Source organism: Martelella sp. FLE1502, from assembly GCF_053484255.1.
Genome location: NZ_JBAKFQ010000008.1, coordinates 57,672 through 115,342 on the forward strand (window position 1 = coordinate 57,672; position 57,671 = coordinate 115,342).

45 protein-coding genes (1 of these 45 only partly in view) are annotated in these 57,671 nt (G+C 63.1%); 5 read left to right on the top strand and 40 right to left on the bottom strand.

Annotation, left to right across the window (positions count from 1 at the left end):
* Nucleotides 1-55: 55 nt before the first annotated feature.
* The 5 genes from V6767_RS09115 to V6767_RS09135 form a co-directional block, all read right to left on the bottom strand.
* A complete protein-coding gene (locus V6767_RS09115) occupies nucleotides 56-1,258 on the bottom strand; it encodes an acyl-CoA dehydrogenase (RefSeq protein WP_448473182.1) in 1,203 nt (400 codons plus the stop codon).
* A 1-nt stretch (nucleotide 1,259) separates the two neighbouring features.
* Nucleotides 1,260-3,227, bottom strand: a complete 1,968-nt coding sequence (locus V6767_RS09120) for a 3-hydroxyacyl-CoA dehydrogenase NAD-binding domain-containing protein (protein ID WP_448473183.1) — start codon at nucleotides 3,225-3,227, stop codon at nucleotides 1,260-1,262.
* Nucleotides 3,228-3,272: 45 nt separating this feature from the next.
* Nucleotides 3,273-4,334, bottom strand: coding sequence for an acyl-CoA dehydrogenase family protein (locus V6767_RS09125; RefSeq protein ID WP_448473184.1), 1,062 nt, complete (start codon nucleotides 4,332-4,334; stop codon nucleotides 3,273-3,275).
* 7 nt (nucleotides 4,335-4,341) lie between these two features.
* A complete protein-coding gene (locus V6767_RS09130) occupies nucleotides 4,342-5,538 on the bottom strand; it encodes an acyl-CoA dehydrogenase family protein (protein WP_448473185.1) in 1,197 nt (398 codons plus the stop codon).
* Nucleotides 5,539-5,637: 99 nt separating this feature from the next.
* Entirely contained in the window at nucleotides 5,638-6,258 is a 621-nt protein-coding gene (locus tag V6767_RS09135) for a TetR/AcrR family transcriptional regulator (protein ID WP_448473186.1), read from the bottom strand.
* A 357-nt stretch (nucleotides 6,259-6,615) separates the two neighbouring features.
* Between V6767_RS09135 and V6767_RS09140 the strand changes: the two genes are divergently transcribed.
* On the top strand, nucleotides 6,616-8,157 hold the full coding sequence (locus V6767_RS09140) for an acetolactate synthase large subunit (protein ID WP_448473274.1): 1,542 nt from the start codon (nucleotides 6,616-6,618) through the stop codon (nucleotides 8,155-8,157).
* A 44-nt stretch (nucleotides 8,158-8,201) separates the two neighbouring features.
* Here the strand turns inward: V6767_RS09140 and V6767_RS09145 are convergent, their stop codons facing one another.
* The 5 genes from V6767_RS09145 to V6767_RS09165 form a co-directional block, all read right to left on the bottom strand.
* A complete protein-coding gene (locus V6767_RS09145; RefSeq protein WP_448473187.1) occupies nucleotides 8,202-9,269 on the bottom strand; it encodes a hypothetical protein in 1,068 nt (355 codons plus the stop codon).
* A 177-nt stretch (nucleotides 9,270-9,446) separates the two neighbouring features.
* Entirely contained in the window at nucleotides 9,447-9,905 is a 459-nt protein-coding gene (locus V6767_RS09150; protein WP_448473188.1) for a tripartite tricarboxylate transporter TctB family protein, read from the bottom strand.
* A complete protein-coding gene (locus V6767_RS09155) occupies nucleotides 9,898-11,403 on the bottom strand; it encodes a tripartite tricarboxylate transporter permease (RefSeq protein WP_448473189.1) in 1,506 nt (501 codons plus the stop codon). The genes V6767_RS09150 and V6767_RS09155 overlap by 8 nt, the downstream gene beginning before the upstream one ends.
* Before the next feature lie 29 nt (nucleotides 11,404-11,432).
* Nucleotides 11,433-11,732, bottom strand: a complete 300-nt coding sequence (locus V6767_RS09160) for a UxaA family hydrolase (protein ID WP_448473190.1) — start codon at nucleotides 11,730-11,732, stop codon at nucleotides 11,433-11,435.
* Entirely contained in the window at nucleotides 11,729-12,898 is a 1,170-nt protein-coding gene (locus V6767_RS09165; protein ID WP_448473191.1) for a UxaA family hydrolase, read from the bottom strand. Before V6767_RS09165 ends, V6767_RS09160 begins: the two co-directional genes overlap by 4 nt.
* A gap of 259 nt (nucleotides 12,899-13,157) precedes the next feature.
* Between V6767_RS09165 and V6767_RS09170 the strand changes: the two genes are divergently transcribed.
* Nucleotides 13,158-14,117: a LysR family transcriptional regulator gene (locus V6767_RS09170; protein WP_448473192.1), complete on the top strand. Its 960-nt coding sequence runs from the start codon at nucleotides 13,158-13,160 to the stop codon at nucleotides 14,115-14,117.
* Here the strand turns inward: V6767_RS09170 and cysG are convergent.
* The 9 genes from cysG to V6767_RS09215 all read right to left on the bottom strand — a co-directional run bounded on the left by cysG (nucleotide 14,114) and on the right by V6767_RS09215 (nucleotide 28,792).
* On the bottom strand, nucleotides 14,114-15,601 hold the full coding sequence (cysG, locus tag V6767_RS09175) for a siroheme synthase CysG (protein WP_448473193.1): 1,488 nt from the start codon (nucleotides 15,599-15,601) through the stop codon (nucleotides 14,114-14,116). The genes V6767_RS09170 and cysG overlap by 4 nt on opposite strands.
* Nucleotides 15,602-15,611: 10 nt before the next feature.
* Nucleotides 15,612-15,947: a nitrite reductase small subunit NirD gene (nirD, locus tag V6767_RS09180; RefSeq protein ID WP_448473194.1), complete on the bottom strand. Its 336-nt coding sequence runs from the start codon at nucleotides 15,945-15,947 to the stop codon at nucleotides 15,612-15,614.
* A gap of 10 nt (nucleotides 15,948-15,957) precedes the next feature.
* Entirely contained in the window at nucleotides 15,958-18,405 is a 2,448-nt protein-coding gene (nirB, locus tag V6767_RS09185; RefSeq protein WP_448473195.1) for a nitrite reductase large subunit NirB, read from the bottom strand.
* A 5-nt stretch (nucleotides 18,406-18,410) separates the two neighbouring features.
* Nucleotides 18,411-20,177, bottom strand: coding sequence for an ABC transporter ATP-binding protein (locus tag V6767_RS09190; protein ID WP_448473196.1), 1,767 nt, complete (start codon nucleotides 20,175-20,177; stop codon nucleotides 18,411-18,413).
* 8 nt (nucleotides 20,178-20,185) lie between these two features.
* On the bottom strand, nucleotides 20,186-21,262 hold the full coding sequence (locus tag V6767_RS09195; protein ID WP_448473197.1) for an ABC transporter permease: 1,077 nt from the start codon (nucleotides 21,260-21,262) through the stop codon (nucleotides 20,186-20,188).
* A gap of 41 nt (nucleotides 21,263-21,303) precedes the next feature.
* Nucleotides 21,304-22,677, bottom strand: coding sequence for a CmpA/NrtA family ABC transporter substrate-binding protein (locus tag V6767_RS09200; RefSeq protein WP_448473198.1), 1,374 nt, complete (start codon nucleotides 22,675-22,677; stop codon nucleotides 21,304-21,306).
* A 479-nt stretch (nucleotides 22,678-23,156) separates the two neighbouring features.
* The gene (locus V6767_RS09205; protein WP_448473199.1) at nucleotides 23,157-24,377 is read right to left on the bottom strand and encodes a CmpA/NrtA family ABC transporter substrate-binding protein; all 1,221 of its coding nucleotides are present in this window, start codon (nucleotides 24,375-24,377) and stop codon (nucleotides 23,157-23,159) included.
* 2 nt (nucleotides 24,378-24,379) lie between these two features.
* Complete coding sequence (locus tag V6767_RS09210; protein WP_045679664.1) at nucleotides 24,380-24,970, bottom strand: ANTAR domain-containing response regulator; 591 nt, start codon at nucleotides 24,968-24,970, stop codon at nucleotides 24,380-24,382.
* Nucleotides 24,971-24,991: 21 nt separating this feature from the next.
* Nucleotides 24,992-28,792: a molybdopterin-dependent oxidoreductase gene (locus V6767_RS09215; RefSeq protein WP_448473200.1), complete on the bottom strand. Its 3,801-nt coding sequence runs from the start codon at nucleotides 28,790-28,792 to the stop codon at nucleotides 24,992-24,994.
* A gap of 296 nt (nucleotides 28,793-29,088) precedes the next feature.
* Between V6767_RS09215 and V6767_RS09220 the strand changes: the two genes are divergently transcribed.
* Complete coding sequence (locus V6767_RS09220) at nucleotides 29,089-29,610, top strand: DUF488 domain-containing protein (RefSeq protein WP_448473201.1); 522 nt, start codon at nucleotides 29,089-29,091, stop codon at nucleotides 29,608-29,610.
* 3 nt (nucleotides 29,611-29,613) lie between these two features.
* On the opposite strand, the gene V6767_RS09225 is transcribed toward V6767_RS09220, so the two are convergent.
* Genes V6767_RS09225 through V6767_RS09275 form a run of 11 tightly spaced genes read right to left on the bottom strand, consistent with a single transcriptional unit; the run spans nucleotide 29,614 to nucleotide 42,875 of the window.
* Complete coding sequence (locus V6767_RS09225) at nucleotides 29,614-29,904, bottom strand: DUF6522 family protein (RefSeq protein ID WP_448473202.1); 291 nt, start codon at nucleotides 29,902-29,904, stop codon at nucleotides 29,614-29,616.
* Nucleotides 29,901-30,392: a group III truncated hemoglobin gene (locus V6767_RS09230; RefSeq protein WP_448473203.1), complete on the bottom strand. Its 492-nt coding sequence runs from the start codon at nucleotides 30,390-30,392 to the stop codon at nucleotides 29,901-29,903. Before V6767_RS09230 ends, V6767_RS09225 begins: the two co-directional genes overlap by 4 nt.
* 34 nt (nucleotides 30,393-30,426) lie before the next feature.
* Nucleotides 30,427-30,948: a molybdopterin adenylyltransferase gene (gene mog / locus V6767_RS09235; protein WP_448473204.1), complete on the bottom strand. Its 522-nt coding sequence runs from the start codon at nucleotides 30,946-30,948 to the stop codon at nucleotides 30,427-30,429.
* A gap of 1 nt (nucleotide 30,949) precedes the next feature.
* A complete protein-coding gene (gene moaA, locus V6767_RS09240; protein ID WP_448473205.1) occupies nucleotides 30,950-31,978 on the bottom strand; it encodes a GTP 3',8-cyclase MoaA in 1,029 nt (342 codons plus the stop codon).
* Nucleotides 31,968-32,531, bottom strand: a complete 564-nt coding sequence (locus V6767_RS09245; protein WP_448473206.1) for a DUF2478 domain-containing protein — start codon at nucleotides 32,529-32,531, stop codon at nucleotides 31,968-31,970. The genes moaA and V6767_RS09245 overlap by 11 nt, the downstream gene beginning before the upstream one ends.
* Before the next feature lie 16 nt (nucleotides 32,532-32,547).
* Entirely contained in the window at nucleotides 32,548-33,453 is a 906-nt protein-coding gene (locus V6767_RS09250) for a peptidylprolyl isomerase (protein WP_448473207.1), read from the bottom strand.
* A gap of 6 nt (nucleotides 33,454-33,459) precedes the next feature.
* On the bottom strand, nucleotides 33,460-34,179 hold the full coding sequence (gene narI / locus V6767_RS09255) for a respiratory nitrate reductase subunit gamma (RefSeq protein ID WP_448473208.1): 720 nt from the start codon (nucleotides 34,177-34,179) through the stop codon (nucleotides 33,460-33,462).
* Nucleotides 34,180-34,189: 10 nt separating this feature from the next.
* The gene (narJ, locus tag V6767_RS09260) at nucleotides 34,190-34,900 is read right to left on the bottom strand and encodes a nitrate reductase molybdenum cofactor assembly chaperone (RefSeq protein ID WP_448473209.1); all 711 of its coding nucleotides are present in this window, start codon (nucleotides 34,898-34,900) and stop codon (nucleotides 34,190-34,192) included.
* A complete protein-coding gene (gene narH, locus V6767_RS09265; protein WP_448473210.1) occupies nucleotides 34,900-36,438 on the bottom strand; it encodes a nitrate reductase subunit beta in 1,539 nt (512 codons plus the stop codon). Before narH ends, narJ begins: the two co-directional genes overlap by 1 nt.
* Entirely contained in the window at nucleotides 36,435-40,175 is a 3,741-nt protein-coding gene (locus V6767_RS09270) for a nitrate reductase subunit alpha (protein WP_448473211.1), read from the bottom strand. The genes narH and V6767_RS09270 overlap by 4 nt, the downstream gene beginning before the upstream one ends.
* 24 nt (nucleotides 40,176-40,199) lie before the next feature.
* A complete protein-coding gene (locus V6767_RS09275; protein ID WP_448473212.1) occupies nucleotides 40,200-42,875 on the bottom strand; it encodes a nitrate/nitrite transporter in 2,676 nt (891 codons plus the stop codon).
* A gap of 242 nt (nucleotides 42,876-43,117) precedes the next feature.
* Here V6767_RS09275 and V6767_RS09280 point away from each other — a divergent pair, with 242 nt between their 5' ends.
* Nucleotides 43,118-43,819, top strand: coding sequence for a helix-turn-helix domain-containing protein (locus tag V6767_RS09280; RefSeq protein WP_448473213.1), 702 nt, complete (start codon nucleotides 43,118-43,120; stop codon nucleotides 43,817-43,819).
* Nucleotides 43,820-43,949: 130 nt separating this feature from the next.
* Here V6767_RS09280 and V6767_RS09285 read toward each other — a convergent pair whose 3' ends face one another.
* The 9 genes from V6767_RS09285 to V6767_RS09325 all read right to left on the bottom strand — a co-directional run bounded on the left by V6767_RS09285 (nucleotide 43,950) and on the right by V6767_RS09325 (nucleotide 53,529).
* A complete protein-coding gene (locus V6767_RS09285; protein WP_448473214.1) occupies nucleotides 43,950-45,020 on the bottom strand; it encodes an ABC transporter ATP-binding protein in 1,071 nt (356 codons plus the stop codon).
* Between the two features lie 4 nt (nucleotides 45,021-45,024).
* A complete protein-coding gene (locus V6767_RS09290) occupies nucleotides 45,025-46,254 on the bottom strand; it encodes an AGE family epimerase/isomerase (RefSeq protein ID WP_448473215.1) in 1,230 nt (409 codons plus the stop codon).
* The gene (locus V6767_RS09295; RefSeq protein ID WP_448473216.1) at nucleotides 46,251-47,132 is read right to left on the bottom strand and encodes a carbohydrate ABC transporter permease; all 882 of its coding nucleotides are present in this window, start codon (nucleotides 47,130-47,132) and stop codon (nucleotides 46,251-46,253) included. The genes V6767_RS09290 and V6767_RS09295 overlap by 4 nt, the downstream gene beginning before the upstream one ends.
* Nucleotides 47,129-48,016 (bottom strand): carbohydrate ABC transporter permease, encoded by an 888-nt coding sequence (locus V6767_RS09300; RefSeq protein WP_448473217.1) that lies wholly within the window; start codon nucleotides 48,014-48,016, stop codon nucleotides 47,129-47,131. Before V6767_RS09300 ends, V6767_RS09295 begins: the two co-directional genes overlap by 4 nt.
* A 133-nt stretch (nucleotides 48,017-48,149) precedes the next feature.
* Nucleotides 48,150-49,451 carry an extracellular solute-binding protein gene (locus tag V6767_RS09305; protein ID WP_448473218.1) on the bottom strand — a complete coding sequence of 434 codons (1,302 nt, stop codon included), beginning with the start codon at nucleotides 49,449-49,451 and terminating at the stop codon, nucleotides 48,150-48,152.
* Between the two features lie 89 nt (nucleotides 49,452-49,540).
* Nucleotides 49,541-50,815: a neutral/alkaline non-lysosomal ceramidase N-terminal domain-containing protein gene (locus V6767_RS09310; protein ID WP_448473219.1), complete on the bottom strand. Its 1,275-nt coding sequence runs from the start codon at nucleotides 50,813-50,815 to the stop codon at nucleotides 49,541-49,543.
* Nucleotides 50,812-51,954, bottom strand: a complete 1,143-nt coding sequence (locus tag V6767_RS09315) for an N-acetylglucosamine-6-phosphate deacetylase (protein WP_448473275.1) — start codon at nucleotides 51,952-51,954, stop codon at nucleotides 50,812-50,814. The genes V6767_RS09310 and V6767_RS09315 overlap by 4 nt, the downstream gene beginning before the upstream one ends.
* Entirely contained in the window at nucleotides 51,954-52,736 is a 783-nt protein-coding gene (locus V6767_RS09320; protein ID WP_448473220.1) for a sugar isomerase domain-containing protein, read from the bottom strand. The genes V6767_RS09315 and V6767_RS09320 overlap by 1 nt, the downstream gene beginning before the upstream one ends.
* Nucleotides 52,729-53,529: a 6-phosphogluconolactonase gene (locus V6767_RS09325; RefSeq protein ID WP_448473221.1), complete on the bottom strand. Its 801-nt coding sequence runs from the start codon at nucleotides 53,527-53,529 to the stop codon at nucleotides 52,729-52,731. Before V6767_RS09325 ends, V6767_RS09320 begins: the two co-directional genes overlap by 8 nt.
* A gap of 181 nt (nucleotides 53,530-53,710) precedes the next feature.
* Between V6767_RS09325 and V6767_RS09330 the strand changes: the two genes are divergently transcribed.
* Nucleotides 53,711-54,706: a LacI family DNA-binding transcriptional regulator gene (locus V6767_RS09330; RefSeq protein ID WP_448473222.1), complete on the top strand. Its 996-nt coding sequence runs from the start codon at nucleotides 53,711-53,713 to the stop codon at nucleotides 54,704-54,706.
* Nucleotides 54,707-54,723: 17 nt separating this feature from the next.
* On the opposite strand, the gene V6767_RS09335 is transcribed toward V6767_RS09330, so the two are convergent.
* Nucleotides 54,724-57,671: the 3' portion of an autotransporter outer membrane beta-barrel domain-containing protein gene (locus V6767_RS09335; RefSeq protein WP_448473223.1), read on the bottom strand. Its footprint extends 427 nt past the window's final position; only the last 2,948 of its 3,375 coding nucleotides appear in the window; its start codon lies beyond the right edge, outside the window; it ends in the stop codon at nucleotides 54,724-54,726.

The window sequence follows — 57,671 nt, forward strand, 5'->3', positions numbered from 1 at the left end:
CTTCATCGGCAGCCTGGAAGAGCTGCGCTCAGCAACTGTTGCCGCGGTCCTTCCCCTAGAAAAACGCCTGCAGGCCTGTCTGGGCGCGGCCCAGGATCAGGGCATGGACATCATGCGTGCCTTCATAGGTGTTGACGGTTTCGAGGTTGGCCATGTGGCGGAAGACCTGAAATTCCTCGGAGATGCCGTTACCGCCATGCATGTCGCGGGCATTGCGGGCAATCTCCAGCGCCTTGCCGCAATTGTTGCGCTTGATCAGCGAGATCATCTCCGGCGCGGCATCGCCTTCCTCCAGCAGCCGACCGACCCTGAGTGCCGCCTGCAGGCCGAGCGCGATCTCGGTCTGCATGTCCGCCAGCTTCTTCTGGAAGAGCTGGGTCTGGGCGAGCGGCCGGCCGAACTGCTTGCGCTCAAGGCCATATCGCCGCGCGGCATGCCAGCAGAACTCGGCCGCCCCCATCGCGCCCCACGCAATACCATAGCGGGCGCGATTGAGGCAGCCAAAGGGACCCTTGAGCCCCTCGACATTGGGCAGCAGCGCATCCTCGCCGACCTCGACGCCGTCCATCACGATTTCGCCGGTGACGGAAGCGCGCAGGCTGAGCTTGCCGCCGATCTTGGGCGCGCTGAGACCCTTCATGCCCTTTTCCAGCACGAAGCCGCGGATCTTGCCGCCATGGGCCTCCGACTTTGCCCAGACGACGAAGACATCGGCGATCGGCGCGTTGGAGATCCACATCTTCGCGCCGTTCAGCACATAGCCGCCGTCCGTCTTGCGCGCCGTGGTCTTCATGCCGCCGGGATCGGACCCGGCATCGGGCTCTGTCAGCCCGAAACAGCCGATCCATTCGCCGGAGGCAAGTTTGGGCAGATATCTGTTGCGCTGCTCCTCCGAGCCGTAGGCACAGATCGGATACATGACCAGCGAGGATTGCACGCTCATCATCGAGCGATAGCCGGAATCGACCCGCTCGATCTCGCGGGCGATCAGGCCATAGGCCACGTAACCCGCACCCGCGCCGCCATATTGCTCCGGCAGCGTCACGCCGAGCAGGCCCATTTCGCCCATTTCGGTGAAAATCGACGGGTCGACCGTCTCATTCGCGTAAGCCGAGATCACCCGGCTCTGGAGCCTGTCCTGGGCGAAGGCATTGGCCCCGTCGCGCAGCATGCGCTCCTCATCGCTCAACTGGTTTTCCAGCAGAAACGGATCGTCCCAGACAAATCGGCCGAGTTCCGGCCCGTGCGCATCACCCATGTTACACCTTCTTCTTTTCCTGCGCTTTCCCGCGCACATGATCGTCCCAGTACATCGGCCCGCCGAGGTCGCGGGGGAAACCGTAGCCGTGCGTCCACACGACATCGATATCGGAACTGCGCGCCGCAATGCCCTCATCGAGGATGCGTCGCCCCTCCGCGATCATCGGACCATGCGTACGGTCGATGATCTCAGCATCGGTAACCGCCCGCCGCGCTATGCCGATCTTTTCCGCGATTTCGGCGATAATGGCCTCCACCTCCGGATCGGGCTGCGGCTTGCGGCTGTCGTCGTATAGATACCAGCCCTTGCCGGTCTTCTGGCCAAAACGGCCAAGCTCACACAGCCGGTCGGGCAGCGCGTCGATCCTGCCCAGCGCCTTGCGGTTTCGCCAGCCGATATCGAGCCCGGCGAGATCCTGCATCTGGCAAGGCCCCATCGGCCAGCCGAAGGCCCGGAAGGCGGCGTCGATCTGTCCGGGCGTCGCGCCCTCCAGCAACAGTTGCGATAGCTCCGCGTTGCGGGCCTGCAGCATTCGGTTGCCGACAAAGCCGTGGCAGACGCCGACCACCACCGGCTGTTTGCCGAGCCGCCTGGCAACCTTGAGCGCCGTCGCCACCACCTCGGGCGATGACTCGTCGCCGCGCACGATCTCCAGCAACGTCATCACATTGGCCGGCGAGAAGAAATGCAGACCGAGCACATCGGTGGGCCGCGTGGTCGCGCGCGCGATTGCGTTCACATCCAGATAGGATGTGTTGGTGGCAAGGATCGCGCCCTGCCGTGCCACCGCATCAAGCTCGGCGAAAATGGTCTTCTTGACCGCCATATCCTCGAACGCCGCCTCGATGATCAGGTCGGCGGACGACAGATCGGCGATCGCGATTGTGCCCGCAATCCGCGCCTTGCGCCTGCCGGCCTCCTCCGCGCTCAGCGACCCGCGCTTGACCGAGCGATCATAGGTGTCCGCGATACGCTCCATACCGCGCGCGAGCGCCGCTTCGTCGGTTTCGCGGACGATCACGTCGAAGCCGCCATTGGCGAATGCCATGGCGATCCCGCTGCCCATCGTGCCCGCGCCGATCACCGCCACGGTCTGCACCGCGCGGGGCTGGGCTTCGGCGACATCGCCCGAGGGTCTGGCCGCCGTCCGCTCGGCGAAGAACAGGTGGCGTAGCGCGCCGAACCGAGCGCTTTGGGTCGCGGTCTCGAACAGGCGCCGTTCCTCCGCCATCGCATCCTCGAAGGACAGCGTCAGCGCGTTGCGCACCGACTGTGCCGTAAGTTCGGGCGCGGACGAACGCGCCTTCTTGCAGAGTTTTTGCGTCAAACTGTCCAAAGCCGCCGGATCGCAAGCCGGCATCGCTGCGTGGCGGCGGCTTACAGGCGGCGGGATATTGTCGGCGTCAAGCCTGTCGGACAGGAACCGGATCGCATTCGCGGTCAGGTCGTTGTCGAAGACCGCGTCTACGAGGCCGATGGCCTGCGCCGCTTCCGCACCCATCATCTCGCCGCTGCCCGCCAGTTTCAGCGTCGCCTCCGCGCCGATCAGATAGGTCGTGCGCACTGTGCCGCCCGCTCCCGGCAACAGGCCGAGTTTCACCTCCGGTAGGCCGAGCCGCGCACCGCGGTCTGCGATGCGGAAGGTGCAGCCGAGCGCCAGTTCCAGCCCGCCGCCAAGCGCCGTGCCGCGAAGCGCGGCAACGCTCGGCTTGCCCAGCGATTCGAGCCTGTCGATGACTTCGCGCAGCGTCGGCGGGCGGACCTCGCCGAGTTCCTCGATATCCGCCCCGGCAACGAATGTGCGACCGGCGCAGGCCAGCACCACGCCCTTGACCGCGTCATCGCCCGCCGCCTCGTCCAGCCGCGCGTCTATCAGCTTGCGCAGCGCCTGCGACAGCGCGTTGACCGGCGGGCGGTCAATGGTGATGACCGCGATCCTGCCGAATTTTTCGATATCCACCTTCATCTCGCGCAGCCTCCCCTGCAAGTTCAGTCGTGTCCAGTGATGCCGTCAGGCCAGGGCGATGGCGCGATCGCTTGCAAGCAGCCGCTTCATGCAGCTTCGGCTGTCGCCGGCGCTGATCCGCAGGGCGGTCAGCCGACTGAAGAGGCGGCCGGTCAGGCTCTCCTCGGTCATGCCGATGCCGCCATGAAGCTGGATGGCGCTCTCGCCGATGAGCTTTGCCGCGCCGTTCATCTTCAGCTTGACGGCATCCAGCGCCGCTGACCGCTCGTCGGCAGATGCGCCAAACATCCGACCGCCAAAATCAAGCATGGCGCGCGCGGTCTCCAGCTCGACATACATGTCGACCGCAGCGTGTTGCAGCGCCTGAAAGCCCGAGAGTGGCTGGCCGAACTGACGTCGGTCGCGCAGATAATCCACCGTCAGCTCAAGCAGCTTTTCCATGCCGCCCAGCATTTCGGCAGAGGTGATCAACTGGCCGAGCGCTTCCGCCTCGGCGATAAGCCGCGCGGCCTCGTCGCCGTCGGCCATCAGTGCCGTTTCCGCCACGGCCACGCCGTCGAGTAAAAGATCGGCATCGGCCGCCGGCCCGGCCGGCATATAAGGCGTTCTGGACGCGGGCGTGGCCTGAAGATCGAGCAGGAACAGCGCCGTGTGGCCCTCAAGCATGGCGCTCACGATCACGATATCGGCGACCGATCCCGCCGGCATGACCATCTTGGCGCCGCCAAGGACGAAGCCGTCAGCCGCGCGCCGGGCGACAACGGGCTCCAGGTCATGGAGCGCCATCGTGGCGATGCGCGCGCCGCTCACGATCTCGCCGAGCAGGGCCGAGACCGGCGGACGGTCCGCCCATTGGGCAAGCAGAGGCATGGCAAGGGCTTCCGACGCCAAGAACGGCGTGGCGAGACCCGCCTGTCCGAAGGCGCGGGCAAATACCATCAAAGCCTGCGGACCGAGCTCCGCCCCGCCGGCGCTTTCCGGCAGGGTGAGGCCGAGCATGCCGAGTTCGGCCAGTTGCGGCCACAGTTCCGCCGGATCGGCGATTTCCGAGAGGATGCCGGCGACGCTGTCCCACAGCATCCGTTCTTCGTCGGTCAAAGCTTCCATGTGCGCCTCACAAATTCAGAATTGTCTTGGCGATGATGTTCTTCTGAATCTCGTTCGATCCGCCATAGATCGAAACCTTCCGGAAATTCAGATAATTGTTGAGCGCGGCTGCGGCCGCCAGTTGTTCTTCCGCCGCAAGATACGGATCGGCAACATCGCCCGGCGCGCGCAGCGCCGACACGCCCTCGAGTTCCATCAGCAGTTCCGAGGCGCGTTGCTGAAGCTGTGAACCGCGCAGCTTGAGGATGGATGATGCCGGGTCCGGCCGACCCTGGCTCTCTCCGGCGCGCGCCAAGATCTGCATCTGGGCGACTTCCAGCGCCTTCAGTTCGATTTCCAGCTTGATCACCTCCGAGCGAAACAGCGGGTCGTCCCAGACGCCGTTGTCTTTAGCCCTGCGGCGGATGCGCGCCACGCGCTCTTTCGAGAGGCCGATCCGGGCGATGCCCGAGCGTTCATTGGCCAGCAGGAACTTGGCATAGTCCCAGCCGCGGTTTTCCTCGCCGACCAGATTTTCGGCCGGCACCCGCGCATCGGTGAAGAACACCTCGTTGACCTCGTGCCGGCCGTCCATGGTGATGATCGGACGCATTTCGACGCCGGGCGTATCGAGATCGATGAGCAGGAAGGAAATTCCCTTCTGCTTCTTCGCCTCGAAATCCGTCCTGACAAGGCAGAAAATCCAGTTGGCGTACTGGCCGTAGCTCGTCCATGTCTTCTGGCCGTTGACAATATAATCGTCGCCGTCGCGCACCGCCCTTGTCGACAGCGAAGCGAGGTCGGAACCGGCATTGGGCTCCGAAAAACCCTGGCACCACCAGTCATCGAGATTGGCGGCCCGCGGCAGGAATTTCTCCTTCTGCGCCTGATTGCCGAAAGCGGCGATCACCGGCCCGACCATGAAACAGTTGAACTGCAAGGGCAGCGGCACGGCGTTGAACTGCAACTCCTCAATGAACAGATAACGCTGGATCGGCGTCCAGTCCCTGCCGCCCCATTCCAGCGGCCAGTTCGGCACCGCCAGGCCGTGGGCATTCAGGATGCGCTGGGAGGTGACGAAATCCTGCTTGGCCAGCGGCTGGCCCGCGCTGACCTTGGCGCGAATGTCCGCGGGAATTTTTTCCTGAAAGAAATCCCGCATTTCCTCGCGAAACTGCTGATCTTGCTTCGAAAGATAACCGCCCGTGGGCCCGGTCTCTGCCATGTCGCGCCAATCCTCCAAAAGCCACGCCGTATTTAACTACCGTCCGGCCGGTAATAAAATATGCCGTGGGAGATGTCAATCCGTCCGGATGCGGGGACGCTATCGGGGCAGAGCGCCGGCCAGCAATATTTGGGCGTAGGATTCGGCGATTTCAGCGGCGGTGAGCCGCCCGTCGGGACGATACCATCTGGCCATCCAGTTCAGCATGCCGAGCACGCCTCTGGCGAAGGTGGGGACATCGGAAACCGTGATCGCGCCCGCGCCGACGCCGGCCTCCACAACGCCCTCCAGAAGCTGGACATAGGCCTTGCGCATGGCGCGCTCGTCCGGAGTGAGGCTCGCCCGCTCGCCGCCGCCGCCGCGACCGAAGAAACTTGCCCGATACCGTTCGCCATGCTCGGAAAAGTACCGCGCATGGGCGGTCATGAAGGCGGTCAGCTTGTCGGGGTAGCTGTCGTGAGCGGCGATGGCGGCGACCGCGCCCGCTTGCAGATCGCGCAGCGTGTCCAGCACGATCGCCTCGAAAAGCGCCTGCTTGGTCGGGAAATAGTGGTAGAGGCCAGCCTTGGTGACGCCCACCGCGCTCGCGACATCCTGCAGCGACGTGTTGTCGAAGCCCTTTTCGGCAAACAGCGCCGCCGCAGCGTCGCAAATCACGCGATAGGGGTCTTCCATGCTGGACGGGCGGCCCGGCCCGGACCTTGGCTTTTTGTTCTTCATGCCCAACGGTAGCTATTCCGGCAATCGCGCACAAGCTCGCCCTTCACCCTCCCGCGCATTTTCAGGGCTTTGCCGGTCGCGCGAAAATGCTCGTCTGCCCTGCGCTCGCCACGGCGCAACAGCGTGTTTCAACGCCGCCTCATCTCGGCCTTTGTTCACTGCTACCTGGACGCGAAAGAGATGCGCGCGATGATTGACATGAACGGTGGAAGACATAACGTCCTCCTATCACTTGAGAGAAAAAGCCAGCCTTCATCGATCACCGATCCGACGATAAGCTGCGTTTCCTCATTGAACCCGGCAAACTATGAACGCATCAGGTAAGCATGGAGGAAGTTTATGGCCACAGGATCTGAGATGAACGGCGCCGAAAGCCTCGTGCACACGCTAAAGAAATCAGGCGTGGACACATGCTTCGCCAATCCGGGCACGAGCGAGATGCATTTCGTCGGCGCACTCGACCGGATACCGGGCATGCATTGCGTTCTCGGCCTTCAGGAAAATGTCGTGACCGGCATGGCGGATGGCTACTTCCGGATTGCCGGAAAACCCGCCTGCACGCTGCTTCACTGCGGCCCCGGCCTCGCCAACGGCATGGCCAACCTGCACAATGCCAGACGCGCCCGCGCCGGCATCGTCAACATTGTCGGCGACCAGGCGACCTATCATCGCCCCCTCGATGCCCCCCTGACAGCGGATACCGAAGGCATGGCGCGGACCGTTTCCCATTGGGTGCGCACGAGCACGGAGGCGCGCGATGTCGGCCGCGATGCAGCCGCCGCAGTGCAGGCGGCAAACGCGCAGCCTGGCCAGATCGCGACGCTGATCCTTCCGGCGGACGCCTCATGGAACATGGGCGGGGTGGTTGCCGAGCCGCTTGCCGTGCCGCCGCCCCCGCCGGTCGATCCGCACGCGGTCGAGACGGCGGCGCGAATCCTGCGCACTGAAAAGAACGTGCTGCTCCTGCTTGCCGATCAGGCGACGCTGGAGCCCTCGCAAGAGCTTGCCTGGCGAATTGCCCAAGCAACCGGCGCCGATCTTCTAGGCGGATACACGAACGGCCATTTGCAGCGCGGACGTGGCCGCGTCCAGCTGGAGCGCGTTGCCTATGTCGTCGACGAAGCGATCGCGATGCTCGCCAGGTACGACCATATCATTCTGGTGAACGCCACGCCGCCGGTCGGCTTCTTCGCCTATCCTGGCAGGCCCTCGCTGCAGTATCCCCCGACCGCGCAACTGCATGTCCTGTCGCGGTTTGACCAGGATTCGGAGGCGGCGCTTCAAGCGCTTGTCGACGAACTCGGCGCGCCAAAAGCCGCCATTCCCGATCCCGGCCCCCTTCCAGATGTCGCCACAGGCGCACCCACGCAGGAAGGGCTGGCGCGCACGCTCGCGGCGCTGATGCCGGAGGGGGCCATCATCTCGAATGAAAGCATCTCGTACGGACGGGATTTCGAGCGGTTCACCCACGCCGCACCCGCGCATGACTGGCTCAATCTCGGCGGTGGGGCGATTGGCGACGGACTTCCGGTTGCCACCGGAGCGGCGATAGCCGGCAAGGGCGAGCGGCGCGTGATCAGCCTGCAGGCCGACGGTTCGGCAATGTATTCCCTGCAATCCCTGTGGACGCAGGCGCGGGAAAACCTGCCCTGCACCACGATCCTGCTCAACAACCGGAAATACAATATTCTCATCGCGGAATACGCCAATGTCGGCGCCATGCCAGGGCCGACCGCCATGAGCATGCTGGACCTCTCAAGACCGGACATCAACTGGGTGCAGCTCGCCAATGGCATGGGCGTCGAGGCGGCGCGCGCGACAACGCTTGAACAATGCGCCGATCTGATGCGGCAAAGTTTCAAACAAAACGGCCCGTTTCTGATCGAACTGATGATCTGACGAATCCTGCCGGACGCATCTTAAGACGCGTCCGGCGTATCGGTCTATTTGAAATAGACCGGGGCGATCTCCTTTAGAACCTCGACAACATCGGGCGATTTGAAGCCGTCATAAAGGGCGTCGAGCATTTTCCGCGTGCCCGCCTCTCCGGTGAACGGTCGCAGGGCGGTCTGCATGTTCTCCACGGCCTTCGCGTATTCGGGATCGGCCGCGGCCTTGGCGATGGCATCCTGCCAGGCGGTTACATATTCCTGCGGCGTTCCGGGCGCGAGGACATAGATCATCTGTGCGGCGGCCGCCTGATTGAAGGCCGAAAACAGCTTGTATTTCGGCGTGTCGAGCACCTCGGGCGCATATTCGCGCACCATCGTATCGAAGGTCGGCGCATCGATCGCCGGTTCCGGATCAAACCTGTCGCCGTTCGGAATGCCGACCTGGCCGAAAGGCCTGACGGATCCCGTTTCGGCAATGGCCGTGCTCTGGACGGCGTAATAGTCGCCGTTGAGGCTCGTGACGTTCGTTTCGCCCTGTGTGACCGACTGAACCATATTGCCGGCCAGCCGGTAGCCGCCGATGATGTTGACCTTCGCGCCGAAGATATTGGCGAATACGGCGAAGCGGCTGGCGTTCTCGCTGGCCGGAGAGGTGGCGCTGAAAAGCAACGGCTTCGGCGTGTGGGCGAGATCGGTCGGCTTCGACACGTTCATGTCATCGCGTATGAGAACGACGGTGTTGACCGGTTGGCTTCCCGCGATTGCGAGATCGCGCAGATCGAAGTCGAAGTCGTTGACGGTCACCCACCTGACCGGCATCGAGTTGCACAGGCAGATTTCCATTCCGTCAGGCGACGAGGAATTGTGCATATAGTTACCGGCCTGAATGCCCGCCGCACCCGGTTTCGGTTCGACGACGACGGTTGGCTGTCCCGGCAGATATTTCTGAATGAAGGGCGCAATGGTGCGGGCGAAGAGATCCGTGGATCCGCCGGCGCCGTAGTTCTGGATAATGCGCACGGTCTTGCCGGAAAAATCCACATCCGAGGCCCCCGCAGGTCCCGCCATGGACAATATGGCAAGGACGCCCGATACCGTAGCAATCAGATTCAGCTTCATTTTTTCCTCCTCCTTGGGTGCACGAGACTGTTCAATCAGCAACCGGTGCACACGGTCGCCTTGGGAAGCAGCGCTTATCCTCCCTGCACCGCTTTCCCGAGTATTCCGGTTTTGGGCCGATGCGAGGCGAACAGGTTCCTCTTCAAGCTCGTCGCACCGGTCCCACGCCTCTTTCCGCTAGGTGAAGAGGAACCATGGCTCTGGAAGCGGAAGACGAAGCACCCGCTCCACAACGACCAGCAGAAAGACCAGCGTCGCAGCGGACGCGATCAATGCCGTCGTCCATCGCTCGCCATGCGCAAGCATGTAGCTCAGCACAAAGACGGGCGCGGCGGCAGGAAAACCGAAGGCGATCGCCCCGGCGAAGAACGCGCCGATCCAGGTCGCGTACCGCAATGTCAGCCCGAGCGGCAGCTGTTCCCCCTCCGTCATAGGAGAAGCGCTACCGGATTGCGGCAGAAGCGTATGCGCTATGCCGCATGCGAGCATCACCACGCAATTGAAGATCGGGAAGCTTGCGGCCATCGTCTCCCAGCTCAACGCGCTGATCAGTGCGACGACTGCAAGCGCCGACAGCGCTATGCCGAACCACCATGAAACATCCCGAAATCTGCTACTCCGAACCGGTTCACGCATCGGCGCCGCCTCCGCGGATTTGCGCGCGCCCCCGCGCCCGTCGAACCAGCATCGTCAGCAGGAAGGCCAGCATCACGACAAGGGTGGCGAGAACGATCGGCCGTTGCCAGAGCCACGATGCGCCATAGACCTGAACGGAGATGAAGAAATTCGGCTCGGCAATCTCGCCCAGCACCATGCCGATCAGCAGCGGCACGCGCGGCCAGTCATAGGCCTTCATGAAAAGCCCGAGAGCGCCGAACACGGCAAAGGCGACAAGATCGCCGAACGAATTGCTCGCAAAGGTCGCGCCGATCGCCATGAAGGCGATGATCAGCGGCGCGATGATGGATGCCCGCACCTGGCAGAGCTTTACGATATAGCGCTGAAGCACAAGGCAGAGGATCGCGACCACGATATTGGCGAGGATCACCGTCCACAGCATCTGGAAGGTGAGCGGCAGCTGCTCGTTGAGCATCGCGCTGCCCGGCCGCAGGCCGACGATGAGGAAGACGCCAAGCATCACCGCCATCGATGCATTGCCGGGAATACCGAGCGCGACGGTCGGGATGATTGCGCCCGGCTTCTGCGCCGTGGTCGCCGCCTCCGCCGAAAGCACGCCGCGAATATCGCCCTTGCCGAACTGCGACTTGTCGCGCGCCGACTGCACCGCATGGGAATAGCCGAGCCACTCGGCGGCCGATCCGCCGAGCCCCGGAATGACGCCGCATATGCCGCCGATAATCGAGCATCGCACAACCAGCCAGCCATGCCGTATCGTGTCCCTCAGCCCAGCGGCCGCGCCGCCCACGGCGGAAAACGAGTGGGCGATCGGCGAGCGGCGGATCATCAGTTCCATCACCTCAGGCACCGCGAACAGGCCGAGCGCCACGGGCACGATCGGCATCCCGTCCTCCAGGTAATAGGTGCCGAGCGTATAGCGGTGATCGCCCGTGGAACCGGCAATGCCGATGCACGAGATCAGCAGACCCGCCGAGGCGACCATCAGCCCGCGCGGCAGATTGGGACCGACAAGCGATGCCGCCATGACCAGCCCCATCATCGCCAGCATGAAGAATTCAGGCGAGCCGAAGGAATTGATGATCGGCCGGATGACCGGCAGCAGCACCAGGAAGATCGCCGAAAACACGATCGTGCCGACGATGGAGGCAAAATAGGAGGCCGACAGGGCGCGACCCGCCTCGCCGCGCTTGGCCATGGGATAGCCATCGAGATAGGTCGCCTGCGCCGCCGACGTGCCGGGAATGCCGAGCAGAACCGCCGGAATGGCGTCGGTCTGGGTGGTGACGGCATACATGCCGAGCAGGAAGGAGAACGCCACCTCGGGCGGTTGTCCAATTGCAAACGGCAGCAACAGCCCCATGCCGGTCAAGCCGGAGAGCCCGGGAATGAGTCCGAAGAACATCCCCGCGATAATGCCGACGAACGTCCAGGCGAGGACCTTTACGGTGAATATCGTGCTCAGCCCAAGAAACAGCGCTCCAAAAATGTCCTCCATTACCCGCCCCCTCCACGCGGCGATGAAACTCAGCTTACGCCATAGCGCACGCTCTTGATGTTATGGGTGTGCAGATGGCAGCCCGCGCGGACATCCGCCGTGGTAATCCCGATCGCCTCCCCGCCCTTGATAACCAGCGTCTGGTCCGCAAGCGGGCGGACCGTGAATTTGTGGTAGCGCGGAATAACCTCACTGATCTCCACTTGCCGGTAGCCATCGGAGGTCTTGATCTTCGCGATGTCTCCGGGCGCAAGCGGCGTCAGGGCAAGCGCCACGTGATCGTCACTGTCGAGCATCAGCCCCGAATAGGGTGCCGCTTTTTCGGTCATAGCGATTCTCCGCATCTGCTGATGGTTTCAGAACCCTCGGACAGGATTTCACCGAATGTTGCGGTCCCGGAGGCCACCTCGGCGATGCGCGCCAGGAGCAACTGCGTCGCCTCGGCAAAACCCATCGTTCCCGTCAGAATGGGACTGGCGTCGAAATCGATCTGCTCAGTCAGGTTGGCGCAGGTATCGGCATTGGCCGAGACCTTGACCGTCGGCGCCAGGAGGCTGACATAATTGTTTCCCGGACCGGTGGTGAACAGGATCATATGCGCGCCGGCCGCGACGAATCCGGAGAGCGATTCAGTGCTGTAATAGGGCTGATCCATCAGCCACACGCCCGGCCCCTTCGGCGCCTCACCCTGCAGCAGCAGCCCCTGGAGGGGCGTCGAACCGGTTTTCCTGACGGCGCCGAGCGATTTCTCCTCAAGCGTGGACAGGCCCATCGATATGTTGACGGGTCCGGGATTCGTGCCGATCAGGTCGATGCCGGCGGCGGCGGCGCGCTCTATCCGCCGGTTTATCGCATCCTGCACGTCCTGCATGACGCCTGTCGTCTTCGCGCGTTTTTCCAGAAGATGCTCCGCGCCGAACCATTCCATCGTCTCGCCGGCGATGACCCGTCCCCCCGCACCGGCAACGGCATCGGCGACATGGCCCAGCAACGGGTTGGACGCAATGCCCGAGGTCGTATCGGATCGCCCGCACTCGACCCCGATGCATAGATCGGACAGGTTTGCCGGACTGCGACGCGCGGTCGACAATTGCTGCAGAAAATGCGCGCCGGCCCGGACGGCAGCGTCGGTCAGGCGCAGGCTGTCGTGGCCGAAAGCGTCCAGCACCAGCATCTCGACCGGACGCCCGCTTGCGGCGATCTTGTCGCGAAACCTCTCGGCTTCGGGAAAATTGCAGCTGATTACCAGCACCGCGCCGACATTCGGGTGCAGCGCGAAGCCTTCCAGCATGCGGTAGCGCAGTTTCGCATCCTCGGCGATGATGCCGCCGGTATAGGCCGTGGTAATGACCTTGGCTTGCTTCAGGATCATCCCGACCCGCTGCGCGATCGGAACCGTCAGCCCCGAGATCGACAGGATCAGCAGATCGTTGCGAAGCGCTATCGAACCGTCCGGCCTGCGATAGGCGTCAAAGTGGTGATGATCAGTTGTCATGATACGCGATCCTGATCTCAGAGTGTGCTTCAATCGTCATTGTGTCCTCCATTCACGCTCGCCGCCGCGACCATGATGCCGGCTGCAGCCGCTTCGCCGCGTCATCCGGCTAGCTGCTCCTGTCACGAGGAAGGTCGGCAGCGCTTTACCTCAACCCTTAGGTTTACACCTCCCGATATGACAACTGTAAGTCCAATTTTTGACACGCTCGAGTGAAAATGAATAGACGTATATTCTTCTCAAGTGATACGATTTCTTTATGCAGAGAAACCAGATCTACATCGACCGCCTGCGCATTCGTCACCTCAAGCTTCTGGAGATGATCGAAAGCCACGACTCCCTGCGCACGATTGCGGAGGTGCTGAACACCAGCCAGCCGGCCCTGTCGCAACTGGTGCGTGATCTGGAGAACGCCTTTGACGCCTCGCTGGTCAAACGGTCCGCGCGCGGCGTGAGCCTGACGCCCGCCGGACGCCTCGCTTTGCAGCGCGTCCGCCAGGCCGTTGCCGCACTCGACCACCTCTCCGAGGAACTTGAAGTCGGCAAGATCCCTGTTCTCAGGATCGGAACGAACCCGGTTCTCCTGCATGACGAGGCATTCCCGACCGCCTTCGCCAATATGTTCGCCGAGGGCGCAACCCTGCGCTACAAGATCAGCTCCGCCCGGGAAAGATTGATGGTGCAGGCCTTGGAGGACGGCGAGATCGACTGCTATCTGGGCATCGTCAACTGGGACAAGATGCCCGCGCAGGCTGCCGCCAATCTCAGCTACGAATCGCTTGGCCGCACGCCGCTGACGATCATCTGCAATCGTGAGCATCCACTGCTTGCCCGCGACCCGCTGCCGGCAAGCGCGTTGCTCGAATGGCAGTGGGCCCTGCAGCCGGACGGCTCCTACCACCGCAATCTCCTGGAAAACGCCTTCCGCAGCCTCGACCTTCAAACGCCCGAACCGGTGGTCGAAGTGTCAGCCGATCCATTCGCACTGGTCCAGTTGATTGCGCGGACGGAAATGCTGTCCTGCATTCCCGATACGACCATTGCGCGGTCAGGATCCGAGGGTCTGGTAAGACGCCTTTCGCCCGCCGATCTAAAAATCGACGCGAGCAACATCCAGTTCGTCACGCTCGCGCAGAACCGAAACTTCGAACCGCTCAACCAGCTCTACCGACATCTCAAGGCGACGTTTTCCCCATCTCCGGGCGAAAAGGTGACCTAACCGATCATCACCGGTGATGAATGCGCACCGTCGACAATACGCTGAAACAATATCCGCGCGTCGGAGGTCTTGTGGCTCACCGCCGTGTTCCGCGCGAAGACCTTGCCGACTCCGAACAAGACGGGGTTGTCGTAGCCGATTTCCGCCATGCCCTCGGCCAGGGTGACAAGCGTGCCATGCCAGCGTTTCTCATCCGGGCGGCTGATGTTGGCGGCGATCAGGACCGGGGTTTCCGGTGGCAGGCCTTCGGCGATCAGCCGTGCGCTGATTTCGCCGGCGGTGCGGCCGCCCATGTAGAACATTGTCGTGGTCGTCGGGTCGGCGATGGCGCGCCAGTCGATATCCTCCGGCAACACGCCCTTTTTCGAGTGCCCGGTGACGAAGCGCACCGATTGGGCGCAGTCGCGGTGGGTGAGCGAAGTCGTCGTGCCGGCGGCAAGCGCGCTTGCGGCGGTAATGCCGGGGATGACGGAGACGGGAATGCCCGCATCGCGAAGGGCGGCAATTTCCTCGCCGGACCGCCCGAAGACCGAGGGATCGCCCGATTTCAGCCGCACGACGCGCTTTCCGGCCCGCGCCAGATCGAGCATCATCCGGTTGATATCCTCCTGCCGGCAGCTTGTCCGCCCGCCGCGTTTTCCCACAAGCATGCGCTTCGCCTCGCGCCGCGCCAGTTCGAGGATGTCCGGCGCGATCAGGTCGTCGAACAGGATGACATCGGCCGATTGCAGCGCCCGCATGGCTTTCAGGGTCAGGAGTTCCGGATCGCCCGGCCCTGCCCCGACCAGCGTGACGCTGCCGGTTTGCGGCGATGCCGCGATCTTCGTCGCACGCGTCATAAGCCGTTCCGCCGAACCCTCGTCGGGGCGGCCGGCAAAGCTGAGGTCGACAAATTGCTCCCAGAAGGCCCGGCGCGGGCCGCCCGGTTGCAGCCTCTGGCCAATGGCATCGCGCAGGGATGCGGCAAGGCCCGCCCATTCGGCAAGGGCCTTGGGCAGCAGCGTTTCGATCCGCCGCCGGATCGCCTGTCCCAGGATCGGCGCGGCACCGTCCGTGGAAATGCCGACCACGACCGGCGAGCGGTTGACGATCGAGCTGAACTGGAAATCGCAATAGGCCGGTTTGTCGATGACATTGACCGGCACGCCTTCCGCCTTCGCTCTTGCCCGGAAGGCCTGCGCCTCCGCGTCGTTCTCGCAATCGCCCAGCGCCAGCTCAAACGCCGTCCAGTCGGCCGCCGACCAATGCGCGCCGGAAAGGTGCACCCGGCCATCGGCTTCGAGCGAAAGCAGCGCCTCTTCGGCGGCCTCGCAACCCAGAAAGACCGTGACGTCGGCCCCGGCGGCGGCCATAAGTTCTGCCTTCCAGGCGGCGGCATCGCTGCCGCCGGCGACCAGAACCGCCTTGCCCTTCAGCCGGAAAAACAGCGGCAGGACGGCGAGGTCCTCCATGCGGGCGGGTGTTTTTACGCGTGCGGTGGCCATGTTCCCTACCCTATTCCGCCGCCATTGGGAGCGCCGAAAGCGCGATCGAGAGCCGGCCGTTTTCCACACGAACAGGATAGGTCTGCACCTCGCCCTCATCCGCGCCTTGCGCCGTGCCGCTTTCCAGCGAAATCACCATGTTATGCAATGGACACGTCACGGCTCTGCCATGCACCATGCCTTCCGATAACGGCCCGCCCCTGTGTGGGCAGCGGTCGTCGATGGCGAAGACCTCGTCCTCCGCGGTGCGGAACACCGCGATCCGCCCGAAACCTGTGTTGACGCAGCGCGCGCCGCGTTGCGGGATGTCGTCGATATGGCCGATGGCGATGAAATCATTGCTCATGATGGGCTCCTCACTCCGCCGGCTCGGGATGCCCGACCACGGCCATCGGCTTGAATTCATGCTTGTCCTTGCCGGAAACGCGCTCCGACCACGGGTCGACCTGGGCGTATTTCTGGCTCTCGACGAAGCGGTCGAAATAGGCCTTGCGCTTTTCGGCATCGTCCATGATCTGGGCGCGGACCTCGTCATAGCCGATGCGCTTTGCCCATTTGTAGATGCGCTCCAGATAGCGCGCCTGTTCGCGGTACATCTGGGTGAGCGCCACGATATGCTCCAGCGCCTCGTCTTCGGTCTTCACCATGCCGAGCACTTCCGTGCCCCGGATTTCGAGCCCGGCCGCACCCGCGAAATGGATTTCGAAGCCGGAATCGACACAGATCACGCCGATATCCTTGCAGGTTGCCTCGGCGCAGTTACGCGGACAGCCGGAAACGGCGAGCTTGAGTTTGGCCGGCGTCCACGAGCCCCACATGAATTTTTCAAGGCGAACACCAAGCCCGGTGGAATCCTGCGTGCCGAAGCGGCACCAGTCATTGCCGACGCAGGTTTTCACGGTGCGCAGGCCCTTGGCATAAGCTTGGCCGGAGACGAAACCGGCCTTGCCGAGATCGGCCCAGACCGCCGGCAGGTCCTCCTTTTTCACGCCCAGCATATCGATGCGCTGGCCGCCGGTGCATTTGACGGTCGGGATCTCGTATTTGTCGACGACATCGGCAATCGCGCGCAGTTCCTTCGAAGACGTCACCCCGCCCCACATGCGCGGCACCACCGAATAGGTGCCGTCCTTCTGGATATTGGCGTGGACGCGCTCGTTGATGAAGCGCGACTGATAGTCGTCGGCATATTCGCCGGGCCAGTCGCAGACGAGGTAGTAGTTGAGCGCCGGCCGGCACTTGGCGCAGCCGCAGGAGGTCTTCCATTCAAGCTCCTGCATCACGGCGGGAATGGTCTTCAGCCCCTTGGCGCGGATCAGGCGGCGGACATCGTCATGGCCAAGATCGGTGCAGCCGCAGACGGGCTGGACAGCGGCGGGGTTATAGGCATCGCCCAGCGTCAGCGCCATCAGCTGTTCGACGAGCCCGGTGCAGGTGCCGCACGAGGCCGAGGCCTTGGTGTGGGCGCGGACATCGTCGAGCGAGGCCAATCCCTTGTCATTGATGGCGGAGACAATCTTGCCCTTGCAGATGCCGTTGCAGCCGCAGATTTCCGCGTCATCGGGAAGGGCCGCGACGGCCGCCGCCGGATCGGCAGCGCCACCGCCCTGATAGGCCTGGCCATAGATCAGCGTCTCGCGCATTTCGGAAACGTCCGTCCCGCGCTTCAGCATGTCGAAATACCAGGCGCCATCGGCGGTATCGCCATAAAGCACGGCGCCGATCACCCGGTTATCCTGCAGAATCACGCGCTTGTAGACGCCGCGCGTGGCATCGCGCAGCACCACCTCCTCGCGGTCGGGCCCCTCAGCGAAATCGCCGGCGGAAAACAGCTTGATGCCGGTGACCTTCAGCTTGGTGTTGACATGCGAGCCCTTGTATTCGGCCGCACCGCCGGCAAGCCTGTCGGCAAGCACGCCCGCACTTTCATAAAGCGGCGCGACGAGGCCGTAGCAGGTGCCGCGATGCTCGGCGCATTCGCCGAGCGCGAAGATCGAAGGGTCGGAGGTCGCCATGCCGTCATCGATGACAATGCCGCGATTGACCTCAAGCCCGGCATCCTTGGCGAGCGCCGCCGCCGGGCGGATGCCGACCGCCATCACCACCATATCGGCGGAGATGATGCGGCCGTCTTCCAGCTCGACGCCTTCGACCTTGCCATTCCCAAGAATCTGCTTGGTATTGGCCTTGGTGATGATTTCGATGCCGCGATCGTCGAGCGCCTTCTCCAGGAGATAGGCGGCCGCCGGGTCGAGCTGGCGCTCCATGATCGTGTCCATCAGATGCAGCACGGTGACGCTCATGCCGCGCTGCTTCAGCCCATAGGCCGCTTCAAGGCCCAGCAGTCCGCCGCCAATGACGACCGCGTGGCCCTGCCCCGCGGCAATCTTCAGCATGCGGTCAACATCATCCAGATCGCGATAGGCCAGAACGCCGGGCAGATCATGCCCCGGCACAGGAATGATGAAGGGCGCGGAGCCGGTGGCGATCACCAGCCGGTCATAGGAGGCCGTCACGCCGTTCTCGGCGGTGACGGTCTTCGCGTCGCGATCGATCTTCGACACCTTTGCGCCGCGATGCAGCGTCACACCATGGGCTTCATACCAGTCATCGCCATGGATGATGATGTCCTGATAGGTCTTTTCGCCGGAGAGCACCGGCGACAGCATGATGCGGTCGTAGTTCACCCGCGGTTCGGCGTTGAAGATGGTGACGTCATAGAGGCCGGGGGCGCGCTCGAACAGCTCTTCGAGCATGCGGCCGGGGGCCATGCCGTTTCCGATGATGACAAGTTTCTGGGCCATGTTTTCTACTCCGCTGCGACGCGTTTGTTGCAGGTCTGCCGGCTGATGCGCTGGTCGCGCTTCTGCCTGATGGCGGCGAGCTGTTCCTCGGCCGGTTCCGCCCCGCCCTCATAGGCTTCGAGAAACTCCAGCAATTCCTCGCGGTAGCCGTAATAATCCGGGTGGTCGAGCAGCGCTTTTCTGGAGCGTGGGCGCGGCAGGTCGACCTCCATGATGTTGCCGATGCGGGCATTCGGCCCGTTCGACATCATCACCACCCGGTCGGCGAGCAGAATGGCCTCGTCGACATCGTGGGTGACGCAGATGGCGGTGACCTTGGTGCGCGACCAGACCTCCATCAGCACCTCCTGCAGCTCCCAGCGCGTCAGGCTGTCGAGCATGCCGAAGGGTTCATCGAGCAGCAAAAGCTTCGGCGACAGGGCGAAGGCGCGGGCAATGCCGACGCGCTGGCGCATGCCGTTCGACATATCGGCCGCCGGCCGGTGCATGGCATCGCCAAGACCGACGCGCTCGAGATAGTATTCGACGATATCGCGGCGCTCGGCGGGGCTTGCCTTCGGATAGACCCGGTCAACGCCGAGGGCGACATTCTCGCGCGCCGTCAGCCATGGCATCAGCGAGGGGGCCTGAAACACCACGGCGCGATCCGGCCCGGCGCCGGAGATCTCGCGGCCATCGAGGATAATGCCCCCGGCATTGATCGGGTTCAGCCCCGCCGCCATGGAGAGCACCGTCGATTTTCCGCAGCCGGAGTGGCCGATCACGGAAATGAACTCGCCCTTCTTCATCTTCAGGTCGAAGCCGTCGACAACGGTCAGCGGGCCCTTCGGCGTCGGATAGATCTTGGTGACGTTGGAAAATTCGACATAGCCACTCTCGATGGCCGACTGCGCCTTTTCCCGGTAGGCCGCCGGCAGAGGCTTGGAAGTCGACTTTATCGAAATCGGCACGACGTTGGGGAGCGTTTCCACCCGTGCGGTGTCCGGCTTGGCGCTGACGCCGACGTCCATCAGATATTCGGTGATTGACGCGCGCAGGCGGATGAAATCGGGGTCGGAATTCATCGCGGCACGCTCGCGCGGCCGGGCGATATTCACATCGAAGGATGGGCCGAATGTGGCGTTGGGGCCGGGCGTCAGCGGCACGATCCGGTCGGCCAGAAGAATGGCCTCATCAACATCATTGGTGACGAGGATGATGGTCTTCTTCTCTTTTTGCGAGATATCGGCAAGCTCGTCCTGCAGCTTGGCGCGGGTCAGCGCATCGAGCGCCGACAGGGGCTCGTCGAGCAGCAGCAGATCCGGCTGCATGGCGAGTGCGCGGGCGACCGAAACGCGCTGGCGCATGCCGCCTGACAGTTCCGACGGCTTGCGGTCGCGGGCATGTTTCAGGCCCACCATCGCCACATACCAGTCGACGAGCGCGGCCCGTTCCTTTGCCGGTTTGTCCCGATGCACGGCATCGACGGCGAGCCGCACATTGGCCTCCACCGAAAGCCAGGGCATCAGCGCATAGTTCTGGAACACGATGCCGCGCTTCGGCGACGGGCCTTCTACCGGCGCGCCGCGAAACAGGATTTCGCCGCTGTCCGGCTTTTCAAGCCCGGCGAGCATCGACATCAGCGTCGTCTTGCCCGCGCCGGAAAAGCCGAGGATCGCGATGAACTCGCCTTCCTGCACATCGAGCGATATATCGGAAACGACCGGGTTGCGCCTGACGCCTTCGCCAAAGCCTTTTTCGACGTTTCTGAGCTGAAGAATGGTGTTCATCATTGCCCTCCTTAGCGGTTCGCCGAATAGGTGAAGGCCGTCTGCAGCGCGAACATCACCCGGTCGAGGAAGAAGCCGATCAGGCCGATCGTGATCACCGCGACCATGATGCGGGCGAGCGAATCCGAGGACCCGTTCTGGAACTCGTCCCAGACGAATTTGCCGAGGCCGGGGTTCTGCGCCAGCATTTCAGCGGCAATCAGCACCATCCAGCCCACACCGAGCGAAAGCCGCATGCCGGTGAAGATCAGCGGCAGCGAGGACGGCAGCACCAGCTTGCGGATTGTTGTCCAGGTGGAAAGCTGCAGCACCTTGCCGACATTGACGAGATCGCGGTCGATCGAGGCGACGCCGAGCGCCGTGTTGATGATCGTCGGCCAGATGGAACAGAGCGTCACCGTGATCGCCGAGATCACCATGGATTTCGGCAGAAGGTCGTTCTGGCTTTCGTAAAGAGCCGCCACGACCATGGTGACAATCGGCAGCCAGGCGAGCGGCGAGACCGGCTTGAACAGCTGGATCAGCGGATTGATCGCGCCCTCGAAGGTCTTCGACAAACCGCAGGCGATGCCGACGGGAACCGCGATCACCGTGCCGATGAAAAAGCCGAGCGCGACCGTCATCAGCGAGGTCCAGATCTGGTCGAAATAGGTCGGCTTGCCGGTATAGGGCCGCACCTTGACGCGGTCAGCGTAGCCCTCGGCGATCAGCATCTGGTTGCGCTCGTCCTGGCGGGCGTAAAATTCTTCGGCCTTCTGCCGTTCGGCAAAATGATCGTCCATCAGCACTTCCGCCTGCTGGAACACCGCCGCCGGGCCGGGGATCGCGCCGAGCGAGGTCTGCACCTTCGGCGCGAGATACGCCCAGGCGGCAAGAAAGGCGAGGATGCCGATGAGCGGAACCAGCAGCATCTGCTTCAGATCCGCCCATTGTTCCGACGGCGTGTCGCCGGCGGCAAGCTTTAAAAGCGGCACGACGAAGCCGAGGCCGAAGGGGGCGAGCACCTTGCCCGCCCGGTTGATCCGGGCGATGCGCCGTTCGCGGCGGGCGGCGATTTCGGGGTCCAGAATGTCCGTTGCAATGGTCATGACGTCTGAGCCTTTCTTGTCCGTGCCGGTTTCAATCGCGCTCAGCGGCCGGCGATCTTGTTGCCGTCGATCACCTCATCGCCCTTCAGGCCGATCGGGAAGCTTTCGAGATAGGCGTTGGGGTGGCGGCCGTCATAGGTCACGCCGTCGATAAACTCATTTGTCGCAGGCTTGTAGCCATCGGTGTCGAAGGGGAAGTCGGCTTCCGTGGCATGGCCCTCGTCGATCAGCTGGCGAGCGGCTTCCAGATAGATATCCGGCAGGTAGACCGAGCGGGCGACCTCGTCATACCAGCCATCTTCCTGCGGCTCGGCGATCTGGCCCCAGCGGCGCATCTGGGTGAGGTACCAGACGGCATCGGAATAATAGGGATAGGTGGCGAAGTGGCGGAAGAAGACGTTGAAGTCTTTGGCCGGGCGCGTGTCGCCCTTCTCATATTCGAACGTGCCGGTCATCGAATTGGCGATCACCTCGGAATCGGCCCCGACATATTCCGGTCGCGAGAGGATCTCGACCGCCTCTTCGCGGTTGGCATTGTCGTTTTCATCCAGCCACATGGCCGCGCGGATCAGCGCCTTGGTCAGTCCCAGCGTCGTCTGCGGATATTTTTGGGTGAATTCCTCGGTCAGGCCGAAGACCTTTTCCGGGTTGTTCTTCCAGATATCGTAGTCGGTGACCACCGGCACGCCGATGCCCTTGAACACGGCCGCCTGGTTCCACGGCTCACCGACGCAATAGCCTTCGATCGTGCCCGCCTCCATCGTCGCCGGCATCTGCGGCGGCGGGGTGACGGAAAGCAGCGCATCGGCCTGGATCTGGCCGGAAATATCGCCCGGCGAATAGTAGCCGGGATTGATGCCGCCGGCCGCCAGCCAGTAGCGCAGTTCGTAATTATGGGTGGAGACCGGGAAGACCATGCCCATCTTGAACGGCTTGCCCTCGGCCTTGTAGGCCTCGACCACCGGCTTCAGCGCATCGGCCTTGATCGGGTGTTGCGGCTTGCCATCGGGACCTGCAGGAATATTTTCCTTCATCCGGTCCCAGACCGCATTCGAAACCGTGATCGCATTGCCGTTCAGATCCATCGAGAACGGCGTGACGATATGCGCCTCGGTGCCATAGCCGATGGTGGCCGCCAGCGGCTGGCCGGCCAGCATATGCGCGCCATCGAGTTCCCCGGTGATCACCCGGTCGAGCAGCACTTTCCAGTTCGCCTGCGCTTCCAGCGTGACGTAGAGCCCCTCATCCTCGAAGAAGTGCATCTCCTTGGCGATCGCCAGCGGCGCCATATCGGTCAGCTTGATAAAGCCGATGGTCAGTTCGTCCTTTTCCGGAAACAGCATTTCGGCATGGGCAGCCGTGGCCGCGAAGTTCAGCGAACAGAGCATGGTGGCAGAGCAAAGGAAATGGCGCATGGCGTTCTCCTGATGGATGGGGAGGATCGAAAAAACGAAAAAAGCCGCCTAACGGTCATCGTGCCAGTTGTGGCACGAATGCGTTGGCGGCGTTGCCTGGCACCCTCCATTGGGCGCCGAATTCTTGAGGCTTATGGAAACACACAATGTCGCATCAGACAAGCGGCATCGGCGGATTTTTGCATAAAAAATGTATTTCATGAAAAACAGACTAAAATTTATGCAAATGCATCCCAGAGGCGCACAAAATACGAGCTTGGATACGCTTTGACAGACCTATCCCTTCTACGGACGTCATCCTCGGGCTTGTCCCGAGGATCTAACCACAGTTCCGCACGAGCGGCGTTGGCGTTTCGTAATGGACTGTATTCAAACAGGCTTTTCATCCGACACGCCTGTCGTGTTGAGACGTGCTTAGATGCTCGGGACAGGCCCGAGCATGACGGAGGTGGCTGGCGCGGGCTTTGTCAGCAGTCTGCTCAGATCGCCGCCTTCTGCTGTTCGATATAGGCGCCCACCTGATCGGGATCGAAGGTCTGCCCGTCGAAAAAGCCGTCGGGACCGAGAATGAGCCCGCCGGCACTCGCGCCCACCGGCGTCGGCGCCTTCAACGCGCCTTCCACCTTCAGGCTGGCCCCTGGCAGCGGCGTGTGCAGCGGCTGCAGCGCCTTGCGGTAGATATCCGGCCGGTAGCTCATTTTCGCGATCTCGGCATTTTCGACGGAGTGATCGCAAAGCCCCCAGCGCACGATCTGGCTGTAGAACCACAGCGCATGGCTCTGCCAGGGGAAGGTCGCGGCCTTGGCGGAGGTCAGGAAGAAATCCTCGACCGTGGTTTGCGCCTTTTCGCTGATCGCCAGCGTGCCGGAGAACAGCGGCTCGAGCATGGCACGGTCGACATCGAGATGGCCCGGCTCGGCGAGGATCGCGGCCAGTTCCGGGTGGTTTTCCGGTTCGGCCGCCCAGCGCGAGGCCCGGTAGAGGCCGCGCAGCAACGCCGCCACGGTCTCCTCGTTGGCCTCCACAAAATCGGCCGGCAGCGCCAGTACCTTCTCCGGGCTCGAACGCCAGATCTTCGCCTTGACGGTGACGATCCGCGCCGCGCCGAGCCGCGCGGCAATCGTGTTCCACGGCTCGCCGGCGCAATAACCGTCGATCCGCCCGGCTTCCACCGCATCCGGCATGAAGGGGGGCGGCAGCACCACGATTTCTATATCCCGGTCCGGGTCAATGCCGTTGGCCGCCAGCCAGTAGCGCAGTTCGAGATTATGCCCGGAAAACACATAGACGACCCCGAAACGCAGCGGCGGCAGGCCCTCAGCCTTTCTCGCCGCAATCACCCGTTTCAGCGCCGCACCCGCCTTTGCCGGATCGAGATCGCTCTCATCGCCCTTAGCTTCCATCGCCGCGCCAAGGGCCGCCGACACCGTCACCGCATTGCCGCCGAGCCCGAGCGCGATTGGCGCCACCAGTTTCGGCGCCAGCGGAAACAGGCCGAGATTGGCGGCGATCGGCATCGGCGCCAGCACATGGGCGGCCTGCAGGCTGCCGACGGCCAGCCGGTCGCGGATCGCGCTCCACGAGGTCTCGCGCGTCAGGCGGACCCTCAGCCCCTCCTCGATGAAAAAGCCCTTCGCCTCGGCCGCCAGAACGATGGCGCTGTCGAGAAGCGGCACAAATCCGATTGAAAGGTCCTGCATCTTCATCTCTCCAGCATCTCGAACGTCATGATCAGGCTCTGCGCCACATCGACAATCTTGCGGTTCTGGTCCATCGCCGTGCGCCGCAGCAGCGCATAGGCCTTTTCCTCATCCATGCCGCGCGATTTCATCAAAAGCGCCTTGGCGCGATCGACAACCTTGCGGTTCTCAAGCTGGCTTTTCGCCGCCTCCAGCTCCTGCGCCATGCGCGAAAAGGCGTTGAAACGGGAGATCGCCATGTCGAGGATCGGCTTCACCCGCTCCTGCTTAAGCCCGTCGACGACATAGGCCGAAACCCCGGCCTCGACGGCGGCATGGATGGTTTCCGCATCCGAACGGTCGACGAACATCGCGATCGGCTTCTTCACCGATCGCGACAGCACGAACAGGCTTTCGAGCATGTCGCGGTTGGGGTTTTCGATATCGATCACGATCACATCGGGCGAAAGCCGCTCGATCGTCCGGGCGACGCCGACCAGTTCCTCAACCACCGTCACATTATGGTGGCCGGCCTTGAGCAGCCCGTCCCTGATGATAGCGGCGCGGATCGCGTTTTCATCGATGACAAGGATCGCCAGATCACTGGTGTTCATGAGGCGGCTTCCGCAATAGATTCAGTAGACATCACGCATATAGCGCTTTTCCCGGGTGAGCGACCTAACGTAGCCCTCGGCCGCCTCGGGCGAAAGCCCGCCATGCGTCCGGGCGATGGTTTTCAGCGATGCATCAACATCCTTTGCCATGCGGCTCGCATCGCCGCAGACATAGAAATGCGCGCCCTCCTGCAGCCACGTCCATATCTCGCGGCCGTTTTCCGCCATGCGGTGCTGGACATATATCTTCTCCGCCTGGTCGCGCGAAAAGGCGGTGTCGAAGCGGGTCAGCAACCCGCCCTTCTGCCAGGCCTCGATTTCGTCGCGATAATAATAGCCGCTGTCGCGCGATTGCTCGCCGAAGAACAGCCAGTTCGGCCCGCCCGCGCCCGCTGCCTCTCGGTCCTGCAAAAAGGCGCGGAACGGCGCGATGCCGGTACCCGGTCCGACCATGATCGCCGGCGTTGCGGGGTCCGCCGGCGGGCGGAAATGCGCCTGTTGCTTCACCGAAACGCGCACCGGCTCGGCCGCCGCCCTGTCGGCCAGAAACGCCGAGGCCACGCCCTTGCGGCTTTTGCCGTGGCGGGCATGGCGCAGCACCGAAACCGTAAGATGAATTTCATCCGGGCTCGCCTTCGGGCTGGAGGCGATCGAATAGAGCCGCGGCTGCAGCTTTTTCAGATGGTCGCAGAAGTCCTGCCCGGCAACGGGTTTCGGCGCGATGGCGAGAATATCGGCGATCTGCCGGCCCCAGAGCCAGTCATTGAGGGCTTTCCGGTTGGCCGAATTTGTCAGCGCCTTCAGCGTTTCATCCCCGCTGAAATCCGCCCACCATTTGAGGAAATCGGGATGCGGCTGACCGATCTCGAAATGATCGCGCAATGCCTCGCCAATGCCGATATCATGGCCATTGATGCCGGAAATCGGCGTTTCCGCCGGCAGTTGCAGAGAGGCCAGGATCTCATCGACAAGCTCGGGACAGTTGCGCGGCATGATGGAAAGCGCATCGCCCGCCTCGTAATCCGCCGCACCATCGACCCGGAACCCGAACTGGCGCACCTCCTTGGCGCTGCCGGACCCGCTCAGAAGCCGGTTGACGCTGAGCCTGGCCGCAACGGGCTGCGGCGGTTTGCGCCCATTGGATCGGCCAGCGGTTTCCGAAGCCGCCGCGCCATTCGAACGCCCGGAAAGCGCGGCCATCGCCGCAGCAACCGCGTCCCCCTCCTCGCCCGCATCCAGCGCGCGGCAGGCCGCCAGACGCACGCCGCCGAGCACTTCGAGCCGGGCATCCAGTTTCCGGCCGAAGCCGCAGAACTGGTCATAGGAACTGTCGCCCATCGCCACCACGGCATAACGCAGCCCCTCCAGTTGGGCCGCGTCATCGCGGCGAAGCGCCGTCCAGAAATCGGCGGCATGATCGGGCGGATCACCATCGCCAAAGGTGCTGACGATGAAGAGCACCGGGTCTTTGGTCAGAAGGTCATCCGGTGAAACCGCATCAAGCGGGCGCAACGCGGCGCGATAGCCCGCCGCGCCAAGCGCGTCGAAAAGATCGGCGGCCGCCATTTCCGCCGTTCCGGTCTGCGAGGCGAAGAATACGGAAACAGCGGGCTTTGACGGGTCCGCATCCGGCTGCGCGTCCTTGCCTTCCGCCAACACCGGCACGGCCTCGACATCGCCCCGCGCATCCACCGGCGCATCGGGCTCGGCCGCCGCCACGCGGGCGAGCGAAACCGCCGTCACCTTGAATTCCGGCTGAAGCGATATCGGATCGACAGCATCGCCGGTCACTGCATTCACCGCCAGATCCTCGCCGAACACATCGTTCCAATGAAACGGCGCGAACAACGCGCCCGGGGAAACCCGATCGGTGACGATGGCGGGCAGCACCGCGCTGCCATGGCGCGAGGTGACGGACACCCGGTCGTTGTCGCCGATCTCCAGCGCCTCCGCATCGGCCGGATTGATCTCGACGAAGGGCGCGGCGTTGAGCTTGTTCAGCCGGGCGACCTTGCCGGTCTTGGTCATCGTGTGCCACTGGTGCTGCAGTCGGCCGGTGTTGAGAATGAACGGGTAATCGCCATCCGGCATTTCGCGCGGACCGACATGCGGCCGCGGCCAGAATTTCGCCCGGCCGCTTTCGGTGGCAAATTTCAATCCCGCGTCAGGCACGCGATAGCGGATCGGGTTGCGCGTGGTTTGCAAAGCCTCGGTTGCCGGCCACTGGATACTGCCTTCGCGTAGACGTTCATGCGTGACCCCGGAAATATCATAGCCGGTCGCGGGATTGGAAAACTGCCGGATTTCCTCGAACACCTCCGACGCGCTCTCATAGCTGAAGGCCGCCTCGTAGCCCATGGCGCAGGCCACTTTCGCGATGATCTGCCAGTCCGGCAGCGCTTCGCCCGGCGGTTTCGCGGCGGCGGCCGTCAGCGCCATGTTGCGTTCCGAATTGACCATCACGCCATCGGCCTCGAAGGAGACCGCCGCCGGCAGAAGGATATCGGCATAGGGCGTGGTTTCGGTTTCGGCATAGGCATCCTGCAACGCGACGAATTCGGCCCGTTCAAGCGCCGCCGTCGCCGTCTTGCGGTTGGCGACGCTTGCCACCGGATTGGTGCAGATGATCCAGGCTGCCCTGATGTCGCCCGCCGCCATCGCCTCGAACATGTCGATGGTGCCGGTTCCTTCCTCGGCACGGATGGTGCCGGGCGCGATGCCCCAGCGCGCCTCGCAAAAGCGCCGGTCGGCCTCCACCAGCGCTGAGCGCTGCCCCGGCAGGCCGGGCCCCATATAACCCATCTCGCGCCCGGCCATGGCATTCGGCTGCCCGGTAAGCGAGAACGGCCCGCTACCGGGCCGACAGATCTTTCCCGTTGCCAGATGCAGATTGCAGATCGCATTGGTGTTGAACGTGCCCTGGACCGACTGATTGAGCCCCATGGTCCACAGCGTCATGAATTCGCCGGCGGCAAGCACCATGTCGACCGCCGCCCTGATCTCCTCCAAGGTGAGGCCGGTAATCGCCGCAACCCGCTCCGGCGGATAGTCGGCGAGAAAGGCGGGCATTTCCGACCAGCCCTCCGTATGGGTGTCGATAAAGGCCTGATCGACGCCGCCCGCTTCGACAATCAGATGCAGGATGCCATTCAACAGCGCGAGGTCGGATCCGGGTTTCGGCGCAAGATGCAGATCGGCCTTCTCGGCGGTGGCCGTGCGGCGCGGATCGACGACGATCAGCTTCGCGCCCGCTTTCACCCGGTCCATCATCCGCAGGAACAGGATCGGGTGACAGTCGGCCATGTTCGAGCCGATCACAAGGAACAGATCAGCTTTCTCGATATCGTCATAGGACCCCGGCGGCGCGTCCGCGCCAAGAGACAGCTTGTATCCGGACCCGGCGCTTGCCATGCAAAGACGTGAGTTGGACTCGATATGGCGCGTGCGCAAGAAACCCTTGGCGAGTTTGTTGGCAAGATACTGCGCCTCCATCGACATCTGGCCGGAGACATAGAGCGCAACCGCGTCCGGCCCGTGCGCATCGGCAATGGCGCGCAGCCTTCTGGCTGTTTCGGCGATTGCCGCATCGATGGATACTGCTTCCGGCGCAACGCCCGCGCCCCGGACCAGCGCGGTTTCGAGACGTCCGGGCGCGGCGATTGCCTCATGCGCGGTCTTGCCCTTGGTGCAGAGCCGCCCGCGATTGGACGGATGGTCCTTGTCGCCGGAAAGCCTGACAATCCGCCCGTCCTCGACATCGAGCACCACGCCGCAGCCGACGCCGCAATAGGGGCAGATGCTTTTGACGGTTTCTACGCCCATCGCCACCCCCTGCCTTGCAGAGCGCCGACGTTTGACAGGAACCGGAGATGACGCGCAGAATGGATCACATGCCGGGGTGGCATCGGCTTTCCTCGCTGTCTAAAATGAAAACAAAAAAGCCGCGGCATCGTTCGAAGCGCTCCCTTTCAAGGAAACGGTTCTCGGATCCGCAGCTTTGCGATGGAATGCCCGCCATTGGACATTGATAGGTTCAACGATAGTCCGACACGCGATGACTTTCAAGTCCGCCGGCTGAATTGCGGAAGCGGGCCGCCACAAGGGAGGATGACAGCACGATGCCGGTGAAGATCAAACGGGTCTATGACGAACCCGACAACGCGGACGGCCTGCGCGTTCTCGTCGACCGTCTCTGGCCGCGCGGCCTTGCGAAGGACAAGGCCCGCGTCGACCTCTGGGCCAAGGAGGTCGCGCCATCAGGCGACCTGCGCAAATGGTTCGCACACAGAAAAGACCGGTGGGAGGATTTTCAACGGCGCTACCGCGCGGAGCTTGCGGAAAACGCCGCGCTTGATGCGCTTTGCGCAAAGAGCGAGAAACACACCGTGACCTTGCTCTATGCCGCCCGCGACGAATGCATCAACCACGCGCGGGTGCTCGCGGCCGTCATCGCCGAAAGGAGCGGCCGCCAAGCCGAGACGGATCAGCCGGACGAAGGCGCGCTGGAAGTGTCATCTCCGCCCTGCTTTCTGCACGAACTGGACCCGGCCTGGCTGGGAACGGAAAGCCGCGACGGCGAAACGGCCAATCGCGAAACCGACCAACAGCCCTCGCACAAGAAAACCGGCCGCACGAAATAGCGCTCAGGCCGAACGCCCGCCGGAGGTGACGATGCTGAACTCGTCGTCTTCGATCATGCCATCCTCGCGCACCGTCAGCCGCCAGCGGCGGTTGCCGATGCGGAAGGAGAGACGCCAGCGCCCCGCGTCATCGCCGTCGCCGCGCTCCACCGAAGACCGCACCTGACCGCGCGCCGTCATCGCGCGCAGATCATCGACGCCGAGGCCGAAGCGGCGGGCGAGCCGTTCCGCGCCGATTTCGAACTGACCTTCCGCATTGCGTTCTATGAAGGTCCCGGTTTCCTCAGCGCTCATGATCTCGCACCGTTTGCAGGGCGGGCAAGGTCGGCATGGCCGATCGGGCACAGGCCGGTCGTATCCTCGCCGCGATGAAAGCCGATCGCCAGACGGAAGGAATGGGCAATCCGCATGGCCCTGTCGAGGAACAGCGACGCCACCTCTTCCGGGCAGAGCGCATCCACGGTTTCCGCAAAGAGCTGCAGCCATCGGCGGAAATGCCGTTCCTCGATTTCGGGGATCGCCAGATGCGGCGGCAGCGGGCGGCCCTGATAGCGCGCCGTGCGCAACAGCGTCGCCGACCAGAAATCGCACATGCGCTGAAGATGGCGCGGCCAGTCATCGGCGGCGATCCGGCTGTTGAACACCGGTCCGAGCAGCGGGTCCGCGCGGATCCGGTCGTAAAAGCCGTGCACCACATCACGTATCATCGCCTCGTCCAGAACCTCGGGAAGCGGCTTGCCGTCGATGATCACGGTGCGCTCCGGCGCGGGACGTCCTCTCATGTCTGAAACTCCTTGTTGCAAACCACGACCGACCTCAGCCCGGCGGACGATGCGCCTTGATCCGCGCCGGATCGGTCTCGATGCAGCCGGCGCCGATCAGGTCGAGACAATAGGGGATCGCCGGGAAAACCGCGTCAAGGCAAAACCTTATCGAGGCCGGGCGGCCCGGCAGGTTGACGATCAGGCTCTTTCCCCGAACGCCGGCGGTCTGGCGCGAGAGGATGGCGGTCGGCGCCTGTTCCAGGCTGATGCGCCGCATCAGTTCGCCAAAGCCCGGCAATTCCTTCTCCATCACCGCCTGCATCGCCTCCGGCGTCTCGTCGCGCGGCGCAGGGCCCGTGCCGCCAGTAGTCAGGATAAGGTCGGCGCGAACAGTGTCGCACAGCTCCGTCAGCGTATCCCGCACCGAGGCGACCCCGTCCGGGATGATGACGCGGTTTAGGGCATAGGGTGACGTGATGTTCTCCGCCAGCCAGGTTTCGATCATGGCCCCGCTCTGGTCCTCATATTCGCCGCGGCTGGCGCGATCGGAAATGGTCAGTGCAACGATCAGCATATTAACCTCCAAGCACGGACATCGTCCGCCCGATGCCCTCGACGCGGGTATTCGTAATCGAAAATGCATGTCCCTCGGGCTTCCTCGCCACTGCTTGCGAGATCAGCGCATCGACCGGCGTGTCGTCCTCGCTCGCCCGCAATGCGTCCCTGAGAGCCACCCGGCCTTCGTCGCCCATGCAGGTGTAAAGATCGCCGGTGGCGCTGACGCGCAGGCGGTTGCACGCGGCGCAGAAACCGCAGGAAAGCGGCGTGATGAACCCAAGCAGTCCGCCTGTTTCTGCAACCCGCACATAATGCGCCGGGCCACCGCTTTTCAAGGCAAGCGGCTGAAGTGTCCATCGCTTCGAAAGTGTGTCTCGAAGCTGCGAAAGCGACAGAAAACTCTCCCGGCGGTCATGCCGACCCTCGCCAAGCGGCATTTCCTCGATCAGCGTCAGGTCCATGTCCCGTTCATGGGCAAAGCGGATCAGGTCGTCCACCTCCCGCTCGAAGGCGCCGCGCATGGCAACCGCGTTGATCTTGACCCGAAGGCCTGCCGCCTGCGCCGCCGCGATGCCGGCGAAGACGCGCTCGATCCGGCCCCAGCGGGTGATCGTCTGATAGCGCTCGGGATCGAGCGTGTCGAGCGAGACATTGACCCGGCGCACGCCATGGGCAAACAGCGCCTCCGCATGGCGATCCAGCAGCGTGCCGTTTGTCGTCAGCGTCAGCTCGTCGAGCATGCCGCGCTTCAGGTCCGCGCCGAGCATGGCAAACAGCGCCATGATATTCTTGCGCACCAGCGGCTCGCCGCCGGTGATCCTAATCTTGCGCACACCGCGCGCCATGAAGATGCGGGAAAGCCGGTGAAGTTCCTCGAGATCGAGAATGTCGCGTCGCGGCAGGAAGGTCATGTTCTCGGACATGCAATAGGTGCAGCGCAGGTCGCAGCGATCCGTCACCGAAAGCCGGAGATAGGTCGCGGTGCGGCCGAAACCGTCAACCAGCGGGCGCGGCACGGCCTCTTCTATCGTGCGTTCATGCCGCATCGCGCACCTGCCTCGCCCGAGCGATGGCTTTGCAACACCATTTCAGGACAGCATCGGTTTCGGGCGGCAAAGCTTGTGATAGATCGCCCGAAAAGGCGAACCAGCCATCGAGATAGGGCTGCTTCACCGAGGTCAGGATCGGCACGCCGGCCACGAAGGCGGCCTCGAAAACAGATCGCAGCCCGCCGCCCGGCTCTTCCCCTTTGCCGAAACGGTTGAGAATCAGGAGGTCCGGCCGCGTCCCGATCCGCGCCTCCGCGAAAACGGCGGCGTCCGAAAGCGCGTTGAAATCCAGCCTGCAGCCACGCGCATGGGCGCCGAGCGCCTGCATGATCTGCCAGCGCTTGCCGGTCGCGATGTCTTCCAGATCGACCGCGCCGCAGCACTGGCCCTCGTCCTTTTCCGCATGCTGAATGAAGCCTTCGACCCGACACCCCTTGGCCACGAGCCGCCGCGCCACCGCTTCCAGGACCCGGTCGGCGGCGTCATCCTGCATGAACGGGATGAAGCCCAGCGGCTTGCATTCGCCTGTCGCACCGTCCGCATTCGCCATCACAAACCTCTTTGCCCTATTGCACCAGCGGCCCGTCGGCGCCGGCGATATCGATACCCTCGATTTCGGCTTCCGCCACCAGAACCGCAATGAACTGCGCGACCGCCTTTGACCACGCCGCCGCCTCCAGCCAGGCGGCGATGCGCGGCCTGACCGCCTCGAACGGCAATTGCGCGCCCTCGATCCGGCGATCCATACGGATGATGTGGAAGCCGTAGCGGGTTTCAACCGGCGAGGTGACCATCTCGCCCTCCGGCAACCGCATCAGCACTGCCTCGAATTCCGGCACGGTGCTGCCCGGCGAAAGCTGGCCGAGATTGCCGCCCTGTTCAGCCGACGGACAGGCCGAGCGCGTCCGCGCCAGTTCGTCGAAGCGAACGACGCCAGCCGAAAGGTCGGCAATCATCTGCTCCGCCTCGGCGCGCGCCTGATGCCGGGCCGCTTCGTCGGCCGGATTTGCGGCAAGCAGGATATGGCGCGCCTCGAAGATCGGCTCCGAGCGGAAACGGGCCCGGTTGTTGTCGTAGAACCGGCGGCATTCCGCCGCGCCGGCAGTTGGCACATCGACCGATCTCTCGATCAGCGCCCGGATCGCCGCATCCTCGGCGGTCTCGGACTTGCCGTCGACGGTTGCCTGCGGCGTACCGGTTACCTGTTTCTCAGCCGCCTTTTGCAACAAAAGCTCACGGATGACGAGCGCTTCGGCGGCGGCCCTCAGTGCCGCGCCGGGATTGTCGGCCGGGTGATTCTGGGCCTCGGCAAGGATGGCGCTTTCGGCAATCGCGACGCCGTTGACGGAGATTTCGGAAAACACCGGCCGCGCCTTGGGCGGTATTTTCGTGTCGACGGCCTGATAGCCGCTACCTGGCTCCGGCGCGGCGCCGGACGTTTGCGGCTGTTGCGGTGTGAAGAGATTGACCATTGTCCTTTACTCCGCCGGTGTGCCGTTGATGCGCGATCCGTCGCCCTTCTGCCGGGCGACCTGATAGCCGGGCCGCCAGATATAGCGCACCGGTACACTCAGCATGTGCACCAGCCGGGTGAAGGGGAAGACGAGCAGGATGGTGAGGCCCAGGAAAATATGCGCCTTGAAGATCCAGGCGGCATCAGCAACGTGCGACGAAGCGGTGAAGTTGAAGGTGAAGATACCCTGCGCCCAGCTCATGAATTTCACCATTTCATGGCCGTCGAGATGATGCAGCGACACCGGGATCGTGCCGAGACCGAGCAGAAGCTGCAGCCAGAGCAGGATGATGATCATCGTATCGCTGAAGGTTGAAGCGGCCCGCACCCGCGCATCGAACAGGCGGCGATGGACCAGCAGCGTCGCGCCGACAATGCCCATCACCCCGGCAATGCCGCCGGCGACCACGGCCAGCAACTGCTTGGCCCCGTGGCTGATGCCGAGCGCATCGAAGATCCAGATCGGCGTCAGAAGCCCGACGAGGTGGCCGACGAAGATGACCAGAACGCCGACGTGGAACAGCACCGATCCCCAGATGAGTTGCTTGCGGCGCAGCAGTTGCGACGAACCGGAGCGCCAGGAATAGGGTTCGCGATCATAACGGATGACAGTCCCGAGAATCAGCACTGTGAGCGCGATATAGGGATAGATGCCGAAAACCAGTGTGTTGAGATAGGCTGACATGACGTGTCTCCTAGTTCGAAGCGGAGCCGGCGACATCGCCGGGTTGGCGGTCTGCCGCGCGCATGCGGGTTCGAAGCCGGTCCGGCCCGCATGCGCCCTCGCCGGCATTGCCGCCGAAGGTGACGGCTTCTTCTTCCCAGATGCTGTCGAGCGCCTTCAGGTCGTCGGGATCGTCTTCGGGTGCGGCCATCAGCTCTTTCAGGAGCTTCTGGTCGGCTTCCGCCGATGACAGCAGGGAAAGCGCAGCAAAAGCCGATGCATAGACGGATTCCCGCTTTTTCAGCCGCTCGCCGATCGCCTCGGTAATATGCGCGGTCTGGCCGAGCAGGTCTTCCGCTTCCGCGTTCGGGCGCGTGGAGAGAAATTCGAGGAACAGCGGTAGATAGTCCGGCAATTCCTTGGCGTCGATCTCGAAACCGCCCGACTCGTAAAGCGCCATCAGATCGACCATGGCCTGGCCGCGATCCCGGCCTTCGCCATGGACATGCTCGAAGAGATGCAGCGACAGCGCACGGGTGCGGTCGAACAGGTGGACGTAACGTTCCTGAACCTCGTAGAGATCGCGGCCCGCAAGATCGTCGATCAGCCTGCCGAGCGCCACGGCAACGGCTTCCGGCACTGCCGAAGACGCCAGCGCCGCCTTCAGTTCCGGCAGGTCGTCCAGCAGTTCCCGCTCCGGGTAGGACAGAAGCAGGGAGGTGATTTTCAGGGCAATGTTCATCAGACCTGCTCCTTGAAGATATCGGTGGGCGTCTGCACCACCTTGCGCCGGCCTGCGCCGAAAAGTTCCGGCTCGGATGAGCCGCCCGAGCAGCCATTGCCGAAGGAGAAGCCGCAGGAGCCGCGCACGTCGTAAGCATCCTCGGAAACCTCGCGGTGGGTGGTCGGGATGACGAAACGGTCCTCGTAATTGGCAATCGCCATCACGTGGTACATGTCCTCGATCATCTGGCCAGTGAGGCCAACGCGTTCGGCAATCGCACTGTCATCGACGCCGTCGACGTTTTTCGAACGCATATAGGCTCGCATGGCGAGCATGCGTTCCAGCGCGTTCACCACCGGCTCTTCCTTGCCCGCCGTCAGCAGATTGGCGAGGTAGCGCACCGGAATGCGCAGCGATTTGACGTCCGGCATATCGCCATCAAGACCGAGCTTGCCGGCTTCAGCGGCAGACTGCACGGGCGAGAGCGGCGGCACATACCAGACCATCGGCAGGGTGCGGTATTCTGGATGCAGCGGAAAAGCCACTTTCCAGTCGATCGCCATCTTGTAGACCGGTGAGTTTTTGGCCGCCTTCAACCAGTCTTCCGGCACGCCGTCCTTGCGGGCCTGCTCGATAACGGCGGGGTCGTTCGGATCGAGGAAGACCTTGAGCTGTTCTTCATAGAGATCCTGCTCGTTCGCCGTCGAGGCGGCTTCCGAAATCCGGTCGGCGTCGTAAAGAATGACGCCGAGATAGCGGATGCGGCCGACACAGGTTTCCGAGCAGACCGTCGGCTGGCCGGCTTCGATACGCGGATAGCAGAAGATGCACTTTTCCGATTTACCGGAATTCCAGTTGTAATAGATCTTCTTGTAGGGACAGCCGGACACGCACATGCGCCAGCCGCGGCATTTTTCCTGGTCGATCAGGACGATGCCATCATCCTCGCGCTTGTAGATCGCGCCGGAGGGACAGGCCGCCACGCAGGTCGGGTTCAGACAGTGCTCGCACAGGCGCGGCAGATACATCATGAAGGTGTTTTCGAACTGGCCGTAGATTTCCTTCTCGACCCCCTCGAAATTCACGTCCTTCGAGCGCTTCTCGAATTCGCCGCCCAGGATTTCCTCCCAGTTCGGACCCCATTCGATCTTCTCCATGCGTTCGCCGGTCAGTTTCGAGCGCGGCCGGGCCGTTGGCATGGTCTTGCTTTCGCCGGCGGTCTGGAGATGGCCGTAATCGAAATCGAAGGGTTCGTAATAGTCGTCGATTTCCGGGAGGTCCGGATTGGCGAAGATCTTGGCGAGGATGCGCCATTTCGCGCCCATCTTCGGCTCGATCCGGCCGTTCTTCTTGCGGACCCAGCCGCCATTCCACTTCTTCTGGTTTTCCCATTCCTTGGGAAAGCCGATCCCCGGTTTGGTCTCGACATTGTTGAACCAGGCGTATTCAACGCCCTCGCGGTTCGTCCAGACATTCTTGCAGGTGACGGAGCAGGTGTGGCACCCGATGCATTTATCGAGATTGAGCACCATGCCGATCTGTGCGCGGACCTTCATTCTGCGGCCTCCTTTCCTGCAAGGCTTGGGGTCTCGTCCATCCAGTCGACATTTTCGAGCTTGCGGACGACGACGAATTCATCGCGGTTGGCGCCCACGGTTCCGTAGTAGTTGAAACCATAGGACTGGTGGGCGTAGCCGCCGATCATGTGGGTGGGTTTCGGGATCACGCGGGTGACGGAGTTGTGAATGCCACCGCGCTGGCCGGTCAGCGGCGAGCCGGGCGTGTTCACGATCTTCTCCTGCGCGTGGTACATGAAGATCGTGCCGTCCTTCATGCGCTGGGAGACCACCGCACGGGCAACCAGCGCGCCATTGGCGTTGTAGACCTCGACCCAGTCATTATCGACAATGCCGGCGCGGGCCGCATCGGGCTCGGAAATCCACACCACCGGGCCGCCGCGATTGAGCGTCAGCATCAAGAGGTTGTCGGTATAGGTGGAGTGGATGCCCCATTTCTGGTGGGGCGTGATGAAGTTCAGCACAAGATGCGGCTGGCCGTCTAGGCGCGCCTCGATCGCCGGCGTCACGGTTCCGGTATCGATCGGCGGGCGGTAGACGCAGAAGGCCTCACCGAAGGCCCGCATCCACAAATGGTCCTGATAAAGCTGCTGCCGGCCCGAAAGAGTCCGCCACGGGATCAGCTCGTGGACGTTGGTGTAGCAGGCGTTGTAGCAGACCTTCTCCGATTCCAGACCCGACCATGTCGGCGAGGAAATGATCTTGCGCGGCTGGGCGACAATATCCCGGAAGCGGATTTTTTCATCCTCTTTCGGAAGCGCCAGATGGGTATGGTCGCGCCCGGTAATGGCCGAGAGCGCTTCCCAGGCCTTGACCGCAACCTCGCCATTGGTTTCCGGCGCCAGCGACAGGATCACCTCGGTGGCGTCGATATCGGTCTCGATCTTCGGACGGCCCTTGGAGGCCCCCTCTTCCGTCACCGTGCCGTTCAGCTTGCCGAGCAAGCCGACTTCATGCTCGGTGTTCCACGAAATCCCCTTCCCGCCATTGCCGAGCTTGTCGAGCAGCGGGCCGACGGAGGTGAAACGCTTGTAGAGATTGGGATAATCCCGCTCGACCACGGCAACCGTCGGCATGGTCTTGCCCGGCACCGGATCGGTCTCGCCCTGTTTCCAGTCCTTCACATCGAAGGGCTGGGCCAGTTCGCCGGGGGTGTCGTGCAGGGTCGGCACCAGCACGATATCCTTTTCGACGCCCAGCACTTCCGGCGCGACCTCGGAGAACGTCTTTGCGATACCCTTGAAGATGTCCCAGTCCGAGCGCGACTGCCAGGCCGGATCGGCCGCACTGGTCAGCGGGTGGATGAAGGGGTGCATGTCGGAGGTGTTGAGATCGTTCTTCTCGTACCATGTCGCCGTCGGCAACACGATGTCGGAATAGACGCAGGTGGTCGACATGCGGAAGTCGAGCGTGACGAGAAGGTCGAGCTTCCCTTCCGGCGCCTCATCATGCCAGACGGCCTCCTTGACCTCCTGACGGCCCTCGTCGCCGAGATCCTTGCCAAGCAGGCCATGGGATGTGCCAAGCAGATGCTTGAGGAAATATTCGTGGCCCTTGCCCGACGAGCCGAGCAGGTTGGAGCGCCAGACGAACATGTTGCGCGGCCAGTTTTCCGCCGCATCCGGGTCCTCGCAGGACATGGAAAGCGTTCCGGATTTCAGCGCTTCGGCGACATAGTCGGCAGGCTTTTGGCCCGAGGCTTCCGCCGCGCGGGCGACCTCCAGCGGGTTGGTGCGCAATTGCGGGGCCGATGGCAGCCAGCCCATGCGTTCGGCGCGGATATTGTAGTCGATCAGCGTTGCATCCCACGGGCCCTCCGGCGCGGTCGGCGACAGCAGCTCATCGACCTTCACCGTCTCGTAGCGCCACTGGTCGGTGTGGGCGTAGAAGAACGAGGTCGAATTCATGTGGCGCGGCGGGCGCTGCCAGTCGAGACCGAAGGCGAGCGGCAGCCAGCCGGTCTGCGGCCGCAGTTTCTCCTGGCCGACATAATGGCTCCAGCCGCCGCCGGATTGCCCGATACAACCGCACATCACCAGCATGTTGATGATGCCGCGGTAGTTCATGTCCATGTGGTACCAGTGGTTCAGACCAGCGCCGAGAATGACCATGGAGCGGCCATTGGTCTTTTCCGCGTTGCCGGCAAAAGCGCGGGCGGTGGCGATGATCTGCTCGCGCGGCACGCCGGTGATCTTTTCCGCCCATGCCGGCGTATAGGGCGTTCCATCATCAAAGGAGCTTGCGACATTCTCGCCGCCGAAGCCGCGGTCGAGCCCGTAATTGGCAACGAACAGGTCGAACACCGTTGCGACCACCGCCTCGCCCTCTGCGAGCGCCACACGGCGAACCGGCACCTTGCGCGCCAGAACGTCGTCATGGTCCGTGCCCTCGAAATAGTCGTGCGCCCGACTGCCGAAATAGGGAAAGGCAACGTCCTCGACGCCGTCATTTTCGGCAAGGCTCATCACCAGATCGATGTCGCTGCCCGCGCCATCCTTCTGTTCGAGATTCCACTTGCCCTTTTCGCCCCAGCGATAGCCCGCCGACCCGCGCGGCGCGACGACGTCGCCGGTCCTCGCGTCGAAGCCGACCGTCTTCCATTCGGGATTGTTGCTCTCGCCGAGACCATCCCTGAAATCGGAGGCGCGGAGGAAACGCTCCGGCACGTAGCGGCCGTCCTTTTTGACCAGCCGCACCAGCATCGGCATGTCGGTGTAGCGGCGACAGTAGTCGTCGAAATAGCCGACCTTCCGGTCGAGATGGTATTCGCGCAGGATCACGTGGCCGAGCGCCATCGCAAGGGCGGCGTCGGTCCCCTGCTTGGGATGCAGCCAGAGATCGGAAAACTTTGCCGCTTCCGAATAATCCGGCGACACGACGACCGACTTCGTGCCCTTGTAGCGCACTTCGGTGTAGAAATGAGCGTCCGGCGTGCGGGTCTGCGGCACGTTGGAGCCCCAGAGCATCAGGAAACCGGCATTGTACCAGTCGGCCGATTCCGGCACGTCGGTCTGTTCGCCCCAGGTCATCGGCGAGGCCGGCGGCAGGTCGCAGTACCAGTCGTAAAACGACATGCAGGTGCCGCCGAGCAGCGAAAGGTAGCGGGACCCGGCCGCGTAAGAGACCATCGACATCGCCGGGATCGGCGAAAATCCGATGACGCGGTCGGGTCCCCACCTCTTCGCGGTATAGGCGTTGGCCGCCGCGATGAGCTCGTTGACCTCGTCCCAGGTGGCGCGCACGAAGCCGCCAAGGCCGCGCACCTTGATGTATTCGGCCCGCTTGGCCGGATCGTCCTGAATGGCCCGCCAGGCCGCGACCGGGCTCTTGTCGGCACGTTCCTTGCGCCACAGTTTCAGAAGTCGCGCCCGGATCAGCGGGTATTTCACCCGGTTTGCCGAATACATGTACCAGCTGTAGCTGGCGCCACGCGAACAGCCGCGCGGCTCGTGGTTGGGCATATCCGGCCTTGTGCGCGGATAATCGGTCTGCTGGGTTTCCCAGGTGACGATGCCGCCCTTGACGTAGATCTTCCACGAGCAGGAGCCCGTGCAGTTCACGCCGTGGGTAGAGCGCACGATCTTGTCGTGCTGCCAGCGCTTGCGATAGGCGTCTTCCCAGTCGCGGTTTTCATTCGTGGTCACGCCGTGACCGTTGGAGAAGGTGTCGACATTCTTGCGCGCCAGAAAGTTGAGGCGGTCGAGGAGAAGAGACATGATCCGTTCCTTTGTTTCGGGCGATTAGCAGGGCACCGGCGCATTGCGGCGGGTGTAGTAGAAGAAGGTCAGCACGGCGCAGATGACGTAGAAGACGCCGAAGCCCCACAGCGCCATATCCGGTCCGCCGGTCATCGAGATCGAGGTGCCGTAGGATTTCGGGATGAAGAATGCGCCGTAGGCTGCGATTGCCGAGGTGAAGGCGATGATGGCGGCGCTCTCGCGGTCCGTCTGCTTCTGCAGCGCGCCGGCATCCAGTTCCGGCATCAGGCGCGGCACTTCCCGGCGCATGATCGCCGGGATCATCTGGAAGGTCGACGCATTGCCGACGCCGGTGAGGAAGAACAGCGCCATGAAGCAGGCAAAGAAGGCCCAGAAATTGCCGCCCTCACCGCCATGTGGCAGGAATTGCAGCACGCCAACCACAGCCACGAACATGCCGACGAAGGTCCAGAAGGTCACCCGTCCGCCGCCGAAACGGTCGGAAATCCAGCCGGTGCCCGCACGGCTCAGCGCGCCGACCAGCGGGCCGAGGAAAGCGTAGGACAGAGCATTGACCTCGGGGAACTGGGTTTTCATCAAGAGCGGGAAACCCGCCGAATAGCCGATGAACGAGCCGAATGTGCCGGTATAGAGAATGCACATGATCCAGTTGTGGAAGCGCGAGAAGATCACCGCCTGATCGGCAAAGGACGCCTTGGCCGAGGCGATGTCGTTCATGCCGAAATAGGCGGCCACGGTGGCCGCAATGATGAACGGCACCCAGACGAAGCCGGCATTCTGCAGCCACAGCCTTCCGCCATCCGACAGCGCCTGCGGTTCGCCGCCAAGCGCGCCGAAGACGCCCATGGTGATAACGAGCGGCACCAGGAACTGCATGACCGAGACCCCGAGATTGCCGAGACCGGCATTCATGGCGAGCGCATTGCCCTTTTCGGCCTTGGGGAAGAAGAAGCTGATATTGGCCATGGACGAGGCGAAATTGCCGCCGCCGAGCCCGCACAGAAGCGCCAGAACCAGGAAGATCAGATAGGGCGTTTCCGGGTTCTGCACCGCATAGCCGATGCCCATGGCCGGCAGCAGCAGCGAGGCAGTGGAAAGCGTGGTCCACAGCCGGCCGCCGAAGATCGGCACCATGAAGGAGTAGAAGATCCTGAGCGTCGCGCCCGAAAGCCCCGGCAGGGCCGCGAGCCAGAAAAGCTGGGCATCGGTGAAATCGAAGCCGATGGCCGGAAGCCGCGCGACCACGACCGACCAGACCATCCAGACCGAAAAGGCCAGAAGCAGCGCGGGGATGGAAATCCAGAGATTGCGCTTGGCGATCTTTCGCCCGGTCTGTTCCCAGAAGGTCTTGTCTTCCGGGTTCCATTCCGTCAGCGTCGCCGCCGATGTCTTCGGCGTCATGCCCTCGAATTCCGGCAGTTCCGGCAAGGTGTCGGCCGTCGTCCGGTTGCGGCGTTCCATCTGGCGGATGGAAAGATGCATCCACGTCAGGGCGACGAGCACCAGCACGAACAGGAAGGCGAAGCAGGTGGTGTAGACCCCGGTCAGGTCCAGAAGCGTGCCGAACACGATCGGCAGAACGAAGCCGCCGAGCCCGCCGATCATGCCAACGAGACCGCCGACCGAGCCGACATTGTCGGGATAATAGACCGGGATATGCTTGTAGACCGCCGCCTTGCCGAGGCTCATGAAGAAGCCCAGGCAAAAGATCATCAGCACGAAAGCGCCGAAGCTCATCGCGGTCGAGAAGATGATGTCGCCGCCCTTGGCATGGATCGTGTAGCTCGTCGGCGGGTAGGACAGCATGAACAGCAGCAGCAGCGCAAAACCGAAGGTCCAGTACATCACCGAGCGCGCGCCGAACCGGTCCGAAAGGTGGCCGCCATAGGCGCGGAACAGGCTCGCCGAGAGCGAGAAAGCTGCCGCCGCCATGCCGGCGGTGCGGATATCGACGCCGTAAACATCGACGAGGTAGTGCGGCAGCCACAGCGCCAGCGCGACGAAAGCGCCGAAAACGAAGAAATAGTAAAGCGAGAAGCGCCAGACCTGCAGGTTCTTCAGCGGCGCAAGCTGGGCCGCGACCGTGGTGGCCTGCGCGCCGGAGCGGCGGCGGGCTTCGAACACCGGATCATGTTTGGAGAACACAAAGAAGATGACGGCAATGGCGGCAAGCGCGAAGGCCCAGACATTGGCGACCGCCTGCCAGCCGAAGGCGACCATGACGAAGGGCGCGCCGAATTTGGTCACCGCCGCGCCGACATTGCCGGCGCCGAAAATGCCAAGCGCGGTGCCCTGTTTTTCCGGCGGATACCAGTGCGACACATAGGTGACGCCGACGGCAAAGGAACCACCGGCAAGGCCGACGCCGAGGGCTGCGAGCAGAAACAGCGGATAGGTCGTGGCGCTGGTCAGGAGAAAGGTCGCCGCGGCGGCCAGCAGCATCTGCAACGGAAACACCAGCCGCCCGCCATATTGCTCGGTCCAGATGCCGAGCATCAGCCGCGAAAGCGAGCCGGTCAGCACCGGCGTCGCCACCAGAATGCCGAACTGGGTTTCGGAAAGGCCGAGTTCGCCTTTGATCTCGACCCCGATGATGGCGAAGATCGTCCAGACCGCGAAACAGACCGTGAAGGCCACAGTGCTGAGACCGAGCGCCCTGCGCTGGTCACTTCGCGAAACACCGTCAATTGCAGACATGAATTGCCCCCTAAGGCTTAAGCGGAAGCCCGCTCATTGAAAATTCTGCCTGAGAGCTAGAAGGATTGGGAGGCGCTCGAAGTTGACCTAAGTCAAGGTTGACGGGCGGCGCGGGACAAACAAGAATTACGCGTGAAATTGCCTTCCCGCGCTGAAATCATCGTCAAATCGGCCTGTTGCGGATGCCGTTTGATGCTGCTAAATTTATCAATTGAAGATACGAAAAAAATCAAGGCACAGTGATGCGGTCATCCGATTTGCCACAGGTGCGGGCGCTCAGCCTGTTCAGCAGCATGGGCGCGGAGAATTTCGAGGCGCTGATGCAGGCGGCCTATCTCCAGACCTTCCCGCCGCAGCTCGATCTCGTGCATGAGGGCGATCCGGCGGATTTCCTCTATGTCGTCATCGAGGGCTGCGTCGAGCTTTACGCCAATGCCAACCGCCGCGAGGCGACGATGGCGATGGTGCATCCGGTCAGCGCCTTCATCCTGGCGGCCGTTTTGAAGGATGCGGTCTACCTGATGTCGGCGCGCACGCGGGCGCGTTCGAAAATCCTGCTGATCCCCTCGGAAAACGTCCGCTCGATCTTCGAGCTCGATGACGCCTTCGCAAGGGCGATGGTGCTGGAAATGGCCGGCAGCTACCGCTACGTCATCAAGGAGCACAAGGGCCTCAAGCTTCGCAGCTCCGTCGAACGGCTGGCGAATACGCTGCTGCGCCAGGACCATGAATTCGGCGACGGCTCCGGCACATTCGACCTGCCCTACGACAAGCGCACGCTGGCCTCGCTGCTCGGCATGACCCCGGAAAACCTGTCGCGCGCCTTCAACACGCTGAAACCCTACGGCGTCGAAGTCGAAGGCACGACGATCCGGCTTACCGACATCAAGGCGCTGAAAACGCTGGCCAAGCCAACGCCGCTGATCGACGACCCGAAAACCTGATGCTTTCCGGCCTGTGATGCCGGCGGTCACCCGCGTCAAGCGGACAAGCTGGGATCTGCCCCAATTGCCGAGTTTTTAAAAACATCGAACCTGCATTGCCGCTGACGTGGCATCGGGCGCGAGAAATGCTCTAACGGATCGCGGCCTCCGTCCTTGCGTCAAAGAGATGGGCGTCATCGATGGCGAAGCTCAAGCGAAGCATATCGCCGGGCGCCACGCTTACACGTTCGCGCAATTGGACGGAAAGTTCCTGACCGCCAAGCGCGCCCTTGATGAAGGTTTCCGAACCGGTGGGCTCGACGGCCTTGACCGACATCTCAACGCCGCCAGCTTCGCTGTCGGCCAGAAAAAGCTTCTCCGGCCGGATGCCATAGCGCACGGCAAGGCCCGGGGGCGGCTTCACGCTTTCGGGCAATGGCAGCACGGTACCGTCTTCGGTCAGCACCGCGCTGCCATCTTCGCTCACGGTTCCGTCGAAGAAGTTCATAGCCGGCGAACCGATGAAGCTCGCGACGAACATATTGGCCGGATAGTCGTAGATGTCGAGCGGCGTTCCGACCTGCTCGATCACGCCGTCGCGCATCACCACGATCTGGTCGGCCATGGTCATGGCCTCGATCTGGTCGTGGGTGACGTAGACGGTGGTTGTGCGGAAACGGGTATGGATGTCCTTCAGCTCGGCGCGCATCTGCACGCGCAGCTTGGCATCCAGGTTGGAAAGCGGCTCGTCGAACAGATAGACCTTCGGGTCGCGCACGATGGCGCGGCCCATGGCAACGCGCTGGCGCTGGCCGCCGGAAAGCTGCTTGGGATAGCGCTTGAGATACTCGGTGAGCCCGAGAATCCGCGCTGCATCGGCGACGCGTTTTTCGATCTCCGCCTTCGGCCGCTTGGCGAGCTTCAGCGAGAAACCCATATTCTCGGCAATCGTCATATGCGGATAAAGCGCGTAATTCTGGAATACCATGGCGATATCGCGGTTCTTGGGCTCGACATCATTGATGACCTTGCCGCCGATGCGGATCACGCCGCCGGAAATATCCTCCAGCCCCGCGATCATGCGCAGCAACGTGGACTTGCCGCAGCCGGACGGACCGACCAGCACCACGAAAGCGCCTTCCGGCACCTCGACGGAAACGCCCTTGATGGTTTCGAGATCGCCATAAACCTTACGGACATTCTGGATAGAAACGGAAGTCATGGTCTTATCCTGCGTGCGTTCTGGGACCGGCGCGCCCGGCAACGCCGATGGCGGCAAGCAGGCTCAGTCCGGTGTGGTAATTGGGATCGAGGTCCGGCGTAGCGGGAACGAAATCCACCGGGCCGTCCGCGTCCATGGTTTGATAGGCGACGGGCGGCGTACCGTGCCAGTAACGCGCGATGAAGGCGTCATGCGCCCTTTCCCAGACGGCGCGGGTGCGGGCATCGCCCGTGCGTTCGTAAAGCAGGGCCGCGGCACGGATCGTCTCCGGCAACGACCACCAGGGGCTAAGCGGATTGATCGCCTGCCCGGTTGACAGCGAAACGGAGAGTGCAAGCCCCGGCCCGACAAAGCCTTTTTCGAACGACGACAGCAGGATCGTCTTGAGCGTGTCCAGGAGGTCGGGGGCAATGTCCTTGCCGATCATATAATCGAGCGCGAAGCCGACGAACTCTATGCCGTGGCCGACGTTGCAGGCGTCCTCCCCCGGCACATTGCGCAACAGGCCGGCCGCCGGGTCGAAATGGCGGGAAAGGACATGGTCGATGAAGCGGTCGGCATAGGCGAGATGTCTCTCATGACCGAGACGGTCCAGCATTCCCGCTGCACCAAGCAGGATCATGCGCGGACCAAAATCATCGGCCTCAGCCGCAAGGCTTTCCTCCGACAGCGGACGCTTCTCATCCATCTGGAAACGTCCATCCTCGATAGCGGCGATCACCCGGTCGAAGGCGGCAAGGGTATCACCAATGTCTTGCGGCGCGTAACGACTTTTCGCCGCAACGAGCCCCTTGGCGGCGAAGGCGTCCGAATAGGTAAAAATCTCCGCCGGGCGCTCCTGCGGCGCCAGATTGGCCGGACTGGTCCCGCGCACCGGCATCATATCGGCGTCGTAGCAGAAATAGACATGGCCATCGACCTGGCGAAGGCCGTCCAACGCCGCCATCAGGGACCGGCCGGCGATATCCAGCTTGGTGCCAAGCGGCGGCAGCTCGTTCTCGAAATAGACTGCATGGGTTGCCAGCGCCTCAAGCCCGCGGCCCTGGATCCAGCCATAGGTAAAGGCCGGACCGCGCAAGCCGTCCGCATCGCCGTAGTCTTCAAGCGTGATAGGGTTCATCTTGGTATTGATGAAGCCCGGTCCAATGGTAGGGCGCGACAGCATCCAGTAGGCGGCGTGCGCGTTCATGGCCGAGTAAAGCGTCGCCATGCGCTCCAGAAAATCCATCGTCATTCCTTCATCCCGGTGCTGGCCACGCCCTGCACGAAATTGCGACGCAGGATCATGAAAGTGATGACCGAGGGGATCAGCACCGTCGCCGAGGCGGCGGAAAGCTTGCCGAGATCGACGGTGTAGCCGGTCTGAAACAGCGCCAGCCCGACTTCGATCGTGTAGCTCGACCGCGTGGTGGCCACGATCATCGGCCAGGCAAACGCCGTCCAGGCCTGGAAGAAGGCGAGCACGCCGAGCGCGCCGAGCGCACCTCTCAAAAGCGGAAAGACGACATGCACGAATATCCAGAATTCGCTCGCGCCATCAAGCCGCGCGGCCTCCAGAAGCTCATCGGGAATGGAATGAATGACGTTCTGGCGGATCAGAAAGATGCCGAAGCTCATCACCAGATAGCCGATCAGCAGCCCCCAGACCGAGTTCAGCAGACCGAGACTTTTGACCTGAAAATAGAGCGGGATCATGTAGACCTCGAACGGCACGATCGCGGTCGCGAGGAACAGCGCGAAGATGACGTTGAGGCTGCGATAGCGGAACTTGGCGAAGATGTAGCCGGCTATCGACGAGGTGGCGATGATCGCGATCGACGACATGATCGCAAACAACACGCTGTTGAGGATCCAGCGCAACAGCGGCGTTTCGCCGAGTACGGCCCTGAAATTTTCAAGCGTTGGATCGTGCGGCACGATGGTCGGCGGCCAGACGAGCATTTCGGCCGGGGTCTTGAAAGCGTTGGCGATGAGGAACACCAGCGGCAGCAGCATGGCGATCGAAAACAGCGTCAGGAACACGTCGATCGCGATGTTGACCGCGCGCTTGCGTGCTCTGAGCCGCCGTCCGGCGGCGCGCTCCGCTTCGGTCAGTTCGGCGTAATCGGTCATGCCTTGCCCTTCTCGCGCAACATGGTGAACTGGATGAGCGTCAGCACCAAAACGATGACCAGCAGCACGACCGCCTCGGACGCCGCATAGCCGACGCGATAGTTGCGGAAGCTGTTTTCCAGCATGTCGAGCACCAGCACGCGCACCTGACGGCCGGGTGCGCCCTGGCTGTCGGAAGCGAGCACGAAGGGCTGGGCATAGACATTGAAGCCGGAAACCAGCGTGACCACCGAGACATAGAGCGTGATCGGCTTGAGCATCGGAATCGAGAGGTACCAGAACGACTTCGGGCCGGAAGCGCCGTCAAGCTTCGCCGCCTCATAGAGCGAGACCGGCAGGTTCTTGAAGCCGACGAGATAGATCAGCACCGCGTACCCCAGCGCCTGCCATGAGCACAGCACGATCACGCAGATGACCGACAGCACAGGATCGAACAGCCAGGCCTGCGGTTCGATGCCGAAGGCCGACAGCAGCGCGTTGAGCGGGCCGAGGCGCGCGTCGAAGATCCATTTCCACGCCATCGCCGCCGGCACCAGCGAGACGATATGCGGAATGAAGATCGAGGTCTCGTAAAAACCCGACATGCGCGTGCGGGTGCGGTGGAAGATCAACGCGGCAATCACCATGCCGAGCGGAATCGTTATCGCGAGCACGCCGAAGGCGATGATCGTCGTGTTCATCAGCGAGGCAAGAAACAGGTTGTCGCTCATCAACTCGCGAAAATTCTCAAGCCCGATGAACGGCTTGTTCTTCGACAGGATGTTCCAGCGGTGAAGGCTGAGCCTGAGGATATCGACGATCGGATACATCCGAACATAGGCGAAGATCGCCAGTGTCGGCAGGAGTGCTAGGATCGCGAAAATCCATCGCTTGCGTTTGAGCATGGTGCAAGGCCTATCGTGAGAAATCGGGCCGGCGGCAAACCCTGCGGCTGCCGGCACGCGCCCGCCGGGCGGGCAATCGTCTCCGGAACGCGACGGCTCCGGAGACGGCATTCATATGAGTAACCGAACCGCCCTACTTGGCAAGCAGGCCTTCGCGATCGAGGATTTTCTCGACTTCAGCGCTCGCCTCGGCCAGAACCGCATCGATCGCGGCATCGTCTCCGGCAAGCGAGGGATTGCCGAAGGCTTCGACGAGTTGCGCCGCAACCCGCGTCAGGATCTCCTCGATCGGGCCGATGGAGGGCAACGTGAAGAATTCGTAGCCCTCCGGATAGTCGACAAAGGCGGCGAATGCCGGCTGCTGATCGGTAACAGACGAATAGTCGACGCCGGAGCGATTAGGCAGCCAGCCGATGTTCTCAAGCAGCCAGACGAGATTTTCCGGTTCGTTGGCCGCCTTTGCGAAGGCCCAGCCGAGATCCTGGTTGTCGCCGGAAACATAGAGATTGGTCGGCAGCGCGATCGAGCCCACCGGCAGAGGGGCTGTCGCATAGTTCAGGTCCGGCGCCTTGGCGGCGATATCGCCAATAACCCAGGATTCGCGGATGAACATGGCCGTCTGTCCGCGCTCGAATGCGTCGGCATCGGCCGGCATTTCAGGCGTCACCGTCTTTTCGACGTAGATATTATCAAGATATTGCGCGAGCGCCTTTCGGCCGGCCTCATTGGCGAAATCCGGCTTCCACATGCCGTCATCGGTTTCGACCAGCAGCGACCCGCCATACTGGAACAGGTTGATCCAGAATTTCTCGGCAATGCCCTGACCGCCGCCCGAAAGTCTGAGGCTCCAGCCCGAGACGACCGGATTGCCGGAATCATCACGCTCGGTCAGCTTCACGGCGTAGTCGGTGAAATCCTCCATGGTTTGCGGCGGCTCGGTTAGGCCGGCGGCGGCGAACATGTCGGAGTTATAGAACAGGGCTCCTTGTCCGCGAAACAGCGGCATGCCGTAAACCGTGCCGTCATAGCTCGCCGTATTGGAGAAGAACGCACCGAAATTGGCAGGATCCCTGACGAATTCAGCCATTTCTTCGGGGGCGGCCGGGAGCAGGTCGTTTTCAAGATAGCGGGTGGCGGTGGAACCGGCGAGCTCGATCACCATGGTGCCGTTGCCGCCCGAGGTCAGACCGAGGGCGACGCGTTTCTCATGCTCGCGCAATGCGATCGTCTCGATATTGACGTCGAGGTCGGGATATTCGTCCTTCATGCCCTCGGCGACGTGTTCGTAGAACGGCGCCATTTCCGGATAGCCGCCCCAGATCGTCAGGGTTTCGGCCGAGGCGGCCGACAGGCTGCCCAGCATCAACGTTCCGGTGGCAACGCCGAGGCCGAGAAGACGTACGGATTTTGCGTGACTGGATGATGTGCATTTCATGATCGGGTTCCCCTTTTTGATCTTATCAAACACGTTCTCATGCAACCGGTTGCGTGTCAAGCGACACACAGCCGCACTTTCCCGCCGCGTCAGACGCTGCGGGAATTCTCTGCCGTCCTTTTAACGAGAGCCGCCGCGCATTGCGCCAGCGCCTCGGCCGATCCGGGCGCGAAACTCATGGGCTGGCCATAGTAACGATGCGCCTCGTCCACCTCGTAACCGCCATGGGCATACTCGCTTTCCGGCGGGATATAGCCGGGATTATCCTCGGCGAAGCCGACGACGAAGGCGCTTGCACCAACATTCGGCAGGGCGCGCAGGAACAGCGCTGTCTCGGCGAAGATTTCTCCCGGAAGCGCGATCAACAGAACACCGCCCCAGTCTAGCACCGTCACGCGCGCCAAGAGCGGTTCCGGCTCTATATGTGCAACCGTTTGCGCCCATTCGATCCAGTAGCCGAGCAGGCTCCTGCGCGCTGCTTCCGCCGTTTCGCATTCTTCCGACCATGCTTGCGCAAGGTCCGCGACGGACACGGTCTCGCGCCGCTGGAAGTCGAGCTCGACAACGCCGGAGACGGCCGTAGCAGGGCCATCGACTGGCCGTGCCGGCGCCTGAAGAGCGCAGTCGGCAATCTCGCGGCCGATACGTTCGGCTGCGGCATAGGTGCGGGCCTCATCACGGGCGAGCGAGACCGAAGCAGCGGCGGAATGGCCGGTATTCACGTCACCAACGCAGCCGGTCAGAAACAGCGCCACCGCACCGTGCTCCGCCTCTTCCAGCGCCTCCCGCACAAAATGCGGATAGTCGGCGGTCCACTGCAGATTGTCGGCGCCGAGCACCACCGGGTGGCATGCGTAGGAAACAAGAAACGCGATGGTCCGCCCGTCTTCAGCGCCGCGCACCCGCAGCAACGGCAGAGCCCGGTCGACCGGGCCGCCGGCGTGGCGGCGGTTTCGCCCGACATCCGGATCGGTCCCCTCGGCGATCTCGAGCCGCGCCGGTTTTCGCGATGCGGCCGCCTTGTCGAGCGCCGCAACGCAGGCGTCTTCCAACCGCTCCAGAAAGGCAAGATCGGCGGCGATGCTGAGCCGGCCGGCCATGGAGGAAGGCCCGCCATGATTATGCAGCGCGGCAACGACGATGTTGTCGGCAGGCAGGATAGCGCGGTTGCGGATCCGGGCTGACATGGCGGCATCGATGCCGATCACGTCCGCGACGATGATGGCGGTGTTGCCGATCGCCAGCGCCCGCGCCGTCAGCCGGTCATGGACACCCTCCGCCGGCCTGCGGCGAGCGGCAAAACCCGACATGGCAAGCCCCGGCGGCGGCGTAATATCGATGACAGCAGCGCCGGCCTGGATCATCGCTCAAACACCTTCTCCCCGGCAACCCAGGTCTCCCGGATATCGAGCGCGTCGTCGCCTTGCTTCCAGGCGAAGCGAATAAAGTCGGCACGTGCGCCGACGTCCAGCGCGCCCCGCCCGCCTACGAAGCGGCCGGGATTGACGGTGGCAAGCGACAGGATTTCGGAAAGCGGCAGGCCGGTCATGGCGACGGCCCTTGCGATATCGGTCGCCAGCGGATGGCCCGCGCCCGCCAGATAGGGCGTTCCGGCAAGGCTGACGCGGCCTTCCTCGGAAACCGCGACATCACCGCCGACGGGCTGGCGATACGTGCCAGCGGGCATGCCCGCGAGTGCAACCGTGTCGGAAACCAGAAAGGCGCGATCTCGCCCCTTGGCGCGCAACATCGCCTTCAGCGTATCGGCGGGCAGATGATGGCCATCGGCGATCAGGCCGGCGCAAAGGCGATCATCGGCAAGCTGCGCCCAGATGAAGTTCGGATGGCGCGGCAACAGGCTTGCCGCCCCGTTTCCAAGATGGGTGGAGATCCGCGCTCCGGCATCCGCCGCCGCATGGATCTCTTCCGCCGTCGCGGCCGTATGACCGATGGCGACATGGACCCCGCGCGCGGCAAGCGCCGCGATATAGGTGCAAGCACCTTCATGCTCGGGCGCCAGCGTGACCATGGTCACCAGCCCGCCACAGGCCGCCTGCCAGCGTTCGAACTCTTCGATCGACGGCGGACGGACATGGGCCAGCGGATGCGCGCCGCGCGGTCCGTCGACCGTCGAAATCGAGGGCCCCTCGACATGGACGCCCGGCACCATGTCTGCCACCAGCGGCTCGGCATCGCGCGCCGCGGCAATTGCGGCAAGCGCGGCGATGATCGACGCTTCCGACGCAGTGATGATCGTCGGCAGCCATGTCGTAACGCCGACGGCGCAGAGGGCCTGGCAGAGCGACAGCATCAGTTCCGGCGTCACACCGCCGGCATTAATGTCGAAGCCTCCATAGCCGTTCACCTGAAGGTCGATAAGTCCCGGCGCGAGAAAGAGGTCCGGCGCACCGCCGGCCTCGCCGATCGCGACAACCCGCCCGTTGCGGATTTCCAGAGTGAGCGGCTTGCCCGTGAGGGCATCGATGCCTTCAACGGACTGAATCAAAGCGCCCTCACCCGGTCGCGGAAAGCGCCGATGAAACGGCTGTTGGCCTCGTCGCCGCCCGGCGCGTTTCCAGAGCGCCAGACCGGCGGCTCGACGCCGCGCTCCACCAGCTTGGCGACCGTGCGGATCATCAGATTGTTGAGCGTGAAGGCATTGGCGAAGGTGGAAATGGCGGCAATGTTCTCGCTCATACCGGGAAGGCTGACAACGGCATCGCCGATCGGCACCTTGGTATCAATAGCGATATCCACGATGTCATGCAGGTTATGCTTTGTCGGATGTCTGGCGGGATGTTCCGGCGCGGAATTGGCGGCGTGTTCGCGCGATGACACGCCAATCACGAAGCTCCCACGCCGTCGGGCCTCGAGCGCCGCATCGATGAGGGCGGCGTTGATACCATAGGCATTGACGAGGATGAGCAGATCGGTCTCGCCCAGCCCGCGATCGGCAATCACGATCTTGCCATAGCCCGGAAGCCGCTCGATCGCCATGGAACGCAACGCGCCGTTGGAAAGCAGCGTGCCCTCGTCAAGGATAGCGCTCATATGCATCAGCCCGCCGGCGCGGAAGAACACTTCCTGGGATGCCAGATTGGAATGTCCGCCCGGCCCGAAGATGTGGATCAGCCGGTCTGCGGCCACCTGGTCGGCGAGCTTGCCCGCAGCGGCATCAAGCGCCTCGCGCTCCTCGCGCATCACCCGCGTCATCAGACCATGGACGGAGGCGAGATATTGTTCACAGAATTGATCGGCGTCGATCCGGGGCGGGTTGTCAGGCATCGGGGTCGGAATCCCTGTCGAGGTATAGTGTGCAGGCGGAATGGGTGCGCAGGATACTCGCCGGGCAGGCGGTTTCAACCGCGCCATAAAGCGTATCGCGCACCGCCTCGCGCTTGTTTGCGCCCGGCACGAGGCAGAACAGGCGATCCGCGCGCATCAGGCGCGGCACGGTGAGCGTCAGCGCCTCCCGCGGCACGGAATCGAAATCGGGAAAGCAACCGTCATTGACCTGCTGCGTGCGGCAGACATCGTCAAGCGCCACGGGCTTCACGTCGAGCGGATCATCAAAATCGGCAACCGGCGGGTCGTTGAAGGCGATATGACCGTTTTCGCCGATGCCGAGCACCACGAAATCGATGGGCGCCTCGGCCATCTTCTGCGCATAACGCGCTGCAGCCGCTTCAGGATCGCTGCCAGGGTCGAGGCGATTAACCTCGGCGAAGGGCAGGAGGGAAAACAGATGGGCGTCGAGCCAGTTGGCAAAGCCGGAAGGATGATCGGCGGCAAGGCCGATATAGTCATCCATGTGAAAGGCGGTGACGCGCGACCAGTCGATCCCCGGCGCGGCGACAAGCGCGGCCAGCGCCTCGGCCTGGCTGGGGGCGGCGGCGAAAACCATCCGCGCCGCGCCGCGATTGGCGATCCGCGCGCGCAGGGCCGCCGCAATATCTGCCGACGCAGCCGCGCCCATGCCGGCACGGTCCTCGAAACTCTTGACCAGAAGGGAACCATATTGACGCAGCGTCAGCGGTTGCGGGACTGGCGCGGGGTGGGAGCGTTCTGCGATCGTCAAGTCATTCTCCATAACGGCAAACAGCGAAGCTGGAGGCGCTTCGCGGCCGGTTCAGGCATCAATCTTGTTGGCAACATTCCATGCAACCGGTTGCATGTCAAGCAAGCGAGTAGCCGAAACCGTTGCAAGTATTCTACAAGGAAGGTTCAGGAAAAGATTATCGCAGGAAAGCCGCACCGCCATGATCAAGCGCGACAAGGGTGTCACCATCAGCCAGGTGGCCGCTGAGGCCGGCGTGGCCCGCTCCAGCGTGTCGCGCGCCTTCCGCCATCCCGACATGCTTTTGCCCGAGACGGTGGAGCGCATAATGAAAGCGGCGGAAGCACTCGGTTATGTGCCGAACCACACGGCGCGGGCGCTTTCCACCGGCCGGCACGGCAATATCGCGCTGGTGGTGCCCGACATCGCGAATCCGTTCTTCCCGCCGCTGATCGCGGCAACCCAGCTTGAGGCCGACCGTTCCGATTTCTGCGTGTTCCTCGGCAACACCGAGGAAAAGCCGGTGCAGGAGGACAAGTTGCTCGGACGCTTCGCAGGTCAGGTCGAGGGGCTCGTGCTCGCATCGCCGAGACTTTCAGACGAACGCATTCTGGCTCATGCCGCGCAGCGCCCGCTGGTGCTGATCAATCGCGACATCAAGGGCATCCCCCGCGTGCTCATCGATTCCGGATCGGGGGTAAGGCAGGCGGCGGAACACCTGGCCGAACTCGGCCACCGGAAAATAGTCTATGTCAACGGCCCGCACACCTCGTGGTCGAACCGCGAACGACGTTCGGCGCTCAGAAGTGCTGCTCGCAAGCTAGGCCTTGAAATCGTGGCGCTTCCGCCGATCGTTCCGACCTATCAATCAGGGCACCGCACCGTTGACGCCATCCTCGAAACGGGCGCGACCGCCGCAATTGCCTTCGATGACATCACTGCGCAGGGCATTCTTGCGGGACTTGCCGAATACAATGTCGCCGTACCGGAGCGTTTCAGTCTGATCGGCTGCGATGACGTGCTCGGCGCCGTCACCTATCCGGCGCTAACCTCGGTTTCGAACCGCTCGGCCGAAGCCGGCCGCCTCGCCGTCACACTGCTGATGGAAGCGCTGCAATCCGGCGCGATCCGCGAGGCCCGCTACGTTCTCGAAACCCACCTCGTCATCCGCAACACCACAGGGCCCGCTCCGGCCTGACAGCCGGATCGCTCAGCTCAGAAGGTGAGCGTGAGCCGGCCCTGAACCGAATTGTCGCTGGAGCCGTCGCCGAACTGGCCGGCGTAGAACACGCCGAGCGCGGCCCGCCCCTTGCCATCCTTGCCGAAGGCGCCGAGGTCGAAATCGAGGCCGGCCTCGACAACGGCCGCGTTTTCGGCGATCGGCGCGCCTTCGACGACGAAGGGCATGCCGCCGGCGAAACTGTTCGCGGCCGTCGGCACCGTTGTGCCGAAGGCATGACGCCAGCCAATCATGCCGGAAAGGCTGGCGGAGCCGCCATTGGCGATCTCGAAATCGGTGGAAGCGCGCAGGCCAAGCGTCGAGAACGTGGTGTCGGTGTTGCCGGAGGCAACCGCCAGCGCTGCCGACCCGCCGGTTTCAGTGTAGCCGTCCGTATGCAGGTTGACATAGGCGAGATTGGCGAAGGGCTGAAGCGTTGCCGCACCCATATCGAACATGTAGCTGGCTTCGCCGAAGATTTGCGCCGTGCCCGCATCGGTCGAGCCGGAAAGGTATTCGGAAAAGCCCGGGAACGCCGCCGTGCGGGCGGTATCGACCGTGGACCAGCCATAGGCCGCGCCGGCGCTGAGGCCGAAGCCCAGCCATTCGCCGCCGCCATAGACGCCGAGCAGAAAGGTATCGGCTGTCGCCTTGGCAGCGCTGCCGTCTTCCTCATAACGCGATGACTGGTAACCGGCGATGACGCCAGCGCGAGCGTTGTCGCCAAGGGCAAAGTCGCCGCCGCCAAGAACGCCGCCGGTGCTGCGGTCAAGCCCGCGCGCATTGCCGTCGCCATCCGTCATGCCCCAGCCGCCGAAGGGCTGCAGCCAGAAACCCGGCGCGCCCGTGGCATCATCCAGGCGCGAGAGGGCCGCGGCGCGGAGATAGCGGCTGTCCTCGATCATGCCGGTCTTGAGGCTTGCGTGGATATCGCCAGACAGCGCGTCAAACGCCTCTGTCGCACCGGGGCCATCCTGCACAACGACCGCGCCGTAGAGAGCGCTCGACTGCGGAAGGGCATCCAGCGCATTGGCGGCGGCCTTTTCATTGGCCGTCACCGCGTAGTCGGCGAAGGCGACATTGTTGCGCGTCATCTGCACGGTCACGGCGGTCGCGCCATAATCAACCCCGGTCGCAAGGAAGGTCGAGCCGGCATTGGAGGACACGCTGTCAAAGCTTCCGGTCACGCCGCCATCGGCCGTCAGAACGGTGTAGGCGCTGCTCCAGTTGGCGGCCGGATCGGCCATCATCAGCGACAGGGTACCGCCCGAAAGCGTGGCGCTGCCGGTCGCGGCCACCCGGTCGGCGGTGCCCGAAACGCCGTCAGTCTCAATGATCAGCGTCGAGCCGGGCGCGAAGCTGACATCGCCCGCAACACTGATCAGGCCGATCGAATTACCGGGCGAAACGGTCGCGCCGTCGCCAACCGTCAGGTCGCCGATCGTGCCATTGCCCGCAAGCCACGCGCCCGAACGCATGTCAAGCGCCACATTGGCAAGCGAGCCGTCAAGCCTCAGCGTCGCGCCAGCAAGCGTCATGTTCGACGCGATTTCCGTCTCGCCGGACAGCGTCCAGTTCGAGCCCGCCGCGAAGGCAAGCGCCTCGAAATTGCGATAGGTGGCGGCGCTGCCGAGAAGGCCGAGGTCGAACGCGCCGTCGCGCGCGCCGAACTCGAATGTGTCGGTCCCGCCTTCGGCATCGACATAGCCGATCACGCTGCTGCCGGCCTGATAGACAAAGCGGTCATCGCCATTGCCCATCGAGACGGCGTATTCCGTGCCAGAGATCGTGCCGTAATTGATCACCGTATTGCCGAACGTGCCGGCATCATTGACCATCTTGATGCCGAAACCGTTCTTGCCTTCGATCGTGCCGTAATTGGTGACGATCAGCGCAGAGAAGGCATCGCCATTATTACTGTTGTCGTCGAGAATGCCGTTATCGGCGCCGGAAATCAGCGCCTCGGTGTGATCCGCGCTGCCATTGACAATGATGCCGCCGCCGGTCGCGATCGCCTCGCTGGTGCTCGGCCTGGTCTCTCCGCCCTTGGTGCCCTTGGAACCGAGGCCGCGGATCTGGCCATAATTATAGAACTCGCCGCGATGGTCGAAGTCGACGCCATCGCCGTCGCCGAAATCGGCGGCTGGGTCGAACGTTCCGGAAATCAGGCCGTAATTGACGATGCTGCCGGAGCCGTTGGAATTCACGCCGGAGCCGTTGCGGCCCGCAATCGTGCCGCCAGCGGCGTTGGTAACCGTCAGGACGTCGTTTTCGCCGGACGCCTTGACGCCGTGATAGGCGCCGGTAATCATTGCGCCGGCGTAATTGTTGACGGCGAGCGCCATGCCGTCGGCATCGTCATTGTCGAGCTTGAGGGCGCTGTTGTTCTGATCGCTCGCCTCGCCTTCGTCATAATCGCTGCGGATCAGCCCGTAATTTTCGACAATGGTGCCGTTGCCGGCCTTGATGCCGTCATTGTCGGCGGCCGAGATCGTCCCGGTCTGCCTGTTCGTGATGGTGATGGTCGAACCGGCGGCGATGATATCGGCAAGGTCGAGCGCCTGGCCGCCATCGGACGAGAAGATCTCGCCGGCATTGTCGATGGTGATAATCGCCGCGTGGCTGCTGTCCTTGTCGGCCTTGATCTTCAACGCGTCGTCTGTGGCGGTGATCACGCCGGACGCGCCATTGGTGAGCGAGAAGGAGGCAAGCGCCTCGAAATTCTCGTCGTCATCGAAGGAAATGGCGCGCTTGTCCGCCTTCGTTGTCGAAATCGTGCCGTCATTGACGAGCGTTATCGTGCCGGCCCCCAGACGGATGGCATCGGTATCGCTCGACGTGATGATCGCATCGGCGCGGTTCACGATGTCGACGACCGCGCTTTCGGCTGTGGCGCTGTTGAAGTCAAGCGCCTGGCCGCCATCCGTGGTGATGGTGCCGCTAT

What these genes read in the sequence shown, in the direction of transcription:
- mog (WP_448473204.1), bottom strand. Translation starts at nt 30,948, where the DNA reads ATGCTGATCGTTGCACTGACCATTTCCGATCGCGCCAGCCGCGGCGAA.
- V6767_RS09245 (WP_448473206.1), bottom strand. Translation starts at nt 32,531, where the DNA reads ATGGCGAATGCGGACGGTGCGACAGGCGAATGCAAGCCGCTGGGCTTC.
- narJ (WP_448473209.1), bottom strand. Translation starts at nt 34,900, where the DNA reads ATGAACATTGCCCTGAAAATCACCTCCCTGCTTCTGTCCTACCCGGAG.
- V6767_RS09225 (WP_448473202.1), bottom strand. Translation starts at nt 29,904, where the DNA reads ATGAGCGCTGAGGAAACCGGGACCTTCATAGAACGCAATGCGGAAGGT.
- V6767_RS09320 (WP_448473220.1), bottom strand. Translation starts at nt 52,736, where the DNA reads ATGCCTGACAACCCGCCCCGGATCGACGCCGATCAATTCTGTGAACAA.
- V6767_RS09120 (WP_448473183.1), bottom strand. Translation starts at nt 3,227, where the DNA reads ATGAAGGTGGATATCGAAAAATTCGGCAGGATCGCGGTCATCACCATT.
- narH (WP_448473210.1), bottom strand. Translation starts at nt 36,438, where the DNA reads ATGAAGGTCCGCGCACAGATCGGCATGGTGCTCAATCTCGATAAATGC.
- V6767_RS09150 (WP_448473188.1), bottom strand. Translation starts at nt 9,905, where the DNA reads ATGCGTGAACCGGTTCGGAGTAGCAGATTTCGGGATGTTTCATGGTGG.
- V6767_RS09270 (WP_448473211.1), bottom strand. Translation starts at nt 40,175, where the DNA reads ATGTCTCTTCTCCTCGACCGCCTCAACTTTCTGGCGCGCAAGAATGTC.
- V6767_RS09170 (WP_448473192.1), top strand. Translation starts at nt 13,158, where the DNA reads ATGCAGAGAAACCAGATCTACATCGACCGCCTGCGCATTCGTCACCTC.
- V6767_RS09190 (WP_448473196.1), bottom strand. Translation starts at nt 20,177, where the DNA reads ATGATGAACACCATTCTTCAGCTCAGAAACGTCGAAAAAGGCTTTGGC.
- V6767_RS09285 (WP_448473214.1), bottom strand. Translation starts at nt 45,020, where the DNA reads ATGACTTCCGTTTCTATCCAGAATGTCCGTAAGGTTTATGGCGATCTC.
- moaA (WP_448473205.1), bottom strand. Translation starts at nt 31,978, where the DNA reads ATGCGGCATGAACGCACGATAGAAGAGGCCGTGCCGCGCCCGCTGGTT.
- V6767_RS09165 (WP_448473191.1), bottom strand. Translation starts at nt 12,898, where the DNA reads ATGACAACTGATCATCACCACTTTGACGCCTATCGCAGGCCGGACGGT.
- V6767_RS09205 (WP_448473199.1), bottom strand. Translation starts at nt 24,377, where the DNA reads ATGCAGGACCTTTCAATCGGATTTGTGCCGCTTCTCGACAGCGCCATC.
- V6767_RS09195 (WP_448473197.1), bottom strand. Translation starts at nt 21,262, where the DNA reads ATGACCATTGCAACGGACATTCTGGACCCCGAAATCGCCGCCCGCCGC.
- V6767_RS09280 (WP_448473213.1), top strand. Translation starts at nt 43,118, where the DNA reads ATGCGGTCATCCGATTTGCCACAGGTGCGGGCGCTCAGCCTGTTCAGC.
- V6767_RS09250 (WP_448473207.1), bottom strand. Translation starts at nt 33,453, where the DNA reads ATGGTCAATCTCTTCACACCGCAACAGCCGCAAACGTCCGGCGCCGCG.
- V6767_RS09145 (WP_448473187.1), bottom strand. Translation starts at nt 9,269, where the DNA reads ATGAAGCTGAATCTGATTGCTACGGTATCGGGCGTCCTTGCCATATTG.
- V6767_RS09330 (WP_448473222.1), top strand. Translation starts at nt 53,711, where the DNA reads ATGATCAAGCGCGACAAGGGTGTCACCATCAGCCAGGTGGCCGCTGAG.
- V6767_RS09275 (WP_448473212.1), bottom strand. Translation starts at nt 42,875, where the DNA reads ATGTCTGCAATTGACGGTGTTTCGCGAAGTGACCAGCGCAGGGCGCTC.
- V6767_RS09200 (WP_448473198.1), bottom strand. Translation starts at nt 22,677, where the DNA reads ATGCGCCATTTCCTTTGCTCTGCCACCATGCTCTGTTCGCTGAACTTC.
- V6767_RS09115 (WP_448473182.1), bottom strand. Translation starts at nt 1,258, where the DNA reads ATGGGTGATGCGCACGGGCCGGAACTCGGCCGATTTGTCTGGGACGAT.
- V6767_RS09135 (WP_448473186.1), bottom strand. Translation starts at nt 6,258, where the DNA reads ATGAAGAACAAAAAGCCAAGGTCCGGGCCGGGCCGCCCGTCCAGCATG.
- V6767_RS09300 (WP_448473217.1), bottom strand. Translation starts at nt 48,016, where the DNA reads ATGCTCAAACGCAAGCGATGGATTTTCGCGATCCTAGCACTCCTGCCG.
- V6767_RS09215 (WP_448473200.1), bottom strand. Translation starts at nt 28,792, where the DNA reads ATGGGCGTAGAAACCGTCAAAAGCATCTGCCCCTATTGCGGCGTCGGC.
- narI (WP_448473208.1), bottom strand. Translation starts at nt 34,179, where the DNA reads ATGTCAGCCTATCTCAACACACTGGTTTTCGGCATCTATCCCTATATC.
- V6767_RS09210 (WP_045679664.1), bottom strand. Translation starts at nt 24,970, where the DNA reads ATGAACACCAGTGATCTGGCGATCCTTGTCATCGATGAAAACGCGATC.
- cysG (WP_448473193.1), bottom strand. Translation starts at nt 15,601, where the DNA reads ATGGCCACCGCACGCGTAAAAACACCCGCCCGCATGGAGGACCTCGCC.
- V6767_RS09130 (WP_448473185.1), bottom strand. Translation starts at nt 5,538, where the DNA reads ATGGCAGAGACCGGGCCCACGGGCGGTTATCTTTCGAAGCAAGATCAG.
- nirD (WP_448473194.1), bottom strand. Translation starts at nt 15,947, where the DNA reads ATGAGCAATGATTTCATCGCCATCGGCCATATCGACGACATCCCGCAA.
- V6767_RS09290 (WP_448473215.1), bottom strand. Translation starts at nt 46,254, where the DNA reads ATGACGATGGATTTTCTGGAGCGCATGGCGACGCTTTACTCGGCCATG.
- V6767_RS09220 (WP_448473201.1), top strand. Translation starts at nt 29,089, where the DNA reads ATGCCGGTGAAGATCAAACGGGTCTATGACGAACCCGACAACGCGGAC.
- V6767_RS09160 (WP_448473190.1), bottom strand. Translation starts at nt 11,732, where the DNA reads ATGACCGAAAAAGCGGCACCCTATTCGGGGCTGATGCTCGACAGTGAC.
- V6767_RS09295 (WP_448473216.1), bottom strand. Translation starts at nt 47,132, where the DNA reads ATGACCGATTACGCCGAACTGACCGAAGCGGAGCGCGCCGCCGGACGG.
- V6767_RS09155 (WP_448473189.1), bottom strand. Translation starts at nt 11,403, where the DNA reads ATGGAGGACATTTTTGGAGCGCTGTTTCTTGGGCTGAGCACGATATTC.
- V6767_RS09140 (WP_448473274.1), top strand. Translation starts at nt 6,616, where the DNA reads ATGAACGGCGCCGAAAGCCTCGTGCACACGCTAAAGAAATCAGGCGTG.
- V6767_RS09230 (WP_448473203.1), bottom strand. Translation starts at nt 30,392, where the DNA reads ATGAGAGGACGTCCCGCGCCGGAGCGCACCGTGATCATCGACGGCAAG.
- V6767_RS09310 (WP_448473219.1), bottom strand. Translation starts at nt 50,815, where the DNA reads ATGATCCAGGCCGGCGCTGCTGTCATCGATATTACGCCGCCGCCGGGG.
- nirB (WP_448473195.1), bottom strand. Translation starts at nt 18,405, where the DNA reads ATGGCCCAGAAACTTGTCATCATCGGAAACGGCATGGCCCCCGGCCGC.
- V6767_RS09125 (WP_448473184.1), bottom strand. Translation starts at nt 4,334, where the DNA reads ATGGAAGCTTTGACCGACGAAGAACGGATGCTGTGGGACAGCGTCGCC.
- V6767_RS09305 (WP_448473218.1), bottom strand. Translation starts at nt 49,451, where the DNA reads ATGAAATGCACATCATCCAGTCACGCAAAATCCGTACGTCTTCTCGGC.